Annotated in this window: 50 protein-coding genes and 1 tRNA gene (1 of these 51 running past the window's edge); 37 read left to right on the top strand and 14 right to left on the bottom strand. The window is 67.7% G+C overall.

The features are described from left to right. Positions 1–133: 133 nt before the first annotated feature. The 5 genes from pcnB to E8A74_RS10695 all read left to right on the top strand — a co-directional run bounded on the left by pcnB (position 134) and on the right by E8A74_RS10695 (position 5,443). A complete protein-coding gene (gene pcnB / locus E8A74_RS10710; RefSeq protein WP_136928855.1) occupies positions 134–1,447 on the top strand; it encodes a polynucleotide adenylyltransferase PcnB in 1,314 nt (437 codons plus the stop codon). A 190-nt stretch (positions 1,448–1,637) separates the two neighbouring features. After that, positions 1,638–3,215 carry a transglutaminase-like domain-containing protein gene (locus E8A74_RS10705; protein WP_232379483.1) on the top strand — a complete coding sequence of 526 codons (1,578 nt, stop codon included), beginning with the start codon at positions 1,638–1,640 and terminating at the stop codon, positions 3,213–3,215. A gap of 20 nt (positions 3,216–3,235) precedes the next feature. Next, positions 3,236–3,649: an NUDIX hydrolase gene (locus E8A74_RS10700; RefSeq protein WP_136928853.1), complete on the top strand. Its 414-nt coding sequence runs from the start codon at positions 3,236–3,238 to the stop codon at positions 3,647–3,649. A 176-nt stretch (positions 3,650–3,825) separates the two neighbouring features. Then, positions 3,826–3,975, top strand: a complete 150-nt coding sequence (locus E8A74_RS52120; protein WP_153823572.1) for a hypothetical protein — start codon at positions 3,826–3,828, stop codon at positions 3,973–3,975. A gap of 109 nt (positions 3,976–4,084) precedes the next feature. Then, entirely contained in the window at positions 4,085–5,443 is a 1,359-nt protein-coding gene (locus E8A74_RS10695; RefSeq protein WP_170229032.1) for an RCC1 domain-containing protein, read from the top strand. On the opposite strand, the gene E8A74_RS10690 is transcribed toward E8A74_RS10695, so the two are convergent. After that, on the bottom strand, positions 5,430–7,691 hold the full coding sequence (locus E8A74_RS10690; RefSeq protein ID WP_136928851.1) for a hypothetical protein: 2,262 nt from the start codon (positions 7,689–7,691) through the stop codon (positions 5,430–5,432). The genes E8A74_RS10695 and E8A74_RS10690 overlap by 14 nt on opposite strands. Positions 7,692–7,756: 65 nt before the next feature. On the opposite strand from E8A74_RS10690, the gene otsB reads away from it, so the two are divergent. Continuing rightward, positions 7,757–8,539 (top strand): trehalose-phosphatase, encoded by a 783-nt coding sequence (otsB, locus tag E8A74_RS10685; RefSeq protein ID WP_136928850.1) that lies wholly within the window; start codon positions 7,757–7,759, stop codon positions 8,537–8,539. Between the two features lie 54 nt (positions 8,540–8,593). Here the strand turns inward: otsB and E8A74_RS10680 are convergent, their stop codons facing one another. Continuing rightward, positions 8,594–8,806: a hypothetical protein gene (locus E8A74_RS10680; protein ID WP_136928849.1), complete on the bottom strand. Its 213-nt coding sequence runs from the start codon at positions 8,804–8,806 to the stop codon at positions 8,594–8,596. Between the two features lie 511 nt (positions 8,807–9,317). After that, on the bottom strand, positions 9,318–9,887 hold the full coding sequence (locus E8A74_RS10675; RefSeq protein WP_136928848.1) for a TlpA family protein disulfide reductase: 570 nt from the start codon (positions 9,885–9,887) through the stop codon (positions 9,318–9,320). A 172-nt stretch (positions 9,888–10,059) separates the two neighbouring features. Between E8A74_RS10675 and E8A74_RS10670 the strand changes: the two genes are divergently transcribed. The 6 genes from E8A74_RS10670 (at position 10,060) to E8A74_RS53845 (ending at position 15,947) form a co-directional block, all read left to right on the top strand. Then, entirely contained in the window at positions 10,060–10,659 is a 600-nt protein-coding gene (locus tag E8A74_RS10670) for a hypothetical protein (protein ID WP_136928847.1), read from the top strand. A 79-nt stretch (positions 10,660–10,738) separates the two neighbouring features. Next, complete coding sequence (locus tag E8A74_RS10665) at positions 10,739–10,993, top strand: DUF4266 domain-containing protein (RefSeq protein WP_211365331.1); 255 nt, start codon at positions 10,739–10,741, stop codon at positions 10,991–10,993. Between the two features lie 74 nt (positions 10,994–11,067). Then, entirely contained in the window at positions 11,068–13,257 is a 2,190-nt protein-coding gene (locus E8A74_RS10660) for a DUF3570 domain-containing protein (protein ID WP_136928846.1), read from the top strand. After that, positions 13,254–13,838 (top strand): hypothetical protein, encoded by a 585-nt coding sequence (locus E8A74_RS10655; RefSeq protein ID WP_136928845.1) that lies wholly within the window; start codon positions 13,254–13,256, stop codon positions 13,836–13,838. Before E8A74_RS10660 ends, E8A74_RS10655 begins: the two co-directional genes overlap by 4 nt. Beyond that, positions 13,835–14,407: a hypothetical protein gene (locus E8A74_RS10650; protein WP_136928844.1), complete on the top strand. Its 573-nt coding sequence runs from the start codon at positions 13,835–13,837 to the stop codon at positions 14,405–14,407. Before E8A74_RS10655 ends, E8A74_RS10650 begins: the two co-directional genes overlap by 4 nt. A gap of 943 nt (positions 14,408–15,350) precedes the next feature. After that, positions 15,351–15,947: a cupin domain-containing protein gene (locus tag E8A74_RS53845; RefSeq protein ID WP_211365330.1), complete on the top strand. Its 597-nt coding sequence runs from the start codon at positions 15,351–15,353 to the stop codon at positions 15,945–15,947. 131 nt (positions 15,948–16,078) lie between these two features. Here the strand turns inward: E8A74_RS53845 and E8A74_RS10640 are convergent, their stop codons facing one another. After that, complete coding sequence (locus E8A74_RS10640) at positions 16,079–16,969, bottom strand: M23 family metallopeptidase (RefSeq protein WP_170229031.1); 891 nt, start codon at positions 16,967–16,969, stop codon at positions 16,079–16,081. A 187-nt stretch (positions 16,970–17,156) separates the two neighbouring features. Here E8A74_RS10640 and E8A74_RS52115 point away from each other — a divergent pair, with 187 nt between their 5' ends. Together E8A74_RS52115 and E8A74_RS52110 are read left to right on the top strand one after the other, a co-directional pair. Then, positions 17,157–17,333 (top strand): hypothetical protein, encoded by a 177-nt coding sequence (locus E8A74_RS52115; RefSeq protein WP_170229030.1) that lies wholly within the window; start codon positions 17,157–17,159, stop codon positions 17,331–17,333. A gap of 18 nt (positions 17,334–17,351) precedes the next feature. Further along, a complete protein-coding gene (locus tag E8A74_RS52110; RefSeq protein WP_170229029.1) occupies positions 17,352–17,945 on the top strand; it encodes a DUF6265 family protein in 594 nt (197 codons plus the stop codon). Positions 17,946–17,963: 18 nt separating this feature from the next. On the opposite strand, the gene E8A74_RS10625 is transcribed toward E8A74_RS52110, so the two are convergent. Then, the gene (locus E8A74_RS10625; protein WP_232379482.1) at positions 17,964–18,629 is read right to left on the bottom strand and encodes an alpha/beta fold hydrolase; all 666 of its coding nucleotides are present in this window, start codon (positions 18,627–18,629) and stop codon (positions 17,964–17,966) included. A 167-nt stretch (positions 18,630–18,796) separates the two neighbouring features. Here E8A74_RS10625 and E8A74_RS10620 point away from each other — a divergent pair, with 167 nt between their 5' ends. From E8A74_RS10620 to E8A74_RS10605, 4 genes are all read left to right on the top strand, one after another. Next, positions 18,797–19,840 (top strand): hypothetical protein, encoded by a 1,044-nt coding sequence (locus tag E8A74_RS10620; protein ID WP_136928841.1) that lies wholly within the window; start codon positions 18,797–18,799, stop codon positions 19,838–19,840. A 239-nt stretch (positions 19,841–20,079) separates the two neighbouring features. After that, positions 20,080–20,931 carry a hypothetical protein gene (locus tag E8A74_RS10615; RefSeq protein WP_136928840.1) on the top strand — a complete coding sequence of 284 codons (852 nt, stop codon included), beginning with the start codon at positions 20,080–20,082 and terminating at the stop codon, positions 20,929–20,931. A gap of 44 nt (positions 20,932–20,975) precedes the next feature. Beyond that, a complete protein-coding gene (locus E8A74_RS10610; RefSeq protein ID WP_170229028.1) occupies positions 20,976–22,106 on the top strand; it encodes an RNA polymerase sigma factor in 1,131 nt (376 codons plus the stop codon). Positions 22,107–22,272: 166 nt separating this feature from the next. After that, the gene (locus E8A74_RS10605) at positions 22,273–22,677 is read left to right on the top strand and encodes a hypothetical protein (RefSeq protein ID WP_136928838.1); all 405 of its coding nucleotides are present in this window, start codon (positions 22,273–22,275) and stop codon (positions 22,675–22,677) included. A gap of 23 nt (positions 22,678–22,700) precedes the next feature. Here E8A74_RS10605 and E8A74_RS10600 read toward each other — a convergent pair whose 3' ends face one another. Next, positions 22,701–23,327: a dioxygenase family protein gene (locus tag E8A74_RS10600; RefSeq protein WP_136928837.1), complete on the bottom strand. Its 627-nt coding sequence runs from the start codon at positions 23,325–23,327 to the stop codon at positions 22,701–22,703. Positions 23,328–23,938: 611 nt separating this feature from the next. Between E8A74_RS10600 and E8A74_RS10595 the strand changes: the two genes are divergently transcribed. The 10 genes from E8A74_RS10595 to E8A74_RS10550 all read left to right on the top strand — a co-directional run bounded on the left by E8A74_RS10595 (position 23,939) and on the right by E8A74_RS10550 (position 39,458). Then, positions 23,939–26,245 (top strand): type VI secretion system Vgr family protein, encoded by a 2,307-nt coding sequence (locus E8A74_RS10595; RefSeq protein ID WP_136928836.1) that lies wholly within the window; start codon positions 23,939–23,941, stop codon positions 26,243–26,245. A 9-nt stretch (positions 26,246–26,254) separates the two neighbouring features. Continuing rightward, positions 26,255–27,739 (top strand): tetratricopeptide repeat protein, encoded by a 1,485-nt coding sequence (locus E8A74_RS52105; RefSeq protein WP_170229027.1) that lies wholly within the window; start codon positions 26,255–26,257, stop codon positions 27,737–27,739. Beyond that, entirely contained in the window at positions 27,717–31,772 is a 4,056-nt protein-coding gene (locus tag E8A74_RS10590) for a DUF6531 domain-containing protein (RefSeq protein WP_170229026.1), read from the top strand. The genes E8A74_RS52105 and E8A74_RS10590 overlap by 23 nt, the downstream gene beginning before the upstream one ends. Positions 31,773–31,791: 19 nt before the next feature. Beyond that, entirely contained in the window at positions 31,792–32,433 is a 642-nt protein-coding gene (locus tag E8A74_RS10585) for a hypothetical protein (RefSeq protein ID WP_136928834.1), read from the top strand. Between the two features lie 161 nt (positions 32,434–32,594). Beyond that, complete coding sequence (locus tag E8A74_RS10580) at positions 32,595–34,148, top strand: RHS repeat domain-containing protein (protein WP_136928833.1); 1,554 nt, start codon at positions 32,595–32,597, stop codon at positions 34,146–34,148. A 16-nt stretch (positions 34,149–34,164) separates the two neighbouring features. Then, positions 34,165–34,929, top strand: a complete 765-nt coding sequence (locus E8A74_RS10575) for a hypothetical protein (RefSeq protein ID WP_136928832.1) — start codon at positions 34,165–34,167, stop codon at positions 34,927–34,929. A gap of 144 nt (positions 34,930–35,073) precedes the next feature. Next, positions 35,074–36,459 carry an RHS repeat domain-containing protein gene (locus E8A74_RS10570; RefSeq protein WP_170229025.1) on the top strand — a complete coding sequence of 462 codons (1,386 nt, stop codon included), beginning with the start codon at positions 35,074–35,076 and terminating at the stop codon, positions 36,457–36,459. A gap of 3 nt (positions 36,460–36,462) precedes the next feature. After that, entirely contained in the window at positions 36,463–36,990 is a 528-nt protein-coding gene (locus E8A74_RS10565) for a hypothetical protein (protein WP_136928830.1), read from the top strand. Positions 36,991–37,218: 228 nt separating this feature from the next. Further along, entirely contained in the window at positions 37,219–37,818 is a 600-nt protein-coding gene (locus E8A74_RS10555; protein ID WP_136928829.1) for an RHS repeat protein, read from the top strand. A gap of 890 nt (positions 37,819–38,708) precedes the next feature. Next, a complete protein-coding gene (locus tag E8A74_RS10550) occupies positions 38,709–39,458 on the top strand; it encodes a hypothetical protein (protein ID WP_136928828.1) in 750 nt (249 codons plus the stop codon). A gap of 189 nt (positions 39,459–39,647) precedes the next feature. Here the strand turns inward: E8A74_RS10550 and E8A74_RS10545 are convergent, their stop codons facing one another. Beyond that, a complete protein-coding gene (locus E8A74_RS10545; RefSeq protein WP_136928827.1) occupies positions 39,648–39,926 on the bottom strand; it encodes a hypothetical protein in 279 nt (92 codons plus the stop codon). A 124-nt stretch (positions 39,927–40,050) separates the two neighbouring features. Between E8A74_RS10545 and E8A74_RS10540 the strand changes: the two genes are divergently transcribed. The 3 genes from E8A74_RS10540 to E8A74_RS10530 all read left to right on the top strand — a co-directional run bounded on the left by E8A74_RS10540 (position 40,051) and on the right by E8A74_RS10530 (position 43,144). Then, the gene (locus tag E8A74_RS10540) at positions 40,051–42,066 is read left to right on the top strand and encodes an HTTM domain-containing protein (protein WP_232379481.1); all 2,016 of its coding nucleotides are present in this window, start codon (positions 40,051–40,053) and stop codon (positions 42,064–42,066) included. 72 nt (positions 42,067–42,138) lie between these two features. Beyond that, a tRNA-Ala gene (locus E8A74_RS10535) sits at positions 42,139–42,214 on the top strand. A 294-nt stretch (positions 42,215–42,508) separates the two neighbouring features. Further along, on the top strand, positions 42,509–43,144 hold the full coding sequence (locus E8A74_RS10530) for a DUF4360 domain-containing protein (RefSeq protein ID WP_136928825.1): 636 nt from the start codon (positions 42,509–42,511) through the stop codon (positions 43,142–43,144). Between the two features lie 70 nt (positions 43,145–43,214). Here the strand turns inward: E8A74_RS10530 and E8A74_RS10525 are convergent, their stop codons facing one another. Beyond that, complete coding sequence (locus E8A74_RS10525) at positions 43,215–43,838, bottom strand: histidine phosphatase family protein (RefSeq protein WP_136928824.1); 624 nt, start codon at positions 43,836–43,838, stop codon at positions 43,215–43,217. Positions 43,839–44,053: 215 nt separating this feature from the next. On the opposite strand from E8A74_RS10525, the gene E8A74_RS10520 reads away from it, so the two are divergent. Further along, entirely contained in the window at positions 44,054–48,004 is a 3,951-nt protein-coding gene (locus tag E8A74_RS10520) for an isopeptide-forming domain-containing fimbrial protein (RefSeq protein WP_136928823.1), read from the top strand. Positions 48,005–48,076: 72 nt separating this feature from the next. Here E8A74_RS10520 and E8A74_RS10515 read toward each other — a convergent pair whose 3' ends face one another. Further along, positions 48,077–49,234: a hypothetical protein gene (locus E8A74_RS10515; protein WP_136928822.1), complete on the bottom strand. Its 1,158-nt coding sequence runs from the start codon at positions 49,232–49,234 to the stop codon at positions 48,077–48,079. 196 nt (positions 49,235–49,430) lie between these two features. Here E8A74_RS10515 and E8A74_RS10510 point away from each other — a divergent pair, with 196 nt between their 5' ends. After that, on the top strand, positions 49,431–49,985 hold the full coding sequence (locus E8A74_RS10510) for a GNAT family N-acetyltransferase (protein WP_170229024.1): 555 nt from the start codon (positions 49,431–49,433) through the stop codon (positions 49,983–49,985). A gap of 4 nt (positions 49,986–49,989) precedes the next feature. On the opposite strand, the gene E8A74_RS10505 is transcribed toward E8A74_RS10510, so the two are convergent. After that, the gene (locus tag E8A74_RS10505; RefSeq protein ID WP_170229023.1) at positions 49,990–50,868 is read right to left on the bottom strand and encodes a 1-acyl-sn-glycerol-3-phosphate acyltransferase; all 879 of its coding nucleotides are present in this window, start codon (positions 50,866–50,868) and stop codon (positions 49,990–49,992) included. Further along, the gene (locus E8A74_RS10500; protein ID WP_170229022.1) at positions 50,865–51,638 is read right to left on the bottom strand and encodes an alpha/beta fold hydrolase; all 774 of its coding nucleotides are present in this window, start codon (positions 51,636–51,638) and stop codon (positions 50,865–50,867) included. Before E8A74_RS10500 ends, E8A74_RS10505 begins: the two co-directional genes overlap by 4 nt. 420 nt (positions 51,639–52,058) lie before the next feature. Here E8A74_RS10500 and E8A74_RS10495 point away from each other — a divergent pair, with 420 nt between their 5' ends. The 3 genes from E8A74_RS10495 to E8A74_RS10485 are packed head-to-tail and all read left to right on the top strand — an operon-like array spanning position 52,059 to position 54,221. Next, positions 52,059–52,550 (top strand): hypothetical protein, encoded by a 492-nt coding sequence (locus tag E8A74_RS10495; protein WP_136928818.1) that lies wholly within the window; start codon positions 52,059–52,061, stop codon positions 52,548–52,550. A gap of 31 nt (positions 52,551–52,581) precedes the next feature. Further along, on the top strand, positions 52,582–53,526 hold the full coding sequence (locus tag E8A74_RS10490; protein WP_136928817.1) for an ABC transporter permease: 945 nt from the start codon (positions 52,582–52,584) through the stop codon (positions 53,524–53,526). Beyond that, the gene (locus E8A74_RS10485; RefSeq protein ID WP_232379480.1) at positions 53,523–54,221 is read left to right on the top strand and encodes a hypothetical protein; all 699 of its coding nucleotides are present in this window, start codon (positions 53,523–53,525) and stop codon (positions 54,219–54,221) included. The genes E8A74_RS10490 and E8A74_RS10485 overlap by 4 nt, the downstream gene beginning before the upstream one ends. Position 54,222: 1 nt before the next feature. Here the strand turns inward: E8A74_RS10485 and E8A74_RS10480 are convergent, their stop codons facing one another. After that, positions 54,223–55,107, bottom strand: a complete 885-nt coding sequence (locus E8A74_RS10480) for a hypothetical protein (RefSeq protein WP_136928816.1) — start codon at positions 55,105–55,107, stop codon at positions 54,223–54,225. 68 nt (positions 55,108–55,175) lie between these two features. Beyond that, entirely contained in the window at positions 55,176–55,730 is a 555-nt protein-coding gene (gene orn, locus E8A74_RS10475; RefSeq protein WP_136928815.1) for an oligoribonuclease, read from the bottom strand. A 134-nt stretch (positions 55,731–55,864) separates the two neighbouring features. On the opposite strand from orn, the gene E8A74_RS10470 reads away from it, so the two are divergent. Continuing rightward, a complete protein-coding gene (locus E8A74_RS10470) occupies positions 55,865–56,962 on the top strand; it encodes a cation diffusion facilitator family transporter (RefSeq protein ID WP_136928814.1) in 1,098 nt (365 codons plus the stop codon). 3 nt (positions 56,963–56,965) lie between these two features. On the opposite strand, the gene E8A74_RS10465 is transcribed toward E8A74_RS10470, so the two are convergent. After that, on the bottom strand, positions 56,966–57,671 hold the 3' portion of the coding sequence (locus E8A74_RS10465; RefSeq protein ID WP_136928813.1) for a CAP domain-containing protein. Its footprint extends 503 nt past the window's final position; 706 of the gene's 1,209 nt are visible here — the last part of the coding sequence; the start codon falls outside the window, past its right edge — the gene reads right to left on this strand; it ends in the stop codon at positions 56,966–56,968.

The raw sequence follows: 57,671 nt of genomic DNA, 5'->3' as shown, positions 1-57,671 counted from the left end.
CACGATTCTGCGGTGGACATTTGCCCCCGGGGCCGTCCCCTGCTAGACGCCCTCAATCCTCTCGAAGGGCGGCCCAGGCCGTGCAAAGCGCTCGGACGAGCCGAGCAACACACCCACGAGCCGCATGGAAGCCATGGGGCGAACGACCCCCTCTCCTCTGAATCCCCTGCCTGATTACGCCGAGGCCGACCTCGAGCCGAGCTACACCGTCGGCCCGGCGCCGCTCCCGCTGTGCGAGCCTGCGCGTCGATACGACGTCTCCTTCGACGAGGCGCGCATCGACCCGGACGTGCAGAAGGTGATCCGGCGCCTGACGCGTCACGGTCACGAGGCGTACCTCGTCGGTGGCTGCGTCCGTGACCTCCTGCTCGATCGGAGCCCCAAGGACTTCGACGTCGCGACGAGCGCGCGGCCCGAGGAGGTGCGCGAGCTTTTCCGCAACTCCCGCATCATCGGCCGTCGCTTCCGCCTCGTGCACGTCCTCTTCCAGGGCGGCAAGGTCATCGAGGTCGCCACGTTCCGGCGCAACCCGAAGGACGACGGCGACGAGTCCGCCGAGCTGCTCATCCGCAGCGACAACGTCTTCGGCGTCGCGAGCGAGGACGCCATGCGGCGCGACTTCACGATGAACGCGCTGTTCTACGACATCGAGGCGCGCCAGATCCTCGACTGGGTCGGCGGCATGGCCGACGTCGAGCGCCGCGTGGTGCACACGATCGGCGATCCCGAGACGCGCTTCCGCGAAGACCCGGTGCGCATCCTGCGCGCGCTCAAGTTCGCAGGCAGGCTCGGCTTCGCGATCACGCCCGACGTCTACGACGCCATCGTCTTCTGCCGCGAGGCGCTCGCGCTCGCGGCGCGCCCGCGCCTGTCGGAGGAGATCCTGCGTCTCTTGCGCGGCGGTCAGGCGCGCCGGACGATCTACCTCGCGTGGGAGACGGGCGTGCTCGACGTGCTCTTGCCCGAGCTGTCGTCGCTGCTCTACGACGAGGAGCGCGAGGACGGCCCGGGCATCCGGCAGTGGCGCTTGCTCGAGTACATCGATCAGCGCAGCGCGGAGGTGGGCGGGCTCGACGACACCGTCCTCTGGACGTTGCTCTTGCTCGAACCGCTCAAGGAGGCGTGCGACGGCGCGCGCGACCGGGGCGCCGCGGTGGCGGATTTCCTCGAACCGCTGATCGAGCGGCTCGCGCTCTCGCGCAGGTACGCCGACGGCATCCGCCGCATCATCGGCGTGATGCCGCGCCTCGCGACGGGCCGCGCGGGTCGTTTCGCCCGCACCGAGTTCTTCCAGGCGGCCCTGGAGGTCGCCTTCGCCGACCTCACGGCCCGCGGCGAGCCCACGACCGCGCTCGAACGGTTCCGCAGCTCCGCGCCTTCGACGTCGTCGATGCCGCACCATCACCATCGCGAGCGGCCGCATCCGTCCCACCGCGGACGGCGGTAGGCCCTGACGCGATCGCCCGCGTGGAACTTCCGCGCCCTTCGTGGTTCACTAGCGGAACGTCATGCGCGTGGCTCCTCCTTCGCTCCTCGCCCGCTCGCGACTTGGTCCCAAGGGGTACGCTTCGCGTCCCCCTCTCGGCCAGGCAAAGCCCGGCCGATTCACCCCGCGCGCCCTCGCGCGCCTTCCCTTCGTGCCCTTCGTCCTCGCCGCGTCGATCGCCCTCTCGGGCACGGTCGACGCGCAGCAGAGCTCGATCCTGCACGAGTTTCTCCCGCCCGATCCGCAGGAGAACCTCTCGTGGAGCACGACGACCATCGACGGCGACCTGCCCGCCGCGGTGCAGACGCCGAGCGGCATCGCCACCGCGCCCGATCCGCGTCGTCCGCCCGACGCGCGCAACCTCTACGGCGGCTCGACGACGGACGACACGCCCGAGTCCACCTACGAGCCCGACCGGGACACGCGCCGCCCCAACGTCGAGAACTACGAAGACCCCTTCACGCCCTCGACCGCGCCCTTCAAGCGCCTGCGCGCCTTCGACGCCGTCCTCGACGACTACACCCTCGCCGTTCGCGACAAGACCCTGCGCCCCGTTCCCATCGGCGGCACGCTCGCGCCCGGCGAGGAGACCTTTTACGGCGACTTCTCCGTCGGCCTCGTCCCCGATCAGCCCGTGCGCATCCCGAACGTCGGGCCCGGCTCGCGGCTGCTCCGGCTGAGCTCGAACCCCGAGACACGCATCGAGGTTCTTCGCGACGGCGCCGACAACTGGTTCGTCCGCGGACACGATCGCAAAGAGGTGCGCCTCGTGGTCCAGCTCGGCATCCCGCGCGCCGCGTTCGGCAGCGCGTTCGCGGACGTAGGCTGGACCGAGCTCGATCGCCTCGTGCCGCCGCAGCCCACCACGCACCGCACAGCCTTCGCCCAGGTCGCCGACGCGATCGGCATCTCGCGCGCGATGCGTCCGCGCGACGTGCTCGAAAAGATGGTCGGCTACTTCCGCTCGTTCGAGCCCTCCGACGATCCGCCGCGCGGCCGCGAGGACATCTACCTCGACCTCGCGCTCACGCGGAAAGGCGTCTGCCGACATCGCTCGTTCGCGTTCCTCGTCACCGCCCTCAACATCGGCCTGCCCGCGCGCATGGTCGTCAACGAGGCGCACGCGTGGGTCGAGGCGTTCGACGGCAACCTCTGGCATCGCATCGACCTCGGCGGCGCGGCGCTGAACATGGAGTCGCAGCAGGACGATCGGCCCGCGCACCAGCCGCCGCCCGATCCCTACGCTTGGCCGGAGAGCCAGGACTCCGGACAGGAGATGGCCGACCGCGCGCGGAACGACGCCGGCGGCCAGAGCGGGAACGCGCAGAATGGCGGGACGAACGGCGCTGCGCCTTCGCCGAGCGCGACGACGTCGTCCAGCGCGGCCCCGCCGGAGCCCGCGCCGAGCGCGACGGAGCCCGCGGATCCGAACGCGCCGCCCGCGGAGATCACGGTGGGCGAGGTCGGCCGGGACGTGCGGCGTGGCTTGCCGGTGATCCTGCGCGGCGAGGTGAAGAGCGGCGGCAGCGCCTGCCCGAACGTGCGCGTCGACGTGGTCCTGCGCAGCACGAACGCGCCCGAGGGCATCGTCGTCGGCTCGCTCTCCACCGACGAGCGCGGCGCGTACAACGGGCCCGTCGTCATCCCGCGCGAGCTCTCGCTCGGCGAGTACGAGCTCGGCCTGCGCACCCCGGGCGGCGCGCGTTGCGGGGCGGGGGGGACCAAGTGACCGAGCGGGGCGAGCCGTAGGTGTTCGTCGAAGGCGCGCCTCGCCTGGCCGTCGGCGCGGCCGTGATCGATCGCGGGGAGAGCGAGCCGCGTGTCTTGCTCGTCCGCCGCGCGCACCCTCCGATGGCCGGGACGTGGTCGCTACCGGGGGGACGTGTCGAGCCGGGCGAGCGGCTGGAAGTCGCGGTCGCTCGGGAGGTGCTCGAGGAGTCGGGGCTCGTCGTAAGAGTCGGTCCGCTCGTCGAGGTCGTCGAGGTCGTGGATCCTCCCTACCATTACGTGATCCTCGATTACGCGTGTCTCCGGACGGGCGGCGACCTAAGGGCGGGGGACGACGCGAGTGAGGTGATCCTCGCGCGTGTGGACGATCTCGGCCGTCTCGGGGTGACGGAGGCCGTTCGGCGGGTGGTGACCCGGGCGCTCGTCTTGCAATGAGGTCGGATGGCGGGATCGTCCGCGCGCCATGCCAGAGGCCTGCGCAATGCCCGTGCAAGGGCCGCGCATCGGGAACCGGGCCCTTTGTTTGGGACGGATGAATCGCATGTGAGGGACGTGGGAATCCGCGCGCCACGCCGAGGCAACGTGGCCCATCGATTGCACCCCCGACCTTCGTGCGCATCCTCGAAGTCGACCCCGGTCGCTGGCGCGTCGAATTCGACAGCGGCCTGGGCCTCGAAGTGGTCCTCTTGTTCAGCCGCACCGTGGCCTTCTGGCGATGGGGCGGGGAGCTCTTCGCGGAGGTAAATATCGGGGAGTCATGAAGGCGATTGGAAATGAAGAGGAGGCTTCGGAAGAGCCTGCCCGATGTGGCAGGCTCTTCCTCTTTTCAGCGCGGAAGCTTGTCGTGGTACCCTCCTCGCCGCGAAGCCGATGACGAGAGCACGACGAACGATTTTACGAGTCACGGGTGCGGCCACGTTTGCCTTGCTCTCCGCGGCTTGTGGGGCGGGGAAGGACGTGGGTCCCGGCCCCGCGGTGCCGGGCCCGCTGAAGATCACCGCGGGGTATCGGGAGCCGCCGCGTGTCCTGTCGGGCCACCGCTGCTTGCGCCTCGCGGACGGGCGGGTGGCGGTGGTGTCGGTCGGGCGCGGGTCGGGCCAGTTGATCCTGCAGGCGAGCTGGACGTCCTCGGAGCCCGTGCTCGATTCTCTGTGTCGCCGCGAGGACGTCGTGCTCCTCCTCCGGGACGGCCGCGTGGTGCTTCGGAGCTTCGACGCGCGCGGCACGGGCCTCGAGAGGCCTTACAACGACTTCACCGAGGGGGGCGTCGGGTTCGAGGCGAAAGGTGGGTCGCGCCTCGCCGAGGTCGTCGGTCGAGAGTATGCCATCGTTTGCGTGATGGGCGGCGGCGAGGTGCGTTGTCCGCGGGACATGAAGGCGATTTACGGGGAACTCGAGGCGTACGGCCCCCTTCGGAACCTGTACGCGCAGGGCCGGGCCGCGCTGCTCGAGGACGGCCGATTCGTCCTCGGAGGCCCCGGACGCCGGAGCAACCAGATCCTGCTCGATCGGGTGGTCCGGGTATCGGTCGCGGACTTTGGATTCAACAATATCGTCGGGTGCCTGGTGCGCGACGACGCCAGCGTGTGGTGCTGGGGTCGGAACGATTTCGGCCAGCTCGGCGACGGCACGCGCGAGCGCCACGACAACCCCGTGCGGGTGGTCGGATTGCCGCGCGTGGTCGACGTCTCCACGTCGGGAGAGCACGCCTGTGCGATCGACGAGGAGGGCGACGTGTGGTGCTGGGGCCGCTCGAAAGACGGAGAGACGGGCGAGGCGGGCAAGGAGGCGACGGAGAAGCGCGAGGTTTGCCCGATTGACGAGGCCGCCACCGAACAAGCGCGAGAGGAGGCGGCGGCGAATCCCCCGTGCGAAAGCCCAGCGAAACCGGGCCCCCTCGTGGAAGAAGCGAACCGGGTTCGCCGCGTGGACGACCCGTGCGGGCGGCTCGGCTGGACGCCGGAGCGGGCCCGACAGAACGTGACGCCCATAAGGAAGCGTGTCCCGGGTTGCGTGATGCCGGAGGATCTGCACGAGGGGCATCCGGTGCCGGTGAAGATCGACGAAATCAAGGACGCGGTCGCCATCGAGGCAATGCCCGAGCGGACGTGGGCGGTGCGCCGGGACGGGGTGATCGTGATGTGGGGAGCCGATGCGAAGGACGGCGCGCCGCGCATGCAGGCGTTTCCCGTGGTGAACGGGGCGGCCGCTTCTCCTAGTTCGCGCTGACGACCTCTTTCCGCGCTGCCACCACCCAATCCCGCGCTTCCCATCCCCGCTCCTTCGCCATCCCCACGGGCACCGGCCGGTAGAGCGCCGTCGCCGTCACCGTCGCGCCCGGACAACCTGCCGGCAGCACGAACGAATGCTGGCTCGTGACCTTCGTGAACGGCGGCAGCCTGCTGTCGCTCGCCATGTCCACCGCGCGATAATGCGGGACGAACCGCTTTCCCTCCGCGTCCACGAGCACCCGCGCGAACGCCTGCCCCGGCGCACCCGCGAGCGCCGCCGAGCCCGATCCGTCCATCACCTCCGCCGCGAGTCCATCCCCGAGGAACACCCGATCTCCCGGCATGACCTCCGCCATGCCCGCCGTCACGATTTGCCCGTTCGCCGCCGATACGACCTTCACCTCCGCGACCGGCACGCGAATCGGGATGCCTTTGTTCGCCGGGGAAAGCGCCGGATCCGCGAAGACGCCAATGCCTGGGTAGTCCAGCCAATCCCCTGTCTCCCGCACCACCCGCAAGACCTGCCCCGGCTTCGCGTGGGCCGCGCCCTCCGGCCAGGACCAGGACGTCCCGACGACCGCCACGCCTTGCCCGATCACCCCCTCCGCCCACGCGCCTCCCACGTCCGGCACCGTCGGCCCCGCGCTCGCCACGAGCACCTCGCCGCAGGCCTCGGCGCGAAGCACCAGCACGAGCGATCGCATGGGCTCGCCCGTCGGCAAGGCATGTCCACATCCCTGGTTCGAGAGCGTCACCGAAACGTCGACCCCGCCTCCCGCCGCCTTCGCCGTCATCCACATTCCGAGCGCCAGATCCAAAAGCCGCGGCGTCCCCGCGAGCGGCCCCCGAAATGCGTGCGACCGAATCTGCTCCGGCGGCCGCACGAAGCCGAACGTGATGCCTCCGTTTTTCGGGGTCGTCTTGTCCAGGGTGTTCCAGAGCCCCTCGTTCGGCGGCATGTGGCAATGCTGGCAAGGCGCGCCCGCCTCCGCCCACGGGCTCGAAGACCATTCCGCGAACGTCGAATGCACGGGCAGGCCGTCGGGGAACCGCGCCGGATCGACCATCTGGCCCGGGAGCAACGCCGGCTGCGCCTGCTCGTGGCAGCCCGCGCAGAACGTCGCCTCGGAGAATTTGGGTTGATAACTCCCGCCCATGAACTCGTTCGGCACGTCCGGCAGCGGGCCGAACATCACCTGGCGGAGCTTCGCCAGCGGATCGTTCGAGACGGTTTCGCTCGGTCGCTGCAAAAGGAGCCGGCCCGCGGTGCCCGGCGGCTTCGTCAGGTCGATGTCCCGCACCTTGTGGCACGTGTCGCAATGGTTCCCGTTGTCGAACGCGATCCCCGTCGCCTCCAGCAGATCACGGCCGCCCGCCTTTCCGTCGAGCCCCGCCGCGTGGCAATCGGCGCACGCGCCGAACGCTGTGGGCTTCTCGGCCGCGGGCAAGGCCGGATCGTCGCAGGCGAGCGCGCCTTTCGCGCCGCAACCATTGAGGTCCGGCAAGACCCCGCCGCCGAGATAACAACGCGGCGCCGTTCCCATCATCGAGCCCGGCACCCGCCCCGTCCGCCATTCCCCGCCCGCCGCCGCGCACGACGCCGCGTCCCCGTGCGCGCGCGACGTGCCCGCATAAAGGTCCTGCACGAGCGGATCCCGCGTCGCTTTCGCGTGCGCCGATTGCTGGAACTGCGCGACGAGCGTCGTGTGGCAATGCCCGCAGAGGGCCGTCGTCGCGTCGAGGGTTTCATCGCCGACGCCCGGCGGGCCGAATTTGTAGCCGTCGGCATTGTCCGGCGGCGCCGCTTCGTGCAGGACGAGCTCGATCGGCCCCTCGGGCAACGCGTCGAATTCGATCCCGGCGCTCCGGTAGCCGACCTTCGCCGCGACCACCGTGGGCGCGCCCGAGATCGACGTGGAGAGCTCGATCGAAAACGCACCGTCGGGCCCCGTCACGAGCGCGGGCGCGCCGCCGCCTTGCATCACGATCGCGCCGGGCAGCGGCGACGTGCCGTCCGTCACCACGCCCGTCACGGGGAACACCTCGGGCAACGCGCCTCCCGCGCCCGTCGTTGGACCCACCACCGCCGAAGACGACGACGACGACACGGACCCCGCCGCGCCTTGCCCGCCCGCGCCGCCTACGCCCGCGGGTTCGTCTTCGCCGCAGCCGGAGAGCATCCTGACGGCGGCCGTGACCACGATCGAGGCCGAGGCGAGACGCGCGTGTTTCCCGGGATGCCACATGCATCTGACGCTACCACCGCACTTGCACGTTTGCGCTGGACGCTTCCTCGGGGGACGCTCGGGGCATGAACGAGCCCGCGCTCCTCTCCCGCATCGCTCGAGCTGCGTCGCTGCTCGTCGCCACTGACTTCGATGGGACGATCTCGGACATCACGACGGATCCCGACAGCGCGCACGCCAGGGACGACGCGTTCGCCGCGCTCGGAAGGCTCACGCGCGCGCCCGGCGTGCACGTCGCCGTCGTCTCGGGACGCACGATGGAAAGCCTGCTGGAACGAACGAGCGCCCTCGCGCCGGTCTACCGCGTCGCCGAGCACGGCGCGTTCATCGAGGGGCCCGACGGTGGCACGATCGGCGGCACGCACCCCGAGCGCGCGGCCGGCCTCTCCGCGCTTTCGGGCTTCGTCGAGGCGAACCACGCCCGTATCCCCGGCATGCGCTTCGAGCGCAAGTCGGTCGGCGTCGCCGTGCACGTGCGCGAGGTCGAGCCTGCGATGCGCGAGGCCGCAGCGGAAGTGCTCGACGCGTTCCGCAAGGCCGCCGTCGCTGCGGGATTCGAGATCATGGAGGGGCGACAAGTCGTCGAGGCGCGTGACCCGGGGGTCACGAAGCAGACGGCGCTCGCGCTCTTGCTCGCGCGCTTGCCGCCGCACACGCTCGTCGTGTACGCCGGAGACGACACGACCGACGAGGGCGCGATCGCCCTCGCACGGCAGCGGGATGGGGTGGGGATTTACGTGGCCTCGGCGGAGCGGCCGACGCCGAACGTCGAGGCGGACCTGGTGCTGCCCGGCCCACGCGCGTGGGCCGAGCTGCTTTCGCAGATTGCGGCCGTGCGCTCCGTTTGAAGGCGGCTGATGCGGGGAGCTTTTCGGGGCGTCCCGGGGACGAAGCGCAGGGGCCTACGGCTGTCCGGGCTGCTCGGACGCCGGCTTGCTACAATTGGCGTCCCATAACTTGTCGCACTCCGATATGCATGCATTTTGACTCAAACCGGTGCATTTGCAGACGCCGGTCCAGCAGTTCATGACGGCCTTGGGTTCTTTCGCCGTCTCCAAACCTGGACCCTCCGAGAGGAGGACGTCATAGTCGCGATCCTCTTCGGTTTCCGCCATACACCCACACAGCATTGCCAGAACGATAGCTGAAAAGACCTTCACGACTTCACCTCATCAATGGGGCGATCGAGAGAACGCGCGACGCGTATTCAGCGTATCCGGCACCAGCATATTGGAAAAGTTTTCGATCGGACGGAAGTGGCGGACGGACGGCAGGACGATGATCGGCAGAAGCCCATCGCGGCGTGGACGCGCGTGCTCGTGGTTCGTCTCATGCGAGGCGATCCCGCGGGAGACGACACCCGAGAACGGGGCGCTCGATCGTTCGTGATCACAAGAAACGTCGTGCCCCGGGCGTCCGCGGCAGGAGACCGCCGACAACCGCGTCGAGGAAGCCAAGCTCCTGGGGCGGAGCGCGGGCGAGGTGTTCCCCCCGCTGCCTGCTTCCCTGCCGAAACGGGCCGGGAAACATGCGGGCGGGGGGCACTTCACGGAATCTTCGGGGGTGGACTCCGGGGGCCGAGGCAGGGCCACGCGAGCGGCCCGACCGGAGCCCCGCAGGGAACGATCACTGCCCGATGAGGGCCTTGATCTCCTCGGCGATCTTGTCCTCTTCGCCCTCGCCGTAGCCGGCGTGGATGTGGCGGATCGTGCCCGTCTTGTCGACGACGAACGCGGTCGGCATCTTGGGCGGGCTGTAGGCCTTCGCGGCGCTCTTGTCCTTGTCCCACACGACCGAGAACTTCACGCCCGTCGCCTTCACGAACTCCTCGAGCTTGGCCTTGTCCGTGTCCTCCTCGTCGACGCTCACCGCGATGACGCTGAGGTCGCCGCCGAACTGATCGACGAGCTCCTGGTACTTCGGGAACGACTTCTTGCAGGGGCCGCAGTACGTCGCCCAGAAGTCGATGATGGTGACCTTGCCGGAGGCTTCCTTCACGCTCTTCGGGCCCTCGCCGGTGACCGCTTCTGCGGTGAACTCGGGCGCCGGCTTCCCGACGAGGCCGCCCTCGGCGCCTCCGGTCTCTGCACCGCCGCCCGACGCGGCGCCGCCGCCGCACGCCGCGACGGTGAGCGAGAGGGCCGCGCCCATGACGAGCGCGCTGAGGGTGCGGACAATCGACGATCTCGAGCTCATTCAGGTCTCCTGGTTTTGCTAAGACGGCGCTCTTTGCGCTCGGAAACTGCGGCTTCGGGCCTCGATCGCGAGAGCACGACCGATCCTTTGAACCGCGCGCACGGCGCGAGCTTACCTCAGCCCCAACCCACCCAGTCGACTTTGTGACGAACCGAGGGCACCATGCGGGGCCATGACCGCGAGAACCTCGCCCAGGGCCCGGTCGCGCCGCACCTTCCGCGCCGTCCTCGCCCTGATCCCCGCCCTCGCGCTTGGCGCGTTTGCCGGCTGTCAGATCGGCGTGGGTGACCAGGCGTGCACCGAGCAGTCGATCGTCAACGACAAGGACGACGCCTGTCCCTACGGCCCGCCCGGAGGTCCCAAGGTCCGCGAGACTGGCTGCCCCGAGCTCACGATCCTCGACCCCTCGGCGTGCACCACGGCCCCGACCTGGGCTGAGGTCTACTCGATCCTCACGGGCCCTTCGGCGGGCTGCACGATCGGCGGTTGTCACGGCGCGGCCCCGGGCGCGCGCGGCATCTTCCTCTCGGCCGACAGCTCCGACGCGTTTTACGACGAGCTCAAAGGGTACTCGGGCGCGCAGGGGTACCCGTACATCAACGAAGAAGACCCCTCGCGCTCCTGGATCCTCTGCAACCTCCAGGGCACGCCGGGCGGCGGCGCGCCGATGCCGCCCCCGAGCGGCCTGTCCGACGCCGACTACGCCCTCATCGAGCAGTGGGCGCTCTGCGGCCTGCGGCGGACGGGCGGCGGCGGGGACGCGGGGCCGTGAGCCGCGCGTGGCTCTGGAAGAATCTTGACGCGGGGCGAGAGAAACCCCGTTATACAAGAGAAAACCGGAGCTTCCCGCGATGCTGAACGAAGACACCTCTGCCTCGCTCGTCGTGCGCGCCGGTCGCGCGCTCCTCGTGGTCCTCGTGCTCGGCGGAGGCTTGCTCGCGAGCACCGGCTGCGCGCCCGTCGCGCCGTACGAGCGCGGCAAGCTCGCGCATCCGACGATGACGGCCGCCGACATGGCCGGCTTCGGCGAGTCGCACCTGCGCGCCATCACCGAGGGCGCGGTCGGGGGCAGCGGCGGCACCGGCAGCGGTTGCGGCTGCAACTGATCTCCTCCTCCGAGCCGAAGGTCGCCATCTTGTCGGATCCTTTTTTTCGGGGACGGGTTTATCTTGGCCGTCGCGTGATCCGCCGCCTCGCACAAGCCCTCCTCGCCCCGCTCGTCGCCGCTGCGCTCACGCTCGCCCCCGCGCCCGCGAGCGCCGCGCCCAACGACGAGGAGGTCGAGGTCCTCGTCCAGACGGTGCTCGAAGCGAGCTACAAGGAAGGCAAGTACCAGGAGGCGCTCGACACGCTGAACCTGGCGAAACAAGCGTGCGCCAAGAAGAGCGCGTGCAGCTCGAAGGTCCGCGCGAAGCTCTACGTCGCGCTCGGCACCGTGCTCGCCGGCGGCATGAAGAAGTCGAGCGAGGCGAAGGCCGCGTTCGCCACGGCGATCAAGGAAGATCCGACCGTCGCGCTCTTCCCCGACTTCACCTCGCGTGAGATCGAGAAGGCGTGGAGCGACGCGCGCAGCGCCGGTTCGCCGAGCGGCGGCAACCCGGAGACGAAAGAGGCGAAGGCCGCGTCGGGCGGCTCGAAGAAGCTCAAGGCCACGTACGAGGGCCAGCCTCCGGCGCGCGGCTGGCGCACGGGCGAGGGCTCGTTCTACCACGAGCTCGCGACCAAGGCCGAGAAGGAGCGCGAGTGGCTCGACTGCATCGCGTATGGGCGGGCGTCGTACGAGGCCGAGGATCGCACCTCGACGCGTTTCCTCGTCGCCGCGTGCGAGGCGCGCGCCGGCCTCTGGGTCGAGGCCGTCTCCGACTACGAGGCGACCGCCGAGGCCGCGTCGCGCAAGAACATCCGCCAGATGGCCGCGCAGGCGCGCAGCCGCGCCGATGAGCTGCGCGCCAAGATCCCGAAGATCATCGTCCAGAAGCCGGCGAACGCGACCGACCTCAAGGTCCGCGTGAACGGCGTCGAGCTCGCGGAGGATCAGCTCGGCGCCGAGATCCCCGTGAACCCCGGCGAGCGCACGATCATCGCGACGGGCAAGGTGAACGGCGCCGAGCAGTCCTTCGAGCAGAGCGTGAACGTCGGCGAGGGCGAGACGGCGACGGTCGAGATCAAGCTCGTGCCGAAGGGCAAGGCGATCGACCGCGCGCTCGTCCAGTGCATGCAGAACGCGCAGACGCAGGACCAGTTCGACGAGTGCATCGCGAAGAACCGCAAGCTGCCGTTGAACCTCAAGTTCGGCCTGGAGTTCTCGGCGTACCACGACTCCGACAAGGTCGACGTCGTCAGCCCGACGTTCTTCTTCAACGTCGAGAACCCCACGAGCGGCTGGGGTTTTGGCGGCTCGTTCCTCGTCGACGTCGTCACGGCCGCGTCGACCGACATCGTGGCCACGGCCTCGCCGCGCTGGACCGAGCAGCGGTACGTGCCCGCGCTCGGCGGACACAAGAAGTTCGGCGACGTCGACGTGAACCTGCACGCCGCGATGTCGATCGAGCCCGACTACCTGGCGTCGAGCGTCGGCACCACGGTCGCGATCGACCTGCGCCAGAAGACGGTCACGCCGAGCCTGAGCTACGACTTCTCGTACGACATCGCGGGCCGATCGGGCACGAGCTACGAGGTCTTCTCGCGGCGCATCCAGCGCCACGCGCTCGACCTCGCCTCGTCGTTCGTGCTCGACAAGAACTCCGTCCTGACCACGAACTTCAGCGCGGTGATCGAGTCGGGCGACAGCTCCAAGCCCTACCGCTACATCCCGACGTTCGCGCCGGACATCGCCCCGCGCGTCTTGCCGGGACAGTCGCTCGCGACGGTGAACTTTTACCGGAACCCCGAGCGCATCCTCGAACAGCTCCCGCTCGACCGCCAGCGCTTCGCGTTCGCCGCCCGCTACGCGCGCCGCTTCTCCGCGAGCACGCTGCGCGCCGAGGAGCGGCTCTACGCGGATAGCTGGGGCCTCAAGGCCACGACGACGGACTTCCGGTACCTCTACGACATCAGCGAGCGCGTGCGCATCTGGCCGCATTTCCGGTTCCACGCGCAGACGGGCGCGGCCTTCTGGCAACTCGCGTACGTGGCCGAACGGACGCCCACGGGCCTGCAAGTGCCTGCGCTGCGCACGGGCGACCGCGAGCTCGGCCCGCTGGTCGGCGTGACCGGCGGGCTCGGCACGCGCATCGCGTTCGGCGAGGCCAAGAACTGGGGCCTCATCGCGAGCGGCGACGTGATCTATACGCGTTTCTTGAACACGCTCTTCATCCTGCAGCGCTTCGGCTACTTCGGCGCGCTCACGCTGGAGGTCGACGTCGAATGATGACGACCAAAACCGCCCTCGCCTCGTCGCTCGTTGCGCTCGGCATGTTCGTCGGCTGCGGCAACCGCGCCGTCGACGAGCGTATCGCCGCGCTCGGCGAAGAGGACCCGAACGTCCCCGTGGGCGAGTTTCATCGCCCTGGACAGCCCTGCGTGCTCTGCCACGGCGAGTACCTGCGGGAGAGCCCGGTCATGAGCGTCGGCGGGACGATTTACGCGTACCCGACGCAGACGGCCGAGCAGAAGCCGCTGCCCGTCAAGGGCGTGAAGGTCAAGCTGACCGACTCGTTCGGCGAGCAATACGAGGTCGGCACGAACTGCGCGGGCAACTTCTTCATCGAAGCGGACAAGTGGGACCCGGCCTTTCCGCTGCGCGCCGAGATCGAGTACCCCGTGCCCGGGGCGCTGGAGAGCACGAAGCGCGTGGTCATGTCGACGCGCATCAGCCGCGACGGATCCTGCGCGGGGTGCCACGTGGGCAACCCGAACCAGGGTTCGCCTGGGTGGGTCACGTGCGCCGCCGCGGAGACGAATCCTCCGTTCCCGCCGCAAGACCCCGCCTGCCCGGGAGCTGCGAAATGAACACACGACGCAAGGCGAGCCTCTTTGGCTTCGGCGTGGCGCCGCTCTTCGCCCTCGTGGGTTGCGGCGTCCTTCTCGTCGCCGCTGGTTGCGGCGACCTGGGCCCTGCCGTGAACGAAATCGCGGCCCCGCCTTTCGACCCGACCTCGTTCCGCGCGGTCTCTGCGGTCCTCGAGCGCCGCTGCGGCACGCTTGATTGCCACGGCCACGCGGCGCGACCGCTGCGGCTGTATGGCCAGTACGGGTTGCGCCGGTACGAGGAGCGAACCTCGCCGAACGTCGAGAACTACGACGAATACTATTCCGGCGGGAAAGAGCCCACGACGATCGCCGAGCTGGAGGACAACTACCGCTCGATTTTGGCGCTCGAACCGGAGCTCGCAGCCAAGGTCTTCACGAAGGCCGCCGACCCCGAGGTGCTGACGATCGTGCGAAAGGCACGATTGCGCGAGAAACACAAGGGCGGGCTCTTGTGGAACAAGGGCGACCCCGGGGACGTGTGCATGGTGAATTGGTTGACGGGGAATACCGATACGACCCAGTGCGAGGTCGAGCTCGGGCATCCGTAGCGCAGGCGCAGCCATCACGCGGCGCAGGCCCCCGACGACCCTGTGCGTGTTGCGCGAAGGGCGCATATTTGCGCAAAAGGCGCGGGTGCGATGCACCAATTGCGCATCCGAGGCCACGGCAGGCTCCACGCCGAGAGCCGGTTCAGAGGCTTCCGTTGTTGGCACGATAACTGCTGTGCGCCCGCGTCCCGCGATGGCGTCGTCGCCACCTCGCGGAGGTATCGAGGAGGTTCAGCATGTTTCGTCGATTTGGAACGTTGATCAAGCCGCTCGCCGCGCTCGTGCTCTTCTGCGCTGCCCCGACCGCATGTCTCATGGGGAGCCCCGACCCGCAGGAGAATGTCGAGGCGGACACCGACGAGGCGAGCAGCGCGCTGCTGGGACCGGGCAGCCCGTGTTCGTCACACTGTCTCTGCGAGCTGGGAACGGCATGCAAGGCGAATGACTCCGGTCAAAAGGTATGCACGACGCTCGTTGATTTCAGCCCGCCCCAGCCGGGCCCCCTTTGCGCAGCCTCATGCCAGTGTCCAAATCCCACGAGCTGTGTCTTCAGCGGATCCTATGGGACCTGTCAGCCGCCGACGACGCCTTGCACGAGCCATTGTGATTGCGGCGTCCGCAAGATTTGTTCCAGCGGTTCCTGCGTCGCTGACTTCGGTCCGTATCCGGAGTGCCGTTGCAACAAGCACTGTCCCTCCGGGAAGTCCTGCAACAGCGGCGTCTGCATGTAGCTGCGCCCGCGCGGCTCCCACCACGAGACCTCGGGCGGCGATCTCGCCGCTCGTTTCCTTCCCGCCTCGATCCCCGTATTTTCGCGAATGCGCGTGATGCGGCTCCTCGGACCCAGCCTCACACCCTCGCGTGATCTCGTAGGGACGGCTGACGACCCTGCGCGCCTGCATTACGTTCCTCCTCAAAGGACACCTCGCACGGGGAGGGGCTCATGAAGCGTACTTCATTGACGGGGATTCTCGCGTTTGCAGGCGTGCTCGCGGTCGTCGGGGCTTTCTCGCCGTCGGCGCGGGCCGAATCTCGGCAGCAGGCCCAGGCGCACCGCGCGCAGCAGGCCCAGGCGCAACGCGTGCCGCGGGCCCAGACGCAGCACGCGCATCAGGCCAAGGCGCAGCGCGCGCCGCGGGCCAGGGTGACGTTCCAGGCGAACATCGCCGCGCTCACGAGTCAGAACCAAGCCTTTCGTCGCGTGCTCTTCACGGCGAAGCGGATGCAGATCGTGGCCATGAGCATCCCGCCGGGGGGCGATATCGGGAGGGAGCAGCACAAGCGGGTCGAGCAGGTCTTTTTCCTGGTCGAGGGCGAAGGAAATGTCGTCCTCAATGGCGTCGCGTCGCCGTTCCGACCCGGTGACGTGGTGTTCGTGACGGCCGGCGTCCGCCACAACTTCATCAATACCGGCAAGACGCCGCTCAAGCTGTATACGCTCTACGCACCGCCGAACCACATCCGAGGGCGGGTCCAGCAGACGAAGGCCCAAGCCCAGGCGGATCGACAGGACGAGGCGTTCGGGGAGCAGGTGCGGTAGGAGGCCACGAACACCGCGCATCCCGTCGAACCGACCCTCGAGGTCACCTTCGAGGCCCGCGCAGGCGCGGAAGAGGAGCAAGGCGAGGCGCCGCCGATGCGAACGGCGGCGCCTCACGAATGCGTGGCCGGCTACCAGGCGCCGGTGCTCGGCGCCTTCCCAACATTCCAGAGCCAGATGCTCAGCGCGCCCATGCCAGCACTGTAGGCGCGGAAGGCCCAGGGATCGAACCCCTGCGGCGCGAACCAGCCATACGGGTCGATCGTGAGCCTTTGGCCATCATTGCCACTGGCATTGATGGTGTGCGTCGCGTGCCAGTCATTGGCCGTGTTCGTCATGCGGAAGACGGCGAAGTGCAGGTGGGGAGCGCTGCTGTCCCCGTAGTTGCCCGAGTCGCCGATCACCTGCCCCTTCGTGACGGTATCGCCGTCGGCCACATAGAGCGTCTGCAAGTGGAAATACGACGATCGGAACGTCTCGTTGTAGGTCGATGGGCTGCGTGAAATCGTATGATCGATATAAATCTCGCCTTGGAAGGGACCGTCGCTGTTCGTCGCGCCCGTGTACCAGAATCGGGCCTTGACGACCGTACCATCTGCCACGGCGAGAAGGGGTGTCCCCCTCGGCATCAACCAGTCGTAGCCATCATGGTTGTTTCCAAAGGTCTTCTCCTCACCATCATGGTTGACAATCGTCGCCGTGGTCGAGCCGACCTGGCCGAACTGCGTGACATCCAGCGAGGGAATCGATTGGCGCGCGAAGTCGACCCCGTTCGAAGGCGTGTAGGTGGTGGTGGTCGTGTTGAAGGGCGCGTCGAAGAGCCGAAGGACCTTCGGGGCGACGGTGAAGAAACAACCATTGCGGTTCCCAGCGTCGGTGAAGGCTGCCGCGAGCGGCGCACCGCCGGTGCCAACGCGCTGGGTGACGAAACCGCCATCGCAGCGCACCACGACGTTGTTGGTGTCGTTCGTCGCGTACACGCCGGCGCGCGCGATGGAGCCACCCGTCGCCGTCAAGTTCAAGAGCGTGCAGGGGTCACTCGTGGCGCTGTCAAACCAGTTGAACGCCCACCCGCCAGAGGGCCAGCGGGCGCTGCAGTAATGGCCAAGCCCCGCGACGGTGATGGGCTGCTGGACGGCCCCAACGGGCCCGTCGACCTCGGCGCCTGCACCCTCGACGTCGTCTGTTTCACTCCTGTCGTCCCCCACGATGCAGCTCGGCACCGCAACGAGCGTCGAAGCAAGGATCAACCAACTGAATCTCGATGATATCATGTTCCTGACCTTCCTATGGGCCGGCACTAACGACGCCCTGAGCGACCTCGAGAGCTTGATCAACGACTTCAAAACCTGCTACGTCGTCGCCCTCCAAATAACCAGGCGGTGAAGCTCGATGATTTCTCGTATGGAAGCCGCGCGCGCCCTCGGCCTCGCCGTGCTGACGCTCGCGCCAAGCCTCGTCGCGTGCCGCTCGGGGAGCGGGAGCTCGCAAGTCGCGGCCACCACCGCCTCGCTCGCCGCGCCGACCCCCGCGCCTGCGTCCGCGTCCGGCTCGCCGTCGCCCTCGCCGACATCGTCCGCCGCGCCCGCCGCGGGCGGCACGGCCACCGGCTCGCTCGCGCTCGTCGCCTGGCTCGAAGGGAGCTGGCAGGGCAAGCAGATGGACGACGCGATCGTCGACGAGACCTGGAAGGTGACCGGGCCCATGACGATGACCGGCGGAGGCAAGACGACGAAGGGCGGCGACGTCCTCGTCGAGCACCTACGCATCGAGGTGCGCGGTGAAGACGTGATCTACGTCGCGACGCCGGGCGGCGGGAGCACGACCGAATTCCGCCGCGATCCGCGCATCTCCGGGGCCACGTTCGCCACGTTCGTGAACGAGGCGCACGACTGGCCGACGCACATTCGCTACGAGCGCGTCGGCGAGGCCCTGAAGGTGCGCGTGCACGGCCGACCGGATCAGTTCGAAACGAGCTTCACGCTCACGCGCCGCTGACCGCGTGCACCGCAGCAGCTACGAAAGCCCACGCAAGAACGACAGGACCACCTCTCCCAGGCGCTCGGGTTGTTCAAACGGAAGGCCGTGGCCGGCGTCCTGTACCTGTTCGATTCGTACACGTGGGTTCAGGCTCCGCAGCTCCGTCGCCATTTCGAGCGTGACGACGGGGCTCTTGTCACCCATGACGAGCAGGCTCGGGACGTCCATCGCGCTCACCACGTCGCGATACGCGGGGTTGGGCGGCGTGAGCACGTCGAATGCGCTCATGCGGGTCTTCCGTCTCGCCTCGGCTTGAAGCTCGACGATCTCGGGCGAGCGATGCGGGTGTCGGGCTCGGGCCTGCGCGACGAGGTCAGACGTCTGGGAGCCGAGGGCCTGGCGGTGTTGATCGGCGACGTCGCTATCGCGCACCTCGCGTTGGCGCTCGGGGCTCAAGAACGTCGGGTCGACCAGGATGAGGCCGCGGAGGACCCCCGCCCCTCGACTCGCCACCACCGCGGCGGTCATGCCGCCCATCGAGTGGCCGAGCAGAACCGGACGAGAGAGCCCGAGGCCGCGGATGAGGCCGACGACGTCGCTCGCGTGATCGTCGTACCGGTATCCGTGGTGCGGCGCGCTCGAACCGCCGTGCCCTCGGGCGCCGCCCGCGGCTCGAAGGTGACCTCGGGGGGTCCGGTGCATGCGGCCAGGTCGGCCGAAACTGCAAATAGAACTGCAACGAATGACCGCAGGCAGGCTCCGGGGTTCGTCCGAGGGCCCCCCCTGGTTCGTCGTGGGCCGAACCCGTGCGCCATCCCCTTGTGTTTCCGGACGTTCCCTGGTAGCATCAAGGTTCGTCCACGGATTCGATGCGCTCCTCCGGTGCAAAGCTGTTCACGGCCTCGGTCGTCGCGCTTGCGACGCCTGCGATGGCCGACGATACGTTGGTGGACCCGCGGCTCGCGTTTCGCCTGGCGTATGTCGTTCCTGCGGACGTTCGATGTCCCACGGAGGCGGCCCTTGCCGAGCTGACGAGCGCCAAGTTCCGCTACGACGTCTTCCCGGAATCGGCGCGTGCGTCCCTCTCCGTCACGGTGCGGCGGGCCGGGGGGCAACTGGAGGCCGTGCTCACCGCGCGAGACGAGCAGGGGACGCTGCAATGGGAGGAGACGGCGACGCCCCGACGGACGTGCAATGACCTCGTCGAGGACGTCGCGCTCATGGTGGCGGCGCGGTTCGTGACCGTGAAGGGGGAGACGCCGGAGGCGTGGACCCTCCTTGCCCCGCCGGCGCCCACCTCTCCGGCCCCAGTGCCTGTGCCAGAGCGGCAGCCGCCTGACTCCCCGCTCGTGCCCACGCCACCTCCTCAGCCCGCTCCTTCGGCCGGTGCAGCCGCCGCAACCTCGTTCCACCCAGAGCTGTCCGCAGCCGCCGTGTTCGGGCCTCTCGACACCCCGAACGTGGCTTTGGGTGGAGCCCTCCAGATCGCGTTGCGTTGGCCGGGGGCTAGCCTCGGCGCCGAGCTGCGCGGTGTGGTCGATTATCGGGGGGAGGTGGCCGAGGTCCCGGTCCGCACGTGGTTTGCAACGGGCGTCGTGCTCCCGTGCCTCGTCATTCACAATCATGGCCGTGCCTGCATTCCGATATCCGCCGGGATCTATCAAATTAGCGTCGGAGCTGCGGCAAAGATGGGCAGTAGCTTCGCCGTGCCATTCGGCGGTGCCGGCCTGCGGGGTTCGTACGATGTCGCGCTCTCCGCGCAAGTGCGACTCCGCGGATACGCAGAGGTACTGATTGCGGTTACCAGGGCCGATCTCGTCTACGTCCCTCCGGGTCAACGAGAGGCGGAGAGGATTTGGGCTATGCCTGCGATGTTATCGTCTATCGGAGTTGGTGCGATATGGGAACCATAGCGGTCTTGCGGTTGGCGTTTGGGTGTACATTCATTGCGCTGTGTTCGGCCTGTTATGTGGGGGCGCTTGAAGTTATTGGAATAGGCGACGCCGGACCGGACGCCGAGGATGCCGGGACGAACGATGGCGGCGTCGAGGACGGCGGCGACGGCGGCGTCGAGGCCAAATCATGCGAGGCACGCGGGGGGCAGTGCGTCCCTTTGCGGCCCATCGGATGGAGCGACCCCATCCTCGTCGCGATGTCGTCGGGTCATCTCCTCAAATGCCCCCCGGAGGCGCCCGTCCACCATTTCACCAAGTACACGGAGCTGATCGCGGGGCCGCTCAACTGCGCCTGTGGCTGCAAGCCGTCCACCGGGACGTGCAAGCTTCCCACGACGATGACCGCGCAAAACGCCGCCTGCGACGCGCCGGAGACCGCGGTCACATCGTTCGATCCTCCGACCGCGTGGGATGGAGCCTGCTCGAACACGAACCCTATCGCCGCCGGCAAACAATGCGACGGGAAGGCGTGCGTCGAGTCTCTCACGATTGGCCCGATGCAAGCCGTGGACGAAGGCTGCGAGGTGGAGGAGGAGCCCATCCTCACGGGAACCTCCGACGTGCCGAGATGGGGGGTCACGGTTCTCGGCTGCGAAGGGTTTCCGGAAGGCGGGGAGGTGGGGTGCGGCTCCGCGGCGAAGTGCACTCCGAATCCCGCGCCCCCTCCCGCGTTCCTCGTCTGCGTGTATCAGGAAGGGGACCTCCCCTGCGAAGGCGAGAGTTATACCGATCGCTTCGTCATTTATAGCGGCTACGACGACAAGCGGACCTGCACGGATTGCACGTGCGCGCCCGAGGTCGACGGCAGCCTGTGCACAGCGACCGCCTCGATCTACGCGGACAGCCTGTGTCAGACGCCGCTGATTTCGGGATACCCGATCTCGTCGCTGGACGAGGTGTGTTTGCCCTTGACGCCACCCGGACCGGCGCTCGGGAGCAAAACCCTGTCGGACGTCAAGTACCACCCGGGCACGTGTCAGCCGAGCGGCGGTGAGCCCACCGGCGAGGTGGAGCGCCTCCGCCCCTCGACGATTTGCTGCCGCCCGTAGGATTTTGGTGTCCCTCTCGGGGGCTCGACCCAATCCCCGAAGATGTGACCCAGGAACGAACCTCGAACACGTCGACCCGTGACCAACTCGCGCAATTCGCGCGCCGCGTACCGATCTGGCTGGCCCGTCTCGCGCCCCCTTGGGGGCCAATCGCCGACGAGCACATCCCAGACCTCACGCAGGAGGTGCTGCTCGCGGCCGTCGCAGGGTTGTCGCGGTACGATCCGGCCAAAGGCTCGCTGGGCGTCTGGCTCTACGTGATCACGAGGCGGATGGCGCGTGATCATCGCCAGCGCGAGGGCTATCGGAGCGATTTCACCGACGATGCAGACGTGACCCTCCTGCCGGTGGGCACGAGAAACCCCGAGGAGGCCATGGCGACAGCGCAGCATGAGCGGCTCGTTCATGAGACCATCGGGGAAATGGACGAGGATCTCCGCGAGGTGCTGACGGCCGTGGAGCTCGCGGAGCTGAGCTACGAGGAGACGGCGCAGCTCATCGGGGACTCGAAACGAACGGTCAAGGATCGGCTGGAACGGGCGCGGCAGGACTTTTCCCGGCGGATCAAGAGGAAGATGCGCGACCGCGGGCTCGTGGTCCTGCCCTTCGTGGTGGACGGGCTGTTCGCGTTCATTCGCGCCCGCACGGAGCAGGTGCCGGAGGACCAGCTCGCGCAGCTCCGCGCCATCGTCGAGCAAAGCCCTGCGTCGGGGGCCCGGCCCGCGGTTCCGGATGCTGTGCCGAATGCCGACGCGGCCACGTCTGCCGCTTCGCACGTCGGCACGTTCGTCGGCGGAAACTTCACGGGCGGGATCGTGGGTGGCGTCCTCGTTTATCTCCTCATGCAGATGCAGATCATGCCGGCCCCGATGCCGGTGGCCGTACGGGCCTACATGGACGAGCGCGTCCCGCACGTCCCTGCCGTGGACGCGACGTCGACGCAGGCAAGCACGCCGCCAGCAGCGCCACCGCAGAAACTCCTTGCGGGGCATTCACCGGCGGATCCCCTGCTCGAGGCGCGTGCCTTGCTGGATCGGGCCCGAGGCGCCTTGGAGCGTGGGGATCTGGCGGATGCCCGCGTGGCGCTTGCTCGCTACGATGGTCGTTTCCCTGCGAACCCTTTCCCCAAGGTGAGGGCAGCGCTCCTCGGGAAGATCGTGAAAGCCGCGCGCTGAGTGAACTTTTTGGTGTCCCTTCGCCGCGGCCGAACCAATCCCCCTAAGTAGGTCCGTCACGACGACGGCCGAAGGAAACGTCCCCGCAAAGGGGGCGAACGAGGCCGCACGCCCTCGGCGCGTGGTCTCCATCGTCCTCTTTGACGTTCGTTCAGGAGATAAAGCCATGCCCAGAAAGCCCAGCAAGAGAATGAGCCCCGCCGCTCCCGAGTCGTCCGAACCCGAGAAGCTGTCCACGGAGTTTGCGCTCGCCAGCGACGGCAAGCTTTATTTCCAGTTCGAGGACGGGCTGCCTCCGGGGCGTCCGTTGTTCGTTGGGTACGCATTGCATGCGGAAGAAGTCGTGAGGTTCAGCGCGGCGGACTTGCTCGCGTGGGCGATGCTCCACAAGCTCGCGCTCGGGAGTGATGGCTGCATTTATGTGGAGGAAGGGGCCATCGATGCGGAAGGCCGGGACGTGTTCCGCGGCTTTGCGGCGACGGCGGAGGAAGCAACACGCGCGGCGGAGGTATTGCATCGCGCTGCGTTCAACATCACGGTGGAGGTGTTCCCGCGGAAGCGCGCGGCATAGTCCGGCGCGCAGCTCCGCCGCCGCTAGGCGGGGTGCCGCTCGAGCAGGATGTCGCGCACCGCCAGCAGCCGCCCGTCGGCCTCGCGGTCCAGCCTGACAATCCCGTCGCCCCCGCGATTCTCCATCCGCCGGCGATAGGCAGCATCGACCAGCGCATCGTCGTCGAAAACGATGTCGTCGATCCAGTAGGGCCGCCGCCCGGGCTCGAGCACGGTCAGATGGACATGCGCGGGCAGGCTTCGGTCGGGATAGGGCGCGGGCTTGATCGTCTCGAAGCGGTAGCGCCCATCGGCTCCGGTCTTCGCCCAGCCGCGCAGCCGGCCGTGGCGGCGGCTCCACTCGGTCTCGGGCGTGCCGTTGGCATAAAAGCCCGCCGAATTGGTGTGATAGGCGTAGATCGTCACGCCGGCCGCAGGCCTGCCGTCGAGCGCGATCACCGTTCCTGCCAGCACCAGCGGTTCGCCCGGCTCACCCGGCGGCGCGATCCGCGCGCTCGAAGCGGTCGGCTGCCGCTCGAACACGCCCTCGCAGCCCTCGCACTGGTAGAGATCGGCGCGCGCCGCCGATGGCCGCGACTTGCCGTCCGCCGACCGGCACGCGCCGAGCGCCACCACGCCGCCCATTCCCAAGATCAGTTGCCGACGGTCCATCGCGCTCTCCTTCGCGAGCGCGCAGCCTATCCATCCTCCGGCGTCTCGGCCATCGGTGCCGACACTTCGCCGCCGCGCGCCAGAAGCCTCGCCGCGGTTCGAGGGGCAACGGTCGCTCGCACGAAGGACAACGAGGCTCGCGCGAAGGACAACGAGGGCGAGTTCGCTCCCCTGCTTGAGAGCATTCGCGTCGACAAGGTGACGTCGGCCAGGCTCGGCGATACGGGGCAGAAGCTCGGGGGGAAGGTTTTAGGGTTTGCTTGCCGCTCGGGAACGGGGCGGAGCCCTCCTCTCTGTTCCGAGGGAGGCAGAACAGGAGAACGGGAACCGGAAATCGACGCGAAGGCGTTCGAGGGTCTCAGGATGAACATGCTTTGTGAGGCATCCTTTGTTACACGGTGCCCCGCCAAGCGGTTCGACGTCGGAACCTCGACACCAGGTGCCGTGCGTCACGGCCTGTCTCTTGCGTCGCCCTCGTGTAGGACCGTTAATGTCCGAAGTGCGGGCTGGCCTCGTACTTCTATCCTTGACCGTCAGCATGTTGGTCGGACAACCTGCCGCCTATCCAGGCTCTCCGACCTTTCGGGGAGCCGTATGTAGGGGTCAGGGCAATGAATATCCTCCTTTCGATCGAGGGGGCCGGTGAGCTATTGCGTGGCGTTCGGCTCACTGGCTCCGAGGGCGTGTCCGAGCTTTTTCGGTTCGAGGTTGATGTCGTTCGCGGCTTTTCGATGCAGGGCATCGTCGGAAAGTTGATTGGCAATTCGGGGGTCGACGTGCTTCCGTTCAATCCGGTAGGCATCGCGCAGACGGTCCAGGCGGCCATGGCCGATCATGCCGGCCAGAGCGCTACGCTCACGTTCGACACGGGCGAGAGCACGCGGACGGTTCGCGGCATGATCGCGGAGTTCGTGCAGCTCGACGACGGGAAGACGGGGACCGCGTACCGGGCCGTGCTCGTCCCCGAGGTCGCGCGATTGTTCCATCGCAGGGACAATCGCATCTTCCAGGAGAAGTCCGCGCCGGAGATCATCGCCGCGGTGCTCGATTCCGCTGGGATTCGTGGCGGCCGCTATCGCTTTGCGCTGGGGAAGGAGCGGCCGCGGCGCGATTATTGTATTCAGTATCGGGAGACCGATTGGGCCTTCGTCTCGCGGCTCCTCGAAGAGGAGGGCATCCATTACTTTTTTGACGAGGACAGCGTCCTCGTGATGGCTGACGGCCCCACGGCACACGCGCCAATCTCCGGCGGAACGCTTGCCTTCCGTGCACCGCTCGGCGCCATGGCGCATGGGGAGCATGTGTCCAGGTTCGCGTGGGCGGAGCGCGTTTGCTCCGGGAAAGTTACGCTGCGGGATTACGAGTTCAGGAAGCCCGCTCTTTCGCTCGAAACCGTGAAGAAGGCCGATGATGATGACGCGGACCTGGAGGTCTACGACTACCCGGGGCGTTACGAAACGCCGGAGCGCGGCGCGGAACTCGCGACCATGCAGATCGAGGAGCTGCGGACCCGCGCGCGGAGCGGGGCCGCGGAGAGCGATTCTTGCCGCATCGTTCCCGGCAAGACGTTCCTCCTCATGGACCACCCCGACGATCGCATGAGTGGGGCGTATCTGGTCATGCGGGTCGAGCATCAGGGCACCGCGCCGATTCCGGATGCCACCCTTACCGATGGCGAGTCCTCCTACGAGAACCGCTTCGAGGTCGTGGGCGCGGACGTGAGGGTTCGTCCGTCGCGCGCGACACCACGGCCCGTGATCTCGGGGCCGCAGACGGCGATCGTCGTGGGCCCCGGAAAGGAGGAGCTGCATACGGATGCCTATGGCCGTGTGAAGGTGCAGTTCCATTGGGATCGGCAGGGGAAGAAGGATGAGCGCAGTTCGTGCTGGCTCCGCGTCATGCAATCCTCGGCTGGCGCGGGCTGGGGCGCGCAGTTCTTGCCGCGCGTGGGGCACGAGGTCGTCGTGGCGTTCCTGGAGGGGGATCCCGATCGGCCCTTCGTCATCGGGAGCCTGTATCATGCGGCGAACGTGCCGCCCTATGCGCTGCCGCAGCAAAAGACGCGGAGCGGGATCCGCACGAAGACGCTCGGCGGAAATGGACATAACGAGATTCGCTTCGATGACGCGACCGGCGCGGAGGAGCTTTATGTACACGCGCAGCGCGATTACAACGAGGTCGTAGAGCACGACCGTGCCACGGTGGTCCACGGCAAGCGGACGCAAACCGTGGATGGTGACGATGCCGAGCACGTGCGTGGAAATCACGCCCTCACGGTGGATGGCAGCCAGCACGTGCACGTTCGCGGCAATCATCGGACGATCATCGACGGCGATGAGCCGAAGCCCGGGAACGTCCGCGGGGGCGCCGTCACCGTGCGAGGAAATTACGCGCTCGACACGTCGGATACGGTGCGCATCCAGGCTCCCACGTCGATCCGGCTGGAATGTGGCGGGAGCTTCGTGCTGATCGAGCCTGGCAAGATCACGATCACAGCGGGCGGCGGCGCGACGCTCGTGCTCGATCCAAATGCGCTTCTGCAATCGGTCGCGGGCTCCCGTATCTTCCTCGATGGCAACGCGCTCACCAAAGCGACGGGCGGCGCGGAAGTGCTGCTCGATGCAAATGCCTGCACGAAATCGGCTGCGGGCAGCCAGGTCCTGCTCGATGGCAATGCTTGCATGTCGTCGACCGGCGGCAGCACCATCCTTCTCGATGGAAACGCAACCGTGAGCAGTCCTGCCGAGGCAACGATGTGCGGCAGCACCGCGACCGTCTCGGGCAGCGCGGCGGCGATCCTCTCCGGACCGGGCGGCGTCGTCGCAGCGGACGGCGGCGGGGTCGCGTCATCCGGGGGCAAGGTAGACGTGAGCGGCGGCGCGTTCAACGTGGCCGCGGGCATTGCCAGCGTGAATTGAGGGGGCGCCATGTTCAAGAGCATCACCGATCCCCTCGTCCGCGTGGCCGAGGCAATCCAGACGTTCATCGCCGAGCCAGAGCTGCGGATGATACATGTCACGACGTCGGATCCCCTCCGGATCTCGGCGCTCGAACACATCGCCGCGGCGGAGCATCACCAGGAAAACCTTTGCCCGTTCGTCTTCCTCGAAGCACCGACCGAGACGACGGATGATGGTTGGGAAATTCGCAGCGAGGAGCTGCGGGCCGACATGGAAGAGATCGCGGAGCTGCACGAGAAGGCCGGCGAAGGCGTCACGGTCCGCGCTATGCCGGGCGAAGCGCGCGCGCCGTCCGCGTTGGGGCGCTTCGGATTGGAGCTGCGCGCGGCCCTCGGCTGTCTCGGCGCCCCGCTTGCGGGGCTCGTGGTCGTGCTCTCGCCCGTTTGGGTGCTCAATGCGAAGCAGTGGATGGAGGACGTCGCCGCGCTCGTCGAGCGCCCGGACCTCGCGCGCGTTCGGTGGGTTATCGTCGACTTGGACGAACCCATTTGCGCACCGATCGCTGAGAAGCTCAGCAAGGCAGCGCTCGTCGTGGATGCGCGGCTCGACACGGGCAAGGTGCAGCGCGACGTCGAGGCCATGTTTTCGGCTGCGGCATCGGCTCCCCCCGGGGCCGATGGGATGCGGATCGCGGGCATGGCTGGCCCGGATGAGGCTCCGCCTCCGCACAAGGTCCGGACTCCGCCGCTTACACCGCAGCAAGCCCGGGTGATTGCGGAGGCTCGGGAGAAGGTCCGCGCCGAGGCCATCGAGAAAGGAACTCCCGAGGCGCTTCTGCGGCCCGAACCCATGCGCGAGCTTCGCGGGTTCGTCATGGGTGCGGCGGGGGCGATGATCAAGGGGGAGGCGTCGCGGGCGGTGGCCTTCATGCGCGAGGCGAAGGCGCTCTGCCGCACGGCGGGGCTCGGGAAACTCGCCGTGATGATGGGGCTCGTCATGGGCGGCTTTGCAATGCAGGCGCATGCGCCGGATACCGCGGCGGCCATCTTTCGCGAGGCTCGCATAGAGGCCGACGCGGCGGAGCTGCCGGCGCTCTCCGCGCAGGCGCAGCTCGCCGTCGGCTCCGGCCTGCTCGCGGCGGGAAAGGCCGGAGAGGCGGCGCTCGCGTTCGCGGAGGCCGGGCAGCTCGCCGCGGCACAGGGTGAGCGGATGTTCGCGATCGAGGCGTATCGTATGGCCGGGCAGGTGCTCGTTTCGCAGCGCGATTTCGAGCACGCGGCGGGGGCATTCTGGCGGGCGGTGCAGATTGCGAGCGATGGCGAGCCGGAGGAGTGGCGCCTGTCGAGTGGGCCAGAAGCGGCGCGAGCGCTCGGCCGAATCTTCCGCGAGCACGGGAGCGGGGACCGAGCGGAATGGCTGGAGCGCGTGGCGGTCGAGATGGAGACGATGGGCGAGAGTGAGGCGGATACGCCGTCGATGGAGACGAACGATGCTTGTCGCGACGCAATTTGATCCCGTCCTTGGGCTCGATTTTCACATGGTCGGCGTGCCTGCGCCGCCGGCCCCCGCTCCGGTCCCGACGCTCGTGCCGATGCCGTACGTCGGCATGGTGTTTGATCCGGTCGGGGTCGCGGTCTCGGCGGCGATCGGAATGGCCGCGGGGGCGGGGCCGGGGCTCGTGTTCGTCAATGGCATGCCGGTAGCGAATACGGGCACGCTCGGGACCAACTTGCTCACGATGCCCCACGTGTCCGCGCCGGGCGTGACGTTCTTGCCGCCCACGGGGCCCGGGAATGACGCGGAGCTGATGTTCGGATCGCTCGGCGTCACGTTTGGCGGGAGCCTCGCCGTGCGCCTCGGGGATCTCGCGCTTTCGTGCAGCGATCCCGTGCGGATGCCGACGAGCGTCGTGCTTGCCGTGCCAAAGGGCGCGCCGGTGCTCGTGAATCGGCCGATGGTGCCGGACATGAAGGCGATTGCGTTTGCAGTCGGGATCAAGGCCACGCTCCGTGCGCTCGGGGCCGTGGTTCGTGCAGGTGGAAAGCTGTTTCGGAAGCTGCGGGCCGCGCAGCGGCGCAGCGGGAAATGGGGGCGGATCAGCCAGGGGCTGCGTCGGGCCGTCGATCACATCGCGCCTCGACGTTATCGGGACCGTATTCACACGGCGATCTGCTTCGCCACGGGGCACCCCGTGGATGTCGCGACGGGGCGCATGTTCACGGAGAAGCGTGACCTGGAGCTGCCGGGGCCGTTGCCGCTCGTGATCGAGCGAATCTACGCTTCGTCGCGGTCGTGGCGGGATGGGCCGCTCGGTTACGGGTGGTCGCATAGCCTGGATCAAGCGGTATGGTGCGAGCGGGGCAAGGTCGTCTATCTGGCGGAGGATGGGCGCGAAATCGAGTTTCTTCTCGGCCATCTCCCCGATCGCATGATCCGGCCGGGTCAGAGCGTGTACGAGCCGACGAACCGGCTGACGCTCAAAGCGCGTCGCGGGCATCGGTTCGAGATCGAGACGCGCGACGGGCTCGTGCTGCACTTCGCGCGGGTGAAGGGCGCGGCGGAGCCCACGCGCGCCCGGCTCCAACGGATCGGGACGAAGGATGGCATCTCGATTGAGTGCGAGTACGACGAACGGGGCAGGCTTTCGCGCGTGACAGATAGCGGAGGCCGGAAGCTCCGGCTGGGGTACGACGGAAACAACCGGCTTCGCGAGATCAAGGTGCCGCATCCGCGCGAAGGCTGGATGCGTCACGTAAAGTATGAGTTCGACGAACGAGGCCACCTGGCGCGCGTGGTCGATGCGCTCGGGAACGCGGAGACGTACACGTACAAGGGGCATCTGCTGGTGAAGGAGACCGATCGCACGGGGCTCTCGTTCTATTTCCAGTATGACGGGCTGAACGAATACGCGAAGTGCGTACGGACCTGGGGTGACGGGGGCATTTACGACCACGTGATCCGGTACGACGAACGCAACCGCAAGACGTTCGTGGACGACAGCCTTTCGAACCTGCGCGTCTTCCAGCGGGACGAGCTGGGGAACGTCGTGGAAGTGACGAACCAGCAGGGGAAGGTGACGCGATATCGCTACGATCCAGAGAGTGGGCAGGAGTCAGGCGAGGTGGATCCGCTCGGGCGGGAGATACGGCGCGAGTTCGATGCGCGCGGGAACTGCGCGGCAATCGTGCGTCCCGATGGGGCGACGGAGCGCATGGAGTACGATCGGGATCGCCTGGTTCGGTACGTGAACCCATGCGGCGCGGAGTGGCGCTGGCGATACGATGGCGCCGGGCGCTTGCGGGCGGCGATCAATCCGCTCGTCGAGGAGACGCGATACCGCTGGAAGCGGGGGCTGCTTCGCGAGGTCGTGGATCCGATGGGTGGACGGGTCGCCATCGAGTATGACGACGCGAAAAACGTGCGGAGCATCCGCTACCCCAACGGGGGCGAGGAGAAGCTCGTCCACGACATCCTCGGCCGTGTGGTCGAGCATCATGACGCGCGCGGAGGGGTGACGAGGTACAGGCACGACGCGCTCCGGCTGGTCGAGGTCGAGGAGCCCGACGGGAACCACCGGCGGCTCAAGTACGATCCCGAGGGGAACCCGATCGAGGCGAAGGATCACGCGCGCCACGTGCGGTTCGGCTACACGGGGTTCCATCACCTCGCGCTGCGCGAAGAAGCGGGAGAGGCGGTTCGTCTGCGGTACGATACCGAGGGGCAACGGATGTCGATCGAGAACGAGGCCGGCGAGATCCATACGCTCACGCGCGACGCGTGCGGTCGTGTGATCCAGGAGATCGGCTTCGACGGGAGCTGTCAGCGCTACGTGTACGACGCGGGCGGCGTGCTCGTGAAGAGCATGCAGGCGAGTGGGCGCGCGGTCGTGTTCGAGCGTGATGTGCTCGGGCGCGTGACGTGCGTTCGTTACCCCGACGGCACGGCGGAGCGGTTCGCGTACCGCGCGGATGGGGCACTCATCGAGGCTGAGAACGACGCCGCACGCGTGACGTTCGAGCGTGACGCGCTCGGGCGGGTCGTGCGCGAACTGCAAGGGCCGCATGTCGTCGAGAAGCGCTACGACGCGCGGGGCCTCGTCGCCGAGGTGTCGTCGTCGCTCGGGTTCGATGGGGCGTTCATGCGTGACGCCGTCGGTGAGTTCGACGCGATCTCGATCGGCACGGGCGTCGATCGGTGGCGTACGTCGATCACGCGTGACGCGGCGGGCCTCGAAGCCGAACGGCGGCTGCCTGGTGGGATCGCGGTGCGCACGCGACGCGACCGGATCGGGCGCGTCGCCGAGACGTCGATGCTCGACGGCGGCGAGGAGCTGCGGCGCGTCGCGTACACGTGGGAGCCGGGCTCGCTCTTGAAAGAGCGCGACGACTCGCGACGCGGGCTCACGCGGTACTTTCATGACAGGCGCGCCAGGCTCACGGCAGCGACGGAGCCCGAGGGGCGCGTGCGCTGGCGGCGCCCCACGGCGACGGGGAACATCCAGCAGGCCATGGAGGGGGAGCCCCAGACGTACAAGAAGGGCGGCGCGCTCGTCGCGGCGGATGGCGTCACGTACGAGTATGACCGCGACGGGAACCGGACCGCGAAGGTGTGGCCCGACGGGAGGCGGGAGAAGTACGCGTGGAACGCCGCGGGGCGGCTCGTCGCGGTGACGAAGCCGGATGGCTCGGTCGTGAAGTTCCATTACGACGCACTCGGGCGCCGGGTGAAGAAGACCTCGGATTCGGAGGAGCGGACGTGGATCTGGGACGGGGACGTCCCGCTGCACGAGCTCTCCACGAGGGAAGGGCCGATCGCGTGGGTGTTCGAGCCGGGGACGTTTACGCTGGCGGCGAAGGTGCAGGGGTTGCGGCGGTGGGCGATCGTCACGGATCAGGTGGGCGCGCCGTGTGCGGTGTTCGATGAGTGGGGCGGGGTCGCGTGGCAGGGGGAGGTTGACGTCTATGGGAAGGCGGCGGCCGAGGGGGAGAAGACCGCGGTTCCGTGGCGGTTTCCGGGGCAGTATGAGGATGTCGAGACGGGGCTCTACTACAATCGGTTCAGGTATTACGACCCGGAGATGGGGGCGTATATCAGTAAGGATCCGATTGGGCTGCTGGGTGGATTGAGCCCTTACTCATACGTGCAGGATCCATGGGCACAGAGCGACCCGCTTGGCCTCTCATGCAGAATCAAGAAGGGAAAGCCTGAGAACTTCAAAGCCCATTACATCGATCACAAGCACCTACTGGAACGTGCACTCGGCATGAAGTTTCCGAAGTACAGCAAGTCGCCTGACGGCAAGGAGTTCCTGGAAGCGCTCGACAACGCCATTCAGGACGGAACTCTGAGGCACCGCGGACTCGGAACTCTGAACAAGACGGCGCCCCCGACGCATTTCTATGAGGGCAAGGGCCTGGTAGCGATATTCCACACGGAAGGCACATGGCTGAGCTTGATGGACGCCGGGACAGGTCGCGCTACACAGGGCACGCTTCGATTCGTCACTCCGCAGCAACTGATGCTTCCCGGCTTTACACCGTGGTGAATTCCGCGAGACGAGACTCATGAACCATTCAGCCATCAACCAGCTACTCGCAGCACTGGCCGAGAATCCGGTCACCGAAATATACATCGGCGGAACTCTGGAGATGGGCCTCGGCATCCCGACGGCGTTTGCGCCGCCGAACCCAGACTGGCGGCAACTCGCCCTCAGAAGGCGCTGCGTGTTCATCGAAGTTGGTGGCATCAGCCTCTTCTCGGTGGATGTTGTCGTTCATCCATGGGAAATTGATCTATCAAAGGTCGATCGGATCGAGCCAAGGTTCGATCTCGAGGATGATCAATTCGGGTTCATTGGCACCCTCGACATGGTCCTCCAGGTTGGTGAACCCCCGTGTCATGTCGACGGACTCGAATTCTTCACCTTCTCTGACGATGCGGGACAACTGCGCTTGGCGTCGATTGGACTCGTTTGCTCGACGGACTACGTGTTCATTCAAGGTTGGCGCATCAACGGGTTACGGGTCGGCTGTTCCGTAGCAAGGGACGCATGGATGGCGGAGGCTGGCGAGCGCATCACTTCGAGCATCATGCGGGTCCAGCGCGCGAAGCCGCAACTGACCCCGTCACCGCCATCCGGAGCCGAGACAGAGGAAGGAGGTTTTCCCCAAGGTTCCCATCTGGACGTCGAGAAGAAATCTAAGTAATGGGCGCGTTCCGACAACATCTTGGTTGGAACGCGACCAATTGCAGCACCACGCACTCACTCGTAGAGACTCCGCGTGATGAGCATCGAAGAGGCGTTCTCCCCAGGGACTCCACATCTCACGAGTGAAGTCGTGCGGCGGATCCGCTACCCGGTACGTCTATGAGGAGCATGCGGCCGCGCGGGCGTATCATCTTGTTCGAGCGGGACGCGCTCGGGCGCGTGGTGCGCGAGCTGCAAGGGTCGCACGTCGTCGAGCGGCGCTACGACGCGCGGGGCTTGGTGGCCGAGGTGTCGTCCTCGCTCGGCTTTGATGGCGCGTTCCTGCGTGATGACATGGGCGAGCTCGATGCGATCTCGCTCGGCACGGGCGTCGATCGGTGGCGTACGTCGATCACGCGTGACGTGGCGGGCCTCGAAGCCGAGCGGCGGTTGCCCGGCGGGATCGCGGTGCGCACGCGACGGGATCGGATCGGGCGCGTCGCGGAGACGTCGATGCTCGATGGCACCGACGAGCTGCGGCGTGTCGCGTACACGTGGGAGCCGGGCTCGCTGTTGAAGGAGCGCGACGATTCGCGGCGCGGTCTCACGCGGTACTTTCACGACCAGCGTGCGCGGCTGACAGCGGCGGCGGAGCCGAGTGGGCGCGTGCGTTGGCGGCGGCCCACGGCGACGGGGAACATCCAGCCCGCGATCGAGGGCGAGCCGCGGACGTACAAGAAGGGCGGCGCGCTCATCGCGGCGGATGGCGTGAAGTTCGAGTACGACCGCGACGGGAACCGGGCAGCGAAGGTGTGGCCGGACGGGCGGCGCGAGAAGTACACGTGGAATGCATCGGGGCGGCTCGTGGGCATTACGAAGCCGGATGGAAAGGTGGTCCGGTTCGAGTACGACGCGCTCGGGCGCCGGGTGAAGAAGATATCGGACGCGGAGGAGCGCGTGTGGGTATGGGATGGGGATGTCCCGCTGCACGAGCTTTCCACGAGCGAGGGGCCGATCGCGTGGGTGTTCGAGCCGGGGACGTTTACGCTGGCGGCGAAGGTGCAGGGGTTGCGGCGGTGGGCGATCGTCACGGATCAGGTGGGCGCGCCGTGTGCGGTGTTCGATGAGTGGGGCGGGGTCGCGTGGCAGGGGGAGGTTGACGTCTATGGGAAGGCGGCGGCCGAGGGGGAGAAGACCGCGGTTCCGTGGCGGTTTCCGGGGCAGTATGAGGATGTCGAGACGGGGCTCTACTACAATCGGTTCAGGTATTACGACCCGGAGATGGGGGCGTATGTCTCGAAGGATCCGATTGGGTTGCTTGGGGGTCTGGGCGCCTATGTGTACGTCGAGGATCCGCTTGCTTGGCTGGATCCGCTCGGCCTGTATCCAATTGACAAGATCACACGCCAAACGCGTGCTCTCTCCGAACAGGAAATCTACGATCACTTCTGGGACCGGCACGCAAGTGAGCTACTCGGACGCCGGGCAATGAAAGGGCACGACCTGGATCGTGTCCGCGCGATCGTCGACCATCTTCGGCAGAGCAATCAGACATTCTACCACCAACTTGGAAGAAGCCCAGTGATCGGCCACTTCGCCACATTCCAAGGCAGAAAAGCTGCGGTCTTTTTCTTCCGAGACGGAGACTATGTGGGACAAGTGGCATCCGCGTTCTTCCTCAAGAAGCACCAGATAGCAAACATCGTACGCAAGATGAGCAGGTGTGGGCCCTGAGGTTGGAGACCTATCGATGAACGAAGAAGCTGTTCTCAGCATGTGGTGCCCGGACTGGATCGACGCATCGGGCGTCGGCGCAGTGAGTTCGTGGCTGGAGACCGTGGACGTGCCGTGGCGCCGCACCAATGCCCTCGGTGTCGACGACGACGAATTCGACGCTGTGTTCGATGTTGTAACCGGTACCGGTCAGGCGCGACCAATGGATCTCGCGGCTGCGCGTGAGGGTATGTTTCCCGTGCAGATCGAGCTAGCTCGATTCCGGCATGGTCGCACAGGTACACTTGAGCAGAGAATTGTCGAGTATGCGCCAAGCGCCCTGCCATGCGAGCTAGGGTTGCACTCGGTTGACATCCGAAGGACGGTGCCTACTGCCGCATTCGCGAAAACGAACAGACACCGACCACACACGGCGATTCAGGAGTTGCTCGACGAACTCAGGTCCATCCGTACAAAATTTCCACTCTCGTGGGCCTTCTGTTTTGGATTCGGGCGCGGCCCATCTGTCGCAGAGATATGTCAGCAGGCTCCTCCTCGTGCGGTGATCGGCATGGCATACTTGCGCAAGACTGAACCCACCCCCGATATGGCATGGGCACAGTCACCAGGCGTCAAACTTCAAGATGTTGGAGCTGGATGGGAGATCGCGCTCACGTCGCCATTCGGCGGCCATGAACCACCACTCACACGCGCAGAGACCGATGGACTGGTACGCGCACTTAGAACCGTCGCTATGAGGGAAGCTCCCTGGGAGATTATCGGCAAGTACTGCCGATCATGAGCCATGGCCTGGGGCCTTCGAGCTAGCAATCGCGTGCCCCACCGGAAACACGGCCTCGGCCGCGCGCGGGGCGGAGTCACGAGGTACAGGTACGACGCGCTCCGGCTGATCGACGATCGATGGCGAGCGTCGATCACGCGTGACGTGGCGGGCCTCGAAGCCGAGCGGCGGTTGCCCGGCGGGATCGCGGTGCGCACGCGACGGGATCGGATCGGGCGCGTCGCGGAGACGTCGATGCTCGATGGCACCGACGAGCTGCGGCGTGTCGCGTACACGTGGGAGCCGGGCTCGCTGTTGAAGGAGCGCGACGATTCGCGGCGCGGTCTCACGCGGTACTTCCACGACCAGCGTGCGCGGCTGACAGCGGCGGCGGAGCCGAGTGGGCGCGTGCGTTGGCGGCGGCCCACGGCGACGGGGGACATCCAGCCCGCGATCGAGGGCGAGCCGCGGACGTACAAGAAGGGCGGCGCGCTCGTCGCGGCGGATGGCGTGAAGTTCGAGTACGACCGCGACGGGAACCGGGCAGCGAAGGTGTGGCCGGACGGGCGACGCGAGAAGTACACGTGGAATGCAGCGGGGCGGCTCGTGGGCATCACGAAGCCGGATGGAAAGGTGGTCCGGTTCGAGTACGACGCGCTCGGGCGCCGGGTGAAGAAGATATCGGACGCGGAGGAGCGCGTGTGGGTATGGGATGGGGATGTCCCGCTGCATGAGCTTTCCACGAAGGAAGGGCCCATCGCGTGGGTGTTCGAGCCGGGGACGTTCACGCTGGCGGCGAAGGTGCAGGGGCTCAGGCGGTGGGCGATCGTCGCGGATCAGGTCGGGGCGCCGTGTGCGGTGTTCGATGAATGGGGCGGGGTCGCGTGGCAGGGGGAGGTCGACGTCTATGGGAAGGCGGCGGCCGAGGTGGAGAAGACGGCGCTGCCGTGGCGGTTTCCGGGGCAGTATGAGGATGGCGAGACGGGGCTTTTCTACAATCGGTTCAGGTATCACGACCCGGAGATGGGGGCGTATGTCTCGAAGGATCCGATTGGGTTGCTCGGGGGGTTGCGGGCGTATGGGTATGTCGCGGACCCGTTGACGTGGAGCGATGCGCTGGGGCTTTCGGGGTGCACACGGGTCTATAGAGGTACCAACTTCGGAGAAGAGCTGTACATTCACGAACAAACTGGTCTATTGATGAGCGATGCGGCTCGGGATGCTTACCGCTTTGCATCGGACGCAGGAGCTACCACGGACCAGGCCATCGCTGCTGCATTGCGCGCTTCCAAGGCGGCACATGCACAAAACGTCGCACACTGGGGATCATTGGACAATTACGTGCAGGCACACGGGCTATGGGGCATTGACCTCGGGAAGATGACGCCGCGACGGTCAATGATATCGCTGACAACGGACCCAGACGTTGCTGGAAGATTTGGAAGCCGCAGTTTTTCCGGATCGGTCCCGACGAAGTTGCTTATTCCACAGTCGATCGACGGTGCAACCGAAGCTGAGGTGCTCATACTCCACATGATCGCGTTGAGGTGAACCATGAAGATGAGGTTAATCGGACCCGAGGGACTCGATCCATTTGTGTATTGCAGCCATGGCACACCAGTCCCATCCGAGGGCGATGTTGTGATGGGTTACGAGATACGCTACGGAGCCCAGGAATACATCAGGAGGAAGCTCAACCATCTCCTAAACATCAGGTTGATCCTGGTCCCGTGGGGGCGTAATAGCACGGTCGCCCTCATCTACTTGCTTCACTGGGAGACCGAGGCGGAGACGATTGGGCTCGACGAAAAGGTATTCTCGGATCGATACACAGACAGCGACTTCGAGGGGTCGGTTCGGACGGTGTATTCGAATACCATCTGCTTTTCCTGCAAGAGGCAATGGCATACGCTTATTATGCCCCCCGGGGATTACTACCCTGGTAGAGGTTCCGACATGTTCTACGAGAAGGTAGCGAAGCGAGAAATCCTTCGTTGTCCGGGTTGCGGTTCCAGTCTGCGCCAGCTCGTCGTAAAGATCATCGAAGAGGCATTCCCCGAGGCTGCATCAGGCCACCCTTGAACCTTCGATTTCGTACCGCGGATCCGCTACCCGAACGGGGGCGAGGAGAAGCTCGTCCACGACGTTCTGGGCCGTGTCATCGAGCATCGGGACGCGCGGGGCGGAGTCACGAGGTACAGGTACGACGCGCTCCGGCTGATCGAGGTCGAGGAGCCCGACGGGAATCATCTGCGGATCAAGTACGATCCGGAGGGAAACCCCATCGAGGCGAAGGACCATGCACGCCACGTGCGGTTTGGCTATACGGGGTTCCATCACCTCGCGCTGCGTGAGGAGGCAGGCGAGACGGTTCGTCTGCGGTATGATACCGAAGGGCAACGGATGGCGATCGAGAACGAGGCTGGCGAGATCCATACCCTCACGCGCGACGCGTGCGGGCGCGTGAGCGCGGAGATCGGCTTCGACGGGAGCTGTCAGCGCTACGTGTACGACGCGGGCGGGGGGCTCGTGAAGTACATGCAGGCGAGCGGGCGCGCGGTCACGTTCGAGCGTGATGCGCTGGGGCGGGTGACGTGTGTTCGTTATCCCGACGGCACGAAGGAGCGGTTCGCTTATCGCGCGGATGGTGCGCTCGTCGAGGCCGAGAACGACGCCGCGTGTGTGAAGTTCGAGCGGGACGCGCTCGGGCGCGTGGTGCGCGAGGTGCAAGGGCCGCACGTCGTCGAGCGACGTTATGATGCGCGGGGCCTGGTGGCGGAGGTGTCGTCGTCGCTCGGTTTTGATGGCGCGTTTCTGCGGGACGCGATGGGTGAGCTCGATGCGATCTCGCTCGGCACGGGGATCGATCGATGGTCGTCGTCCGTGCCCTCCGCCCCCCCCAGACGATGAGGAAGATACCTCACGACGACTGCCGCATTTTTATTCTTGACATGCCCGGCACAGACCGCGTCGTCGCGGGCGCGGCGTGAACAACACGCCCGATAAAGAAGAATGGAAACTCACGCGGCTCACGGCGGGGACCGCCCTCGGGGCAGAGGCCCATCCGTCGAGCGCAGTGAAGAACTGCGAGGGGGCCGCGTCGGGGGGCAGGGGCACGATTTCCGCAATAGCCGCGGGCGTCGGCGCGGCGGAGACAGGGCCCGAGGTCGGGATGGTGCCCAGAATCAGCGTGGGAATCGAAGAGGCTGCGGGCATCGCGTGCTTCCACCGCGGAACAGCGAGCGCAGCGGCCGAAACCGTCGGGACGGGCTCACGCGGCACGGGCTCCCGCACGATGCCCGACCTGGCCGCGGAGCTTCGCCACGGCCGCGCCGCCAAGGGAAGCCGCCGCGCGACGATCGGGCGCGTGGCCACGGGGCGCAGCTCCGCGACGGGGAGCCCCGGGTCAGGCCACTCAGAACCGTTCCGAGGTCGGGTCCGAGCGCCACGCGAAACTCGAAGGTGACCTCGGAGGTCGGATCGAGGTGTCGCGCGGCGCGCGAAGGTCGCCTCCGAGGTCGAAGCGCAGCCCGTCGCGGCGCTCGAAGCCAACCTCCCAGGTCGACTCGGACGGCAACGAGCGCTCGAAGGTGACCCCGGAGGTTCCCTTCGAGCTCCGCGCCGAGCCCTGAACCCACGTCCGAGGTCACCTTCGACCTCCGCGCGGCGTTCGAAGCCAACCTCCGAGGTTCCTCCCGTATCCATCCCACCCCTGCCATCCCACCCTTGCCAACCGTTCCGTGCATGTCGTACATTCCCACACCATGACAGCTTCCGTCCGTGACCTACAAATCGGGGAGATGATCAGTGTCTCTGCGCACTGGCTTGATCCCCAACACAAACCCACCCTCCTCGCCATTCCGGAGATCGCGCCGCTCATCGGGCGCATCGAGGCCGTGCACGTGAATCTCGTCGCGGCGCGGGACGGCGACACCTCGGCGTCCGCGCTCCGCGCCCTCGGTGAGGAGGCCGAGGACCTCGACGCTCGGCACGACCACCTCTCGCGCGCGCTTTTTTATTCCATGCTCGCGGCCCAGCATTACGAGCTTGGGAAGCCCGTGCCCAATGAAGCGGCCGCGGAGGCCATCGAGAGCGGACGGGATGCGCTGTTCCCCCAGCGTCTCAACATCGTCTCTGCCTCGTACCAGGCGGAAGCTGGCAATGCCGCGCAGATCGCGAAGCTCGCCGAGGGCGAGCTCGCCCCCCTGCTCGAGGTCATTCACGTCGACAAGGGGACGTCGGCCAAGGACCTCGCATTGCAGCTCGGTGAGACGGGGCAAAAGCTCGGGGCCGTCGAGAACCAGAAGCCGCAGGCCGCCGCCGAGGCGCAGAAAGTCGCCATTGCCCCGGCCGAGGTCCGAAAGCGCATGCGGGCGTGGGCCACGGTCGCCGAGACGCTCCTCGCGAACCTGGAGCAATCGACCGCGCCCGCTGCGGTGGTGGACGCCGTCCGCGCCCCCTTGCTCGCGGCGGCGGAGAAGGCGACCGCGCGGAGGCGCGCGAAGCGGGCCGCAAAGGCAAAGCAAGGGGCCGGGACGCCGGAGGATTGATAGGCCGGGGAGCGGGGACCGGCCCAAAGCGGGGATGATTGTTATCGTGACTGCCTCGACGAGCTACGCGTCGCTGGGCCGAGGGAGTCCCGACAGCCCGGCCACGGAAGGAGCGCCGCATCGCCGGAAGGGACGAGCGTCACGCCGAAGCGACGCGAGCTTGTCAAGAACCAACCGAGAGCGCTCCGCCTACACCCCGCCCGTCCGGGCGCTCTCCGCGGGCGCCTCGGGTGCGGCCGGCGGCGAAACCGCTTCGGTTCGAGATTTCCACAGATGATGGATCACGCAGATCGCGCAAAGCGTCCAGGCGATCTGCGTGGCTCGATGGTCCAGCAGCCGGTCGAGGAGGACCTGCCGCGCGTAGTCCCATACCCGCGGCCCGCGGGGCGTCTCGCCGGGGATCAGGCATAACACCCCTGCGATGAACGTGCACCAGGCCAGGGTCTTCCGTTCCGTAGCGTCTAGCATGCGATAGCCCCGCGCTGGATACCCACGCGCGCGCCGAGCCTAACGCAAACGGCCATGTCCGGGAAGGGGAGGGGAAGGGAAGAGGTGCGGCGGCTCGAAATTCGCGCTAATGGGGGAGCGCCCCATGAGCTCCGCCACCGGCCAGCCGCCCATCGACGCAAGCACGGCCTCCGAGGCCCTCGACGAAGCGCCGGAAGAGCCTTCCGAAGCCGCACCCGCGAAGCCGACCGGGCTCGGGTGGCTCGCGTGGCACCTCCAGGGCTACTGGACGATCCTCCGCGACGTCTACCTCACCATCGACCGGCGGACCCTCGGCTTCGCCCGGATCATGCTCGGCTTCCTCCTCGTCACGGACCTCGTCCGGCGCACGCCGGACTGGCTCCACATGTACTCCGACAAGGGGGTCTTGCCGACGCACCTGAACCTCTTCCGCCCGCAGGCCTGGGGCGCGTTCACCCTCTTCAATGCCTTCTCCACCGCCCCCGAGTTATGGGCCCTCTGGGCGGTCCTCCTCGTCACGTTCACCTGCGTCCTCGTCGGCTACAAGACGCGTATCGCCCACGTGCTCGCCGCGATCTTCGTGGCCAGCATGAATGGCCGCATCCTCCTCATCGAGAATGGCGGATACGTCGTTTTCAACCTCCTCGTGATGTGGACCGCGTTCCTCCCGATGGGGGACCGCTTCTCCGTCGACGCCCTGCTCGACTCGATGCGCCGTCGCAAAGAGGCGAACGCGGACGAGCTCAACGACCGCACGGACGTCATCGATCCGCGGCGCCTCGCGCCCCACGTCTCGCTCGTGGCCGGCGTGATCCTCCTCCAGATCATCGCCATTTATTACTTCAACGTCATTCACAAGACCGGGGCGGCCTGGAAAAACGGCACCGCCGTCCATTACGTGCTCTGGGTCGACCGCATGGTCACCCCGATCGTGGCGGCCGTGCGGGGCCTCGTCCCGCCGGCGCTCATCATCGTCGGCACGAAGTTCGTCTTGATGGCCGAGGCCACGATCCCGATCTGCCTCGCCTCGCCGCTCGGCCGCACCTGGGCCCGAAGGCTCGCCGTCGCGCTCATGTGCATCCTCCACATCGGCTTCGGCGCGACCTTCGTCCTCGGCCCCTTCGCCTGGGCCATGTGCGTCTTCTCCACGCTGCTCTTCACCTCCGACGACTGGGACCTCGCCGCCCGCACGATGCGCCGCGGCCACCGCGCGCGTGTCGTCCTCTTCGACGCCTCGTCCGGCGCCTCGCTCTGGCTCTGCCGCGTGCTCAAGCGCCTCGACCTCTACGAGCTGCTCACGTTCCGCGCCGAGGAGGGTCTCACGCGGGGCGTCGCCGTCGAGCACCCCAAGGACCCCGCGCGCCTCGAACGGAGCGCCGCGCTCGCCGACATCATCGCCGCGTTGCCGCTCGGTCCTGCGATCGCCTGGCTCCTTCGCGTGCCTGGCCTCTCGCACCTCGTCGACGCGATCTGGAACGCCGTCACGGCGCGCGACGTGTCGCGGATCTTCGGCCTGCGTGTCCCGCGCGCGCCGGGGGCGGTGAGCGTCGCGGAGCCCTCGCCGCTTCGCCGGAAGGCGGGGCGTTTCGTCGTGACGCTGCGCGAGCTCGCGGTCGTCGCGATGCTCGCGGGCGCGGTGAACCAGGCGATGGTCGAGCTCTGGGTCATCAACCGCCGCGTGAAGGTCCCGCATCCCGAGCCGTTGCGCGTGCTCGCGCAGAAGATGCGGTACTTGCAGGGCTGGTTCATGTTCTCGCCGAACCCCGTGATGGACGACGGCACGATCGTGGTCGACGCGAAGACCATCGACGGCCGCTCGATCGACCCGTTCACCGGCAAGCCGCCGGAGTTCGACCTCACGAAGGCGCAGAGCCTCCGGTACAACCAGATCTGGAGCGACTACTTCAACCGCATGCACCTGCCGGCGAACTCGGCGTACCGGGACGCGATGCGGGACTTCATCTACCGCTACCCGGAGCGCACGGGGCGCCCCGAGGACACGATCGTCTCGGGCGAGGTGTACTGGGTGCAGGACATGAACCCGCCCTTCGGCAAGACCGCGTCGTACAAGCTGGAGAAGAACAAGCTGTTCTCCTTCGAAAACCCCGCCGCCCGCGCCCAACCGAGGCCGGGGGGTTGACCGAGCGGCCGAAACGTAAACTTTCGTCTTGACTCGTGAAGCTCTATCAGTAGAGTCCCGCGAGTCGCTGACGGGCCTGTAGCTCAGTTGGGAGAGCGCTAGAATCGCACTCTAGAGGTCGCAGGTTCGATCCCTGTCAGGTCCACCAAGAACCCGCAGCGAAAGAAACGCCGTGTTCCAATCTGGAACACGGCGTTTTTCGTTTTCCATTCCCCCTCGCTTCCCCAGGAGAGGGCCGGGGGGAGGCCGGCGCCTTCGAAAACGCGGGAAAGGAAGCGCGCCGTGAGCGCCGTCCGAGGCTTGCGGCTGCCTGCTCGCCTCCATAGGTTCGGAAGCGGACGGCACGGCGGGGGGCGGTCTGGGCGGACCCCTGCGCTCTCGTCGTGCCCATGCACCGCCGCGGGTCGTCACCCGCGAGCGATCGAACAAGGGGGGTATCAGAATGAAGAAGCTGCTCGTTGCGCTCGTCGCGGCCGGTTCGGCAGTCCTCGGCGTCTCTTCGCAGGCCGATGCACAGCCCTACGACCTCGTCGACGCACCCGAGGGCGTCCAGATCCGCGGGCTCGTGTACAACGGGACGGGTTGCCCGCAGGCCTCGGTCGCCGGCACCCTTTCCGAGGATCGAAAGGCCCTGGAGCTCATCTTCGGGGCGTTCACCGCCGAGGCGAGCCAGGTCGGGCTGCCGAGCGAGGCGCGCAAGTTCTGTCAGATCACCGTCGATCTGGCGTTCCCGCAAGGCTACAGCTTCTCGCTCGTCTCGGGCGACTACCGCGGCTACGCCGACCTCGAGCCGGCCGTCGTCGGGACGCAGACGTCGAGTTACTACTTCACCGGCGGCTTTGGTTACACCTTCCGCACGAAGCTCGTCGGGCCCTTCTCGGAGAACTACTTCCGCCGCGACAACCTCGCGCTCGAGGCCGCGGTGTGGTCGCCGTGCGGCGCGACCCGTCCGCTCAACATCAACACGCAGGCGGCGGTCTCGACGCTCGCGAACCGCACGGGCAGCGGTCTCATGACCCTCGACACGCTCAGCCTCGTCGTGCGTCAGACGTACGGTCTCGCGTGGCGCAAGTGCTGACGCGCGTCTCGTGAACGAGCCACGGCCATGGGCCTCCGGACGAGCGTTCGTCCGGGGGCCCATTTCGTTTTCAGGTCAAACCGTCGAGGTGGCTGCGGTCGTTGATGCAGACGATGCGCACGGTGTCGTCGTGGCGCTCGACGCGCTGGACCGAGCAGTTGTCCACGCGGAAGACGACGGGCGGCGGCGCTTCGACCGGCACGCCGAGCAGGTGATAGAGGAGCTGGTTGATCGCGACGCCGTGGCTCACGAGCACGATCCGACCCTCGGCGCCGCGGGCGAAGAGGCCCTCGACGAAGCCCGCGATCCGGGCTCGGCAGTCGGCGTTCGACTCGCCGCCGGGCGGGCGGAAGAGCGGGTCGCGCGTGAGCAGCGCCCGCCACACGTCGGGGTGGCGCGCTTCGATGTCGGCGAAGGAGGTGCCCGTCAGATCGCCAAAATTTCTCTCGCGCAGGGCCGGGTCTGCGACGAGCTCTAGGCCTGTCTTCTCGACGATGGGCGCTGCTGTCTCCAGGGCGCGCGGCAGGTCACTGGCGTAGATCGCCGAGACCGACTTCTCGGCGATGCGCCGCGCGACAGCGTCAGCTTCACGACGCCCGCGCTCGGTGAGCGGGGAGGGTCCGTGCCCCGTGAAGACACGATCTCGGTTTCCCTCGGACTGGCCGTGGCGAACGATGATGAGTTCGATGTGCATGGTAGGAGAACGTTGCCCTGTGGCGCGCGGCGAGCATAACGCCTCCGCGCGGGGTGAGGACAACGAGCCGCACAGGATCGATGCCTACAGGCATCGATATGAATCTTTCTTCATCGGGCAAGAGCGCGCGGTTCTTGGGGATGACGCGCGCATCCACTGCTGGTACGGAACTTGATCATAACCAACGTGACCATCCAATTGCTTGGAGAGGATGAATGAGAAGAAGAACGGCCCTCAGCGGTATCGTCGCCGCTCTCGCCTGCGTGACGGCGGGTACGGCGAGCGCAGCACCGTTGCAGCGCGTGCAGGTCACCCAGCGGGGTGACTTCGTCTTGATCGGCAACACGCTCGCGCAGGACTGCGGCGCCGGTGTCCCTACGCCCGACGTCGGGAACATCGGGATGTGTGGTACCAACACGACCGACAACGCTCCTGATGTCTTCTGGCGCGCGAACCCGTTGCTGGCGCCTGCCTCCGCCAGCGCGGACATCGCCGTGACCTCGGGTCTGGCGCGAACGACCGCGCACCTCACCATCCCGGCCGGCGCCACCGTCACGCACGCCTATCTCTACTGGGCGGCTCGGAGCACCAACGGAAATGCCGACACCACGATCACGCTCGATCGTGAGATGGGCCCCGATGGCATGTTCTCGGCGAACGTCACTGCCACCGACTTCAAGGTGGGTGAATCGCTCTCGAACATCCAAGGCTACTACCAGTCGGTCGCGGACGTCACCGCGCTCGTGCAGGCGAACGGCTCGGGGGCCTATCGCGTGAGCGGCGTGGACTCGGTCGAGCTGCTCAACCTCAGCAACAACTCGGTGTTCGCCGGCTGGTGGATGGTCGTCATCTACGAGCTCCAGAGCGAGCCGCCGCGCAACATCGCGCTCTTCGACGGCTTCGACGAGGTCAGCAGCGAGAACACCGAAGGCGTCACCGCGACGATCTCCGGCTTCAACGTGCCGCTCGCAGGCTTCAACGCGAAGCTCGGGGTCGTCGCGTACGAGGGCGACGATCAGCAGCAAGGCGACAGCCTGCTCTGGAACAGCATCACGCTCACGAACCCCGTCAATCCGGGGAACAACTTCTTCAACAGCACGCGCTCCTCCCTCGGCGCAGCCGTTTCGAACCTCGGCGATCTGCCGCAGCTCACGGGCGGGGCCCGGAGCATGAGCGGCATCGACCTCGACATCGTCGACATCACCAACGACGTGGTCCCCGGCTCGACGTCGGCCGATCTCGTCGCGAAGACGTCCTCCGACGGCTACATCCTCGGCGGCTTCATCACCTCGATCTCCACGCTCAAGCCCGACTTCACCACGTCCGCGAAGAGCGTGTCCGATCTCAACGGCGGCGTGGTCGATCCCGGTGACGAGCTCGAGTACACGCTCGTCGTCACCAACACGGGCGACGACACCTCGAAGGACACGATCCTCACGGACAAACTTCCCGCCGAGGTCACCTACGTCCCCGGCTCGCTCGAGATCGTCTCGGGCCCGAACATGGGCGCGAAGACGGACGCGACGGCCGACGATCAAGGCGACTTCGACGCGGGTTCGGGCACGGTCACCGTCCGCCTCGGCACGGGCGCGAACGCTACCCTCGGCGGCAGCCTCAACGTCGGTCAGTCGACCTCGGTCCGCTTCCGCGTCACCGTGAACCCCGGCGTCGGCGGCAGCATCCTGAACCAGGGCGTGATCAACGCGAGCGGCACGCAAGGCGCGCCCGCCGAGGACACGCCCACCGACGGCAACGGCGGCGACCCCGGCGCGCCTCCCACCGTGATCATCATCGACTCGGACGGCGACGGCCTCTCGAACGACGACGAGAACGCGGCCGGCACGAACCCGAACGACGCCGACTCGGACGACGACGGCGTGCCCGACGGCGACGAGCCGCAGTGGAACATCGACACGGACGGCGACGGCCTCATCAACGCGCTCGACCCCGACAGCGACAACGACGGCCTGCTCGACGGCACCGAGCTCGGACTCGATTGCTCGAACCCGGCGACCGACGCCTCGAAGGGCACCTGCGTGCCCGACGCCGACATGGGCGCGACGAAGACCGATCCGCTCGACGCCGACACCGACAACGGCGGCGTGGGCGACGGCTCCGAGGACGCGAACCTCAACGGCCAGATCGATCCGGGCGAGGGCGATCCGAACGATCCCTCCGACGACAACACGGTCACCGACACGGACGGCGACGGCCTCTCGGACAAACTCGAGGAGCAGATCGGCTCGGATCCGAACGACGCCGACAGCGACGACGATGGCGTGCTCGACGGCCAGGAGCCGAACCCCGCGGTCGACACCGACGGCGACGGCGTGCCCAACGTGCTCGACGCCGACAGCGACAACGACGGCCTCTTCGACGGCACCGAGCTCGGGCTCGACTGTTCGAACGCCGCGACCGACACGAGCGCCGGCACCTGCCGGGCGGACGCGGACATGGGCGCGACGAAGACGAGCCCGATCGACGCGGACACGGACGACGGCGGCGTCTCCGACGGCTCGGAAGACACGAACCTCAACGGCCAGATCGATCCGGGCGAGACGGACCCGAACGTCGCCGCTGACGACAGCACGAACACCGACACGGACGGCGACGGGCTCTCGGACAAACTCGAAGAGACGCTCGGCACGAATCCGAACGACGCGGACTCGGACGACGACGGCGTGCCCGATGGGCAAGAGCCGAACCCGGCCGAGGACTCGGACGGCGACGGCCTCATCAACGCGCTCGATCCCGACAGCGACAACGACGGTCTGCTCGACGGCACCGAGCTCGGCTACGACTGCAACGGGCCCGGGACGAACAAGGCCGTCTGCGTGCCCGACGCGGACATGGGCGCGACGAAGACGAGCCCGATCAACCCCGACACCGACGGCGGTGGCATCAAGGACGGCTCGGAGGACTCGAACCTCAACGGCCAGATCGATCCGGGCGAGAAGGATCCGAACGATCCGAGCGACGACAGCACCGTCGTCGACACGGACGGCGATGGCCTCTCCGACGACCTCGAAGAGTTCCTCGGCTCGGATCCGAACGACGCGGACTCGGACGACGACGGCGTGCCCGACGGGCAGGAGCCGAACCCGAGCGCCGATACGGACGGCGACGGCCTCATCAACGTGCTCGACGCCGACAGCGACAACGACGGTCTGTTCGACGGCACGGAGCTCGGCCTCGGCTGCGACAACGACGCGACCGACGCGAGCGCCGGCCGCTGCGTGCCCGACGGCGACATGGGCGCGACGAAGACGAACCCGCTCGACGCGGACACGGACGACGGCGGCCTCTCCGACGGCTCCGAGGACTGGAACCTCAACGGCGTCGTCGATCCGGGCGAGGGCGATCCGAACACCCCCGGCGACGACAACACGATCCTCGACACGGACGGCGACGGGCTCAGCGACGAGCTCGAAAACTTCCTCGGCTCGGATCCGATGGACGCGGATACGGACGACGACGGCGTGATCGACGGCAAGGAGCCGAACCCGGCCGAGGACACGGACGGCGACGGCATCAAGAACGTCGTCGACCCGGACAGCGACAACGACGGCTTGCCCGACGGCCTGGAGCTTGGTCTCGACTGCTCGAACCCGGCGACGGATCCGGCGGCGAACATCTGCAAGCCCGACGCGGACATGGGCGCGACGACGACGAGCCCGATCAACGCGGACACCGACCACGGCGGCATCGCCGACGGCGTCGAGGACGCGAACGGCGACGGCGCGGTCGACGGCGGCGAGACCGATCCGAACGACCCGAGCGACGACATGGCCTGCGCGACGGACGCCGATTGCGGCAGCGAGACGAGCGGCCTGGTGTGCAACCCGAACAAGGCTTGCGTCGAGGGTTGCCGCGGCGTGGGCGGCAACGGTTGCCCGACGGGGCTCGAGTGCACCTCGATGGACAGCACCATCGGGCAGTGCGTGGAACCGACCGGCGTGGGCGGCGCAGGCGGCGCCGGTGGCGCGGGTGGCGCCGGTGGCGCCGGTGGTGGTGGCACGGGCGGCGCCGAGCCGGACGACGGCATCGCGCTCTCCGGTGGCTGCTCGGGTTGCGCGGTCGCGTCCGACGACGACGCTTCGCGTGGCCTGCTCGCGGCGCTCGGCGCTGCGCTCCTCGCCTTCGGCCGCCGCCGTCGGCGCGCCTGAGACAAGGCAAAAGGGGCTCGGCCTTCCGCGCCGAGCCCCTCCTTCCCCCCGTTCATCCCTCCAAATCAGGGCTCACTTGCAGCAGAAGGTGACCGCGCCTTCCGGGCTGAGCTCTCCGGTCGGCTGGCCGCCCGTGGCGGTGCAGCCGCCGCTCGGCGTGGCCAGGACTTGCTGGATCGACCACGTGCTCGAGTCGAGCGACGCGCCCACGTTCCTGCACGTGTTGCTGTCGACGGCGATGGGATTGTCGCCGCCCTCCGTGCACATGTCGTAGTCGAAGAAGCGATACTGCCCGCCCGTGCACGTCGTCGGGGGCGCACACGAGCACGCGCTGCAGGCGCGCGTGTCCGTGGCGCTCTTGTAGCTCACCGTCTGTGTGAAGCCGTCGGGGCAGGCGTGATCGCCCTCCTGCCGGATGCACAGGCTCTCCGTGTCCATGGCGGGCTTCGGCGCGCAGGCCGCGCCGGCGCCGCATCCGCCGTTCGAGGTCTTCGCGGCGCACGCGAGGATCCGCCCGGCGAAGGGCTCCTTGTTCTGGAAATCGCTCACGGAGGGCGGACAGCTCCCGGGCGAGGTCACCATCGCGCTCCCGTTCAGGCGGCAGGAGAGCAGGGCTGCGAAGCCGAGCAGGTCCGTCGGTTTCACGCAGGTGGCGCCGCTCTGGAACGCGCTCGTCCAGCTCTCGCCGCCGCCGAAACAGTTGCCCGAGTTCGGATGACATTGCAGCCCCGGCATCGAGCACGCCCCGCCTTGCAGATCCCCGCAGGTACACGCCGAGCACGCGGCCGCGCCCGCGGGATCCGTGAAGAGCTCCTCGGGCGCAGGGCCGTTCCCGCAGGACGGGGGCGGCGCGTCGCCTTCCGCGGTCCACGCGTACGACCACCCCGCGGGCGCCTCGTCCACGCAGGTAAAGCCTGCCGTGCAATCGGCGTCCTCGCAGTCGACGTCGCCGTCGCCGTCGTTGTCCTTGCCGTCGAGGCAGTCCTCGGACCCGCTCATCCCGGCGCCCGCGCCGCCTTGCCCGCCGCCGTCTCCGCCTTGCCCGCCCCCTGCGCCGGCTTGCCCTCCGGCCCCGGCCGAGCCGCCCGTGTTCGTGCTGTTTCCTGCGCCGGCGCTCCCGCCGGTCTGGAACACGTCCGACGTCTCGGCGCCGCATCCGAAGAGCGACGCGCCGAGGAGAGTGAGCGCACCACCGGCAAGGGCGGTGGACGTGATGACAGAGAGACGCAATGTGCGACGAGGCCGAACGCGGGTGAACATGGCAAGCTCCCGGGTTTTTTGAAGGATTCGAACAGCCCCGAGAGATATCGTGAAACGTGGGATTCGAGAAGGATCGTCTTGAACGTTACTCCGTCCATTGCGCGAGAAGGCGACTGCCCTTAGCATCGCGCCTCTCCGGACCCCCACCGCGCTCTTTGCGATGACGATGTCCCTCTCTGCGGTCTCGCGTGCTTCCCAGGTCCAGCTCGTGCCGCCGCGCGCCGCGCATGCGCCGCTTTGGTTCGGCTGGCGGAGCGAGGCGCACGCCCAGCGTCACATGCCGATCGAGCCCTGGTCGGTGGATGCGCTGCGCCGCCGCCTCGTCGCGTCGACGCCGGACCTCGCGGACCCCGAGAAGCAGGAGCATCGCTGGATCGTGCAGTGGCAGGAGGAGTGCGTGGGGATCGTCTCGATCCTGCGGCCGAGCCTTCGCCTCGGCCACGCCGAGCTCTCCTACCACGTCGCGCAGGCCCACCATCGCCGCGGCATCGCCACGGAGGCGGTGGCGGCGCTCGTGGATCGGGTCTTCGAGCAGACGGACCTCGCGCGGCTCTTCGCGTACATCAGCGAGCCGAACCGCGCCTCGCGCAGGCTCGCGGAGAAGCTCGGCTTCGTGCACGAGGGCACGCTGCGCGAGCATTTCATGATCCACGGCCGCCGCATCGATCAGTGCGTCTACGGCCTGCTCCGCCGCGAGTGGAGCTCGCCCCGCAAGCGCTGAAGGATCAGCCGAGGACGGGGTACTTGCGTTCGTCGTAGAGCTCGCCGAGGCGCTTGCGCATGCGGCCGACGACGAGGTCGAAGCCGGCCTGCACGATCTCCGGATCGGAGGCGTCATCGGGGTTCAGGTCACGGCCGAGCGCCTCGGAGAGGTGGATCGGGGGCAGCACCTCGGTCGTGATCTTCGCAGGCAGCGGGATATGCGGCAGGAACGGCAGCGCCCACACGCCCCACGGCAGCCCTGCGAGCAGGGGCCAGACATCGGCGGAGCGGACGATTTTCGGGATGCCGAGCATCTTCGCGAAATCGTGGCCCCCCGATAGAACGACGACGGTCTCGTGCGAGCCGGCGGAGACCACGGGCGTGATGGGCAGCCCCCAGCGGATCGCCTGCGCGATGAAGCCCTTGCGGCCGCCGAGGTCGATGTTCTTGCGGTGCCAGAACGGGCGGAACGACTCGCGCGCGGCGCCGGGGAAGATCAGGACGGATTGCCCGCGCTCGAGCACGGCGTCCATGGCCTTGCGGTCGGCGCGGAGCAGGCCCGAATCCGCGAGCAGGCGGGAGAACGGATCCCACAAGCTGTGCAGGAGATCGTGCGTGAGGACGTAGAGCGGACGATCGAAGCCGAAATGGTCGTACCAGTGGACGCCGAGGCAGATGCCATTGATGGGCAGCACGCCGCCGTCGTGATGGGCGACGAGGATCGTCTGTGACGAAGGGAGCCTTTCGGCGCCGCGTATCTCGCTGCGAAAGTACGATTTCACGATCCGCGAGAGGATGCGGTGCGAGCGACGGACGACGTCGCTGCGAATCTCGGGAACGATGTGCCCGTGTCTCCGGGTGCTTCGTGACGCGCTCGAATGCTGCGCGACTGCGGATTTCATGCGGGGGCCGTCCTGGTCACCTCGGGCACGATCACAGAGCCGAAAAAGCCCTCGATCGTCCGGACGACCTCGTCCGGGCATTCGATCATGGGCAAGTGGCCGCACCCAGGAATGACTCTCATTATAACCCTCGGTAGCTTGGCTGCCACCTCCGCCGCGCTCTCCTGTGGAATCAGCCGGTCTCGTTCTCCCCAGACGACCAGGACTGGCATGCGGAAGAGGTGCGCATTCTCCAGGATCGTCGGGGACACCAGATCCTTTGCCAGGTCGTGAAACACCTTCGCCATTTCATCCATGGTCGGGCGAACCGGTCTGTCGAGGGAGTCTTTCACGAATTTCTCGGTATACGCGTTTCGCGCGACGAACACGTGATCGAGCATCGGCATCGCGAGCCGATCGAGCGTGCGCGACAAGAGCCAGGGCTGAAGGAGCGTCTCGGCGAGCCACGGCGTTCCAGGCGGGTACCGGCGCATCCCCGCCGAACCGATCAGCACGAGCCGCTCGACTCGATCCGGCGCTTGGAGCGCTGCCCGCGCCACGACCTGCCCCCCGGCCGAGTGCCCGATGAGCGTCACCCGGTGCATCCCGCGCGCATCCATCCATTCCAGGAGCGTATCGGCGTACCCCGCGATCGTGTTTCGCGTCGTCGGTTTGTACGAGAGCCCGCAGCCCGGAAGATCGAGCCCTGCCAGGCGAAATCGCCCGGCGAGGGGCTTCATGAGATGCTCGAAGTGCGTGAAATCACCCACGAGTCCGTGGACGAACACCACGCCTTCACCCTCTCCGGCGTCGAAGTAAGCGACGTTCCCACGGCGGAGCGCGGCGAAGCGCGTAGGGAACGGAAACGACTGCGAACGCCCCTGGCCCTGACCACCGGATACGACCACGGGCCCGAGGGTAGTGACGAGGCGAGCGACGTCGAGCGAAACCATTCGGCGTGACGCACCTCCGGGTCGGGGCGCGCGTCGCGCCGAACCCGTGAAATATTGCCCACATCACGACACGACACGAAGGAAAGCTTTTTCGTAGGGTGCCTCGTGGGGGCTCGACGGCGCGCCCACACCGAAGTACATACGCCGCTCGCTCGGCCTCGATCCGGGGCTGGAACGGGCAAAATGACACCTCCTCGAAATCGGCGAAGGTCGGCCTCTCCTCGGGTGGAATCGGAAAACCACGGCGAGCCGGGCTTCGTGCACGCAAGCCGCGATGCGCAGGTCGATTGGGTCTTCGAGATCCTGTTCGGCAAGGGCGCGCTCGACAGGGACGACGCTGTCGGGCAAGCGCTCGACGCGCTCGTCCTGCTCGGTCTCGCCGACGAGGAGGACGAAGCCAAGAAGGCCAAAGCGCGCGTCGCCGTCGAGCGAGCGATCGACAACGGCCTGCGCGTGGGGCGCTTCGATCGGCCGAAGCGTGGCCAGATCCGGGCCATTCGTACCGACGCGAAGGATTATTCGTCCGAGGATTGGACGCTCTGCCTGATGAACGCGCTCGACCGCGAGCCGACCGATCGCGACGCGGCCTTGCGCTTCGCGGCCTACTGGGCCGCGTCGAACACGGGTCTGGCGTTTGCGCGTTTGCAGCGCGGCGGGTCGATCCTGACGGGCCTCGACGGGGCGCTCGAGTCGGCCCTGCGGCGGGGCCGCTTCCTCGACGTGGGCGGCGGCTGCGTCCGCAAGGTCTGACAACCGATCGCTTCGTGATACGTTCCGCGCCATGTTCGGCCGGATCGGCGTCATCGCCCTGAACACGTACCGCGAGTCGGTGCGCGCGCGCATCTTGCTCGGGCTCGCGGTCATGGCCTTCTTCGTGTCGCTCTACGCGCTCGTGGTCGGCGCCTTCACGCTGAAGAACGCGCCGCGCGTCGTGAGCGACCTCGGCGCGGCCTCGATCTCGCTCTTCAGCTTGCTCGTGGCGATCGTCATCGGCGCGACCTCGCTCTACCGCGAGCTCGAACAGAAGACGCTTTTTCCCATCCTCGCGAGGCCGATTCGCCGCGGCGAGTACCTCGTCGGCAAGTACCTCGGCACGCTCCTCACGATCGGGGTCTTCGTCATGGCCGACGCGGGCCTCGTGCTCCTGCTCAGCGCGGGCCTCGGCGCGGGCGACGAGGTCGCGCATCTCTATCGTATCGGGGGCGCCGCGCTCGGCTGGCTTTTGCTCATGGGCCTCGTCGGCTGGAAAATCCCGGCGATGCGCACCTATGGCGTGATCCCGTGGGCCGCGGGCATGCTCGTGCTCGGCGTCGTGCTCTCCGGCGTCGCGCCCGACGAGCGGCGCGTGGTGCTCGCGTCGGGCGCGCTCACGATCCTCGAGATCGCCATCGTCGCCGCGGCGGCCACGCTTTTCTCCTCGTTCTCCACGCCCTTCCTTTCGGCGCTTTTGACGCTGGGCGTGTGGATCGTGGGCCGGCAGGCGGACAGCTTGGCGCGGCTGCCCGTGAAGCAATTCGGACAGACGATTCACGACATGGGTGTCGGGCTTTCGAAGATCGTCCCGAACCTGCAAATTTTCGTGCCGCCGCGTCCGCTGCTCGTCGGCGAGGCGATCGACGTGAAGCTCTCTTCGTACCTCGGCATGGCTTCGCTCACGTCGCTCGGCTGGTCGATCGGCCTCCTGGCCGTGGCTGCGCTCGTCTTCAACGAGCGTGATTTTCTGTGAGCCACGCGGCCCCTTCGCCCCCGATTTCGCCGGCGCGCGCGCGCTTCGTCACGCGGGTCGTACGCGCGCTCGGGGCCGCGGCGATCGTCGGGCTTTTGCTCGGCGCGGTGACGGCGCGTGTCGTGTGGTCGGGCGAATCGGAGATCGCCGAGAGCACGGCGGCCTTGCGGCGCGGCGATGCGTACGAGGCGACGGTGCGGGCGCGGAGGGCGGCGGGCTGGTATGCGCCGGGCGCGCCGCACGTGCGGGTCGCCTACGAGCGGCTCGCGTCGATTGCTACGACGGCGGAAGGTCTCGGCGATCGGGATCTCGCGCTCCTCGCCTGGCGCGGCGTCCGGACGGCGGCGATCGAGACGCGCTGGCTGCTCGTGCCGCACCAGGAGGACCTCGACCGCGCGAACGTGGCCATCGCGCGGATCGAGGCCGCGGCGCCGCGCCCGCCGGGCACGCGGACCGAGCCGCCGCAGCGCATCGAGGAGAAGCAGCTCGCGGCGTTGCTTCGGGACGAGGCGCCGCGCACGCCGTGGGTCGTGCTCCTGCTCGTCTCGTTCGTCGCGTGGGCGGGCGGCGCGGCGTGGGCCGTGCGCCGTTCGAGCGCGTCGCCGGGCGACTTCGATCTCGCGCGGGCGCGGGCGGGCGTCTTCGTCGCGCTCGTGGGTGTTTTCTTGTGGGTGCTCGCGCTCTGGCGCGCGTGATTCAGGGTTTGGCGAGGCCCATTTCCGAGGCCACGCCCGTCCCGGGCGAGGACGCGACGACGGGCGGGGGCAGGAGCTTCGGCCTCGGCTGCATGCCGTGCGTGGCCTCGGCGAAGGCGACGAGCGCGTTCGTCTGGACGTGCACGCGCTTGGCGAGCGAGCGCGCCCCGTCCGCCGCGATCTTCCCTTGCTCGTCGCGGTGCGAGCGCGCCGCGCCGATCATCTGCTCCTTCTTCGACACCTGGAGCGGCTCGGTCACCGAAAACAGGATCGTCCCCGTGCGTACGTCGAGGAAATCGGCCTGGGCGATCCCCTGGCTCTCGACCGTCACGCCGGGCGCGAGGAACATGCCGATCACGGTTGGATAGAGCCACGCCCAGCCGTTCAGGTGCGTGCTGTCCTCGAAGCGCTCCGAATAAAGGACGAGATACCGGAGCCGGTAGCGGGCGGCGATCACGCGCAGCCCCTCGATTCCGCCCACGTTCGGGAGATCGGTCGAGATGTCGGTGACCTGCGAGAAATGGGGGTTTCCCGCGAGGGCCTTGGCGAAATGGTGCGACGCGGTGTTGCGGAGGCCGAGGGAGGGCGCGCCCTTCGGGTCAAACGGTTCGGCCAGGGGAATCACGCCGATGCGGGCGGGGAGCTGCAGATCGATCGGGGCTTCGAGCACGGTTTGCAGGTCCTGCTCGGTGAGCGCGCCGGTGACGTCTTTCGTGAAGTACGAGCGCTGGAGCGGGGGCGCGGCGGGCGCGACCATTTCGGGCCGCGCGGCGGCGTAGGCCTGGGGGTCGGCCATCGGCGAAGGTGCGCCGCCGCAGCCGGCGAGGAGGGCGATCGAGGCGAGGACGGGGGCGATTGTCGAGGCGAGGCGGGTGCGGGCGATCATGGCGGGTTCCGTTCTCCGTGGCGTGTGCAGGAGAACGAGGCCCGAGGCTTCGCCTTACACGGCGATCTTCAGGTCCGCGCGAGGGGGGCGAAGAGCAGCGATCGATAATGGGCGAGCTCCTCGATCGATTCGCGGATGTCGTCGAGCGCGCGGTGCGTCTCCTTCTTCTTCGGCGCCTGCCGCTCGGGACACCACCGCTTCACGAGCTCCTTCAGCGTGGACACGTCGATCATGCGGTAATGCAGGTGCGCCACGAACGCGGGCATGTAGCGGTCGAGGAACTCGCGGTCCTTCCAGACGGAGTTTCCACACAGAGGCGCCGTCCCTTTCGTCACGTGCTTCTGCACGAAGGCGAGCGTCTGCGCGGCGGCGTCGTCGAGGGTGACGTTCGAGGCCGGGATCCGTTCGAGCAGCCCCGAACGCGCATGCAGGTCGCGGACGAAGTCGTTCATGGTGGCGAGCACCTCGGGCGGCTGGTGGATGACGAGGTTCGGGCCCTCCTCCACGACGCGGAGGTTACAGTCCGTGATGATCGTCGCGATCTCGACGATCGCGCAGCGTTGTGGATCGAGCCCGGTCATCTCGAGATCCACCCACACGAGGCGGTCCGACGGTTCGGCCATGGGGCGGAGCATAGTCAACGAAGCCCGTCCCCCGCCAAGTTTTGACCCGCTCGGCCCGCCCGAGCGCAGGGCCCAGGGCCCGAGCGCGTCGATCGGTGTCTTCGCCCGCGCGTGGATGGACTACCCTCCCGGCCATGGCCCGTGCGGCGCATCCCGACGACCACGCGCATCACGACCACGCGCATCCCGACGGTCATGAGCACGATCACGATCACGACCACGCGCACGACGATCACGACCACGCGCACGACAAACGCACGAAGGGCCACGCGCACGACGACCACGACCACGGCCACGCGCATGGCCTGAGTGAGCTACGGCGCACGCCGATCCGACGGCTCGTCGTGGCGTTCACGATCACCGCGGGCTTCATGGTCGTCGAGGCGATCGTCGGCTTCCTGTCGGGCAGCCTCGCGCTCCTCGCGGATGCGGGCCACATGCTCGCGGACGCGGCAGCGCTCGCGCTGGCCATGATCGCGCAGCGCATCGCGTCGCAGCAGCGCACGCGCGCCCGCACGTACGGCTATCGCCGCGCGGAGGTGCTCGCGGCCTTCGCGAACGGCGTCGCGCTCGCGCTCACGGCCGTGTGGATCTTCGGCGAGGCCGTGCAGCGCTTCCAGGAGCCGCGCTCGATCGACGGCACGGCCATGACGGCGACCGCGGTGGGCGGCCTCGTGGTCAACCTCCTCGCCGCGGCGGTGCTCTCGCTGGGGGACAAGGGGCACAACATCAACACCCGCGCCGCGCTCGCGCACGTCCTCTCCGACGCGCTCGGCTCCGTCGGCGCGATCGTGGGCGGCGTGCTCGTCCTCTCGCTCGGCTGGACCCGGGCCGACCCGGTCATCAGCGGCGTCATCGCGCTCTTGATCTGCTGGGGCGGCTTCAAGCTCGTGCGCGACACCTCGCACGTGCTCATGGAGGGCAGCCCCATCGAGGTCGACATCGCGCACGTGGAGGAGACGCTCCTGCAGGTGCCTGGCGTCGTGGGCTTCCACGACCTGCACGTCTGGTCGATCTCCGAGGGCTTCGACGTGCTCACGGTGCACATCGTCATCGCGCGCGGCTTTCACGGCACCGACGTCGTCCAGGCCGTCGCCGCGCGCATGCGCGAGGCCCACGGCCTCGAGCACTGCACCATCCAACCCGAGCCCTCGTCCGAGCCCCAGCTCGTCCCCCTCCGCCGCAAATCCCAGCCGGAAAACCCTTCGACCTCCAACGAAGGGAAGAACTGAGCGTCACGACCCCGAGAACAGCTCCGTCACCCAGTACGACCCATCCGTCCCGCGCGACACGGCCACCCCCACGCGCGAAAATCGCTCCAGCAGCAGGTTGCCTCGGTGCGACGGGCTCGCCCAGAGCGCCCGGTGCGCGTTCGGCAAGGAGCTCGCGCTCGCCACGTTTTCCCCGGCGATCGTCGCCTGGATCCCCGCGGCCTCGATGCGCTTGCGTGGATCGCCGCCGCCCACGTCGTGGCCGACGAGCCGCGCCTTCATCATCTCCTCCGAGTGCGCCTGCGCCACCTTGTCGAGCGCCGCGTCCCGCACGAGCGGCTTGCGACCTTCGGCGATCCGCGCCGCGTTGATCATGCGCAGCATCGCGTCCGCGTCGTCCTTCGCGCCCGCCGCGGCCTCCTCGCCCGGCACCGCGGCTCGAACAAACTCGCTCGGCGGCTTTTGCCCGGCGTAGATCGTCGTTTCCAGCACGGGCCGCGGTCCCGTCGACACCGTCGCGAGCACCTGCACGAGCCACGCGCCGGGCTGGTCCACGGCGAACGTCGAGCGAATCTTCCCGCCCGACAGCGAGCTCGGCACCGTGCGCGGCGCCGCGCGTGGCCCGAGCAGCACGACCTGCACGCCCGAGGCCGGCACGAGCATCGTCCCTTCCAGCGTGATCCATTGCCCCACGCGCGCCGCCGTCGTCACGGGCGCCATGTCCGCGAGC

Origin of the sequence: Polyangium fumosum, from assembly GCF_005144585.1 — a bacterium.
Classification (GTDB): domain Bacteria; phylum Myxococcota_A; class Polyangia; order Polyangiales; family Polyangiaceae; genus Polyangium; species Polyangium fumosum.
Note: the sequence above shows the minus strand (reverse complement) of the source record. Positions and strands in the feature narration are given on the sequence as shown.

Bases quoted from the DNA above. Each gene is read 5' to 3' on its own strand.
- E8A74_RS10680 (WP_136928849.1), bottom strand. From the start codon at position 8,806: ATGGCGGAAACCGAAGAGGATCGCGACTATGACGTCCTCCTCTCGGAG.
- E8A74_RS10665 (WP_211365331.1), top strand. From the start codon at position 10,739: ATGCTGAACGAAGACACCTCTGCCTCGCTCGTCGTGCGCGCCGGTCGC.
- E8A74_RS10690 (WP_136928851.1), bottom strand. From the start codon at position 7,691: ATGTGGCATCCCGGGAAACACGCGCGTCTCGCCTCGGCCTCGATCGTG.
- E8A74_RS10695 (WP_170229032.1), top strand. From the start codon at position 4,085: ATGACGAGAGCACGACGAACGATTTTACGAGTCACGGGTGCGGCCACG.
- E8A74_RS53845 (WP_211365330.1), top strand. From the start codon at position 15,351: ATGAAGCGTACTTCATTGACGGGGATTCTCGCGTTTGCAGGCGTGCTC.
- E8A74_RS10575 (WP_136928832.1), top strand. From the start codon at position 34,165: ATGAACGAAGAAGCTGTTCTCAGCATGTGGTGCCCGGACTGGATCGAC.
- E8A74_RS10490 (WP_136928817.1), top strand. From the start codon at position 52,582: ATGTTCGGCCGGATCGGCGTCATCGCCCTGAACACGTACCGCGAGTCG.
- E8A74_RS10550 (WP_136928828.1), top strand. From the start codon at position 38,709: ATGATCAGTGTCTCTGCGCACTGGCTTGATCCCCAACACAAACCCACC.
- E8A74_RS10510 (WP_170229024.1), top strand. From the start codon at position 49,431: ATGTCCCTCTCTGCGGTCTCGCGTGCTTCCCAGGTCCAGCTCGTGCCG.
- E8A74_RS10675 (WP_136928848.1), bottom strand. From the start codon at position 9,887: ATGAGCTCGAGATCGTCGATTGTCCGCACCCTCAGCGCGCTCGTCATG.
- E8A74_RS52105 (WP_170229027.1), top strand. From the start codon at position 26,255: ATGTTCAAGAGCATCACCGATCCCCTCGTCCGCGTGGCCGAGGCAATC.
- E8A74_RS52110 (WP_170229029.1), top strand. From the start codon at position 17,352: ATGGAAGCCGCGCGCGCCCTCGGCCTCGCCGTGCTGACGCTCGCGCCA.
- E8A74_RS10480 (WP_136928816.1), bottom strand. From the start codon at position 55,107: ATGATCGCCCGCACCCGCCTCGCCTCGACAATCGCCCCCGTCCTCGCC.
- E8A74_RS10470 (WP_136928814.1), top strand. From the start codon at position 55,865: ATGGCCCGTGCGGCGCATCCCGACGACCACGCGCATCACGACCACGCG.
- E8A74_RS10525 (WP_136928824.1), bottom strand. From the start codon at position 43,838: ATGCACATCGAACTCATCATCGTTCGCCACGGCCAGTCCGAGGGAAAC.
- E8A74_RS10530 (WP_136928825.1), top strand. From the start codon at position 42,509: ATGAAGAAGCTGCTCGTTGCGCTCGTCGCGGCCGGTTCGGCAGTCCTC.
- orn (WP_136928815.1), bottom strand. From the start codon at position 55,730: ATGGCCGAACCGTCGGACCGCCTCGTGTGGGTGGATCTCGAGATGACC.
- E8A74_RS10600 (WP_136928837.1), bottom strand. From the start codon at position 23,327: ATGGACCGTCGGCAACTGATCTTGGGAATGGGCGGCGTGGTGGCGCTC.
- E8A74_RS10595 (WP_136928836.1), top strand. From the start codon at position 23,939: ATGAATATCCTCCTTTCGATCGAGGGGGCCGGTGAGCTATTGCGTGGC.
- E8A74_RS52115 (WP_170229030.1), top strand. From the start codon at position 17,157: ATGCAGCTCGGCACCGCAACGAGCGTCGAAGCAAGGATCAACCAACTG.
- E8A74_RS10605 (WP_136928838.1), top strand. From the start codon at position 22,273: ATGCCCAGAAAGCCCAGCAAGAGAATGAGCCCCGCCGCTCCCGAGTCG.
- E8A74_RS10625 (WP_232379482.1), bottom strand. From the start codon at position 18,629: ATGCACCGGACCCCCCGAGGTCACCTTCGAGCCGCGGGCGGCGCCCGA.
- E8A74_RS10545 (WP_136928827.1), bottom strand. From the start codon at position 39,926: ATGCTAGACGCTACGGAACGGAAGACCCTGGCCTGGTGCACGTTCATC.
- pcnB (WP_136928855.1), top strand. From the start codon at position 134: ATGGGGCGAACGACCCCCTCTCCTCTGAATCCCCTGCCTGATTACGCC.
- E8A74_RS10655 (WP_136928845.1), top strand. From the start codon at position 13,254: ATGATGACGACCAAAACCGCCCTCGCCTCGTCGCTCGTTGCGCTCGGC.
- otsB (WP_136928850.1), top strand. From the start codon at position 7,757: ATGAACGAGCCCGCGCTCCTCTCCCGCATCGCTCGAGCTGCGTCGCTG.
- E8A74_RS10590 (WP_170229026.1), top strand. From the start codon at position 27,717: ATGCTTGTCGCGACGCAATTTGATCCCGTCCTTGGGCTCGATTTTCAC.
- E8A74_RS10505 (WP_170229023.1), bottom strand. From the start codon at position 50,868: ATGAAATCCGCAGTCGCGCAGCATTCGAGCGCGTCACGAAGCACCCGG.
- E8A74_RS10520 (WP_136928823.1), top strand. From the start codon at position 44,054: ATGAGAAGAAGAACGGCCCTCAGCGGTATCGTCGCCGCTCTCGCCTGC.
- E8A74_RS10585 (WP_136928834.1), top strand. From the start codon at position 31,792: ATGAACCATTCAGCCATCAACCAGCTACTCGCAGCACTGGCCGAGAAT.
- E8A74_RS10540 (WP_232379481.1), top strand. From the start codon at position 40,051: ATGAGCTCCGCCACCGGCCAGCCGCCCATCGACGCAAGCACGGCCTCC.
- E8A74_RS10615 (WP_136928840.1), top strand. From the start codon at position 20,080: ATGTCGTCGGGTCATCTCCTCAAATGCCCCCCGGAGGCGCCCGTCCAC.
- E8A74_RS10565 (WP_136928830.1), top strand. From the start codon at position 36,463: ATGAAGATGAGGTTAATCGGACCCGAGGGACTCGATCCATTTGTGTAT.
- E8A74_RS10580 (WP_136928833.1), top strand. From the start codon at position 32,595: ATGAGGAGCATGCGGCCGCGCGGGCGTATCATCTTGTTCGAGCGGGAC.
- E8A74_RS10620 (WP_136928841.1), top strand. From the start codon at position 18,797: ATGCGCTCCTCCGGTGCAAAGCTGTTCACGGCCTCGGTCGTCGCGCTT.
- E8A74_RS10670 (WP_136928847.1), top strand. From the start codon at position 10,060: ATGACCGCGAGAACCTCGCCCAGGGCCCGGTCGCGCCGCACCTTCCGC.
- E8A74_RS10650 (WP_136928844.1), top strand. From the start codon at position 13,835: ATGAACACACGACGCAAGGCGAGCCTCTTTGGCTTCGGCGTGGCGCCG.